Source organism: Stenotrophomonas sp. YJH_SMC_4 (assembly GCF_059371575.1).
This window is the reverse complement of the sequence record NZ_JCAFUR010000027.1, coordinates 1-42,125: the sequence shown is the minus strand read 5'-3', so window position 1 is coordinate 42,125 and position 42,125 is coordinate 1. Positions and strand designations below refer to the sequence as shown.

General features: G+C 67.6%; 34 protein-coding genes and 1 tRNA gene. 16 read left to right on the top strand and 19 right to left on the bottom strand.

Annotated elements, in window-relative coordinates; all coding sequences use genetic code 11:
• Positions 1-373: 373 nt before the first annotated feature.
• The 5 genes from gloA2 to AC5P9F_RS19570 form a co-directional block, all read right to left on the bottom strand.
• Entirely contained in the window at positions 374-778 is a 405-nt protein-coding gene (gloA2, locus tag AC5P9F_RS19590) for an SMU1112c/YaeR family gloxylase I-like metalloprotein (RefSeq protein WP_005410551.1), read from the bottom strand.
• The gene (locus AC5P9F_RS19585) at positions 775-1,842 is read right to left on the bottom strand and encodes a serine hydrolase domain-containing protein (RefSeq protein WP_043035453.1); all 1,068 of its coding nucleotides are present in this window, start codon (positions 1,840-1,842) and stop codon (positions 775-777) included. The genes gloA2 and AC5P9F_RS19585 overlap by 4 nt, the downstream gene beginning before the upstream one ends.
• 16 nt (positions 1,843-1,858) lie before the next feature.
• Positions 1,859-3,799 carry a DUF885 domain-containing protein gene (locus tag AC5P9F_RS19580; protein WP_059035031.1) on the bottom strand — a complete coding sequence of 647 codons (1,941 nt, stop codon included), beginning with the start codon at positions 3,797-3,799 and terminating at the stop codon, positions 1,859-1,861.
• Positions 3,800-3,894: 95 nt separating this feature from the next.
• On the bottom strand, positions 3,895-4,680 hold the full coding sequence (locus AC5P9F_RS19575) for a queuosine precursor transporter (protein ID WP_012480937.1): 786 nt from the start codon (positions 4,678-4,680) through the stop codon (positions 3,895-3,897).
• Positions 4,677-5,372: a DUF502 domain-containing protein gene (locus tag AC5P9F_RS19570; RefSeq protein WP_005414135.1), complete on the bottom strand. Its 696-nt coding sequence runs from the start codon at positions 5,370-5,372 to the stop codon at positions 4,677-4,679. The genes AC5P9F_RS19575 and AC5P9F_RS19570 overlap by 4 nt, the downstream gene beginning before the upstream one ends.
• Positions 5,373-5,448: 76 nt before the next feature.
• Between AC5P9F_RS19570 and AC5P9F_RS19565 the strand changes: the two genes are divergently transcribed.
• Positions 5,449-6,765 (top strand): hypothetical protein, encoded by a 1,317-nt coding sequence (locus AC5P9F_RS19565; RefSeq protein WP_076739799.1) that lies wholly within the window; start codon positions 5,449-5,451, stop codon positions 6,763-6,765.
• Positions 6,766-6,772: 7 nt separating this feature from the next.
• Here AC5P9F_RS19565 and AC5P9F_RS19560 read toward each other — a convergent pair whose 3' ends face one another.
• From AC5P9F_RS19560 to trxA, 4 genes are all read right to left on the bottom strand, one after another.
• The gene (locus AC5P9F_RS19560) at positions 6,773-7,225 is read right to left on the bottom strand and encodes a DUF4442 domain-containing protein (protein WP_043034736.1); all 453 of its coding nucleotides are present in this window, start codon (positions 7,223-7,225) and stop codon (positions 6,773-6,775) included.
• A gap of 73 nt (positions 7,226-7,298) precedes the next feature.
• A complete protein-coding gene (locus AC5P9F_RS19555; RefSeq protein ID WP_043034737.1) occupies positions 7,299-8,924 on the bottom strand; it encodes a CHASE2 domain-containing protein in 1,626 nt (541 codons plus the stop codon).
• Positions 8,921-10,576, bottom strand: coding sequence for a FecR family protein (locus AC5P9F_RS19550; protein ID WP_043034738.1), 1,656 nt, complete (start codon positions 10,574-10,576; stop codon positions 8,921-8,923). Before AC5P9F_RS19550 ends, AC5P9F_RS19555 begins: the two co-directional genes overlap by 4 nt.
• A 153-nt stretch (positions 10,577-10,729) precedes the next feature.
• Positions 10,730-11,587 (bottom strand): thioredoxin, encoded by an 858-nt coding sequence (trxA, locus tag AC5P9F_RS19545; protein WP_005410542.1) that lies wholly within the window; start codon positions 11,585-11,587, stop codon positions 10,730-10,732.
• 124 nt (positions 11,588-11,711) lie between these two features.
• Between trxA and AC5P9F_RS19540 the strand changes: the two genes are divergently transcribed.
• The 8 genes from AC5P9F_RS19540 to AC5P9F_RS19505 all read left to right on the top strand — a co-directional run bounded on the left by AC5P9F_RS19540 (position 11,712) and on the right by AC5P9F_RS19505 (position 18,602).
• Positions 11,712-12,314, top strand: coding sequence for a DUF998 domain-containing protein (locus AC5P9F_RS19540; RefSeq protein WP_076739798.1), 603 nt, complete (start codon positions 11,712-11,714; stop codon positions 12,312-12,314).
• 105 nt (positions 12,315-12,419) lie between these two features.
• Complete coding sequence (gene leuS / locus AC5P9F_RS19535) at positions 12,420-15,062, top strand: leucine--tRNA ligase (RefSeq protein ID WP_012480931.1); 2,643 nt, start codon at positions 12,420-12,422, stop codon at positions 15,060-15,062.
• Between the two features lie 136 nt (positions 15,063-15,198).
• Positions 15,199-15,783: an LPS-assembly lipoprotein LptE gene (locus AC5P9F_RS19530; RefSeq protein ID WP_005410539.1), complete on the top strand. Its 585-nt coding sequence runs from the start codon at positions 15,199-15,201 to the stop codon at positions 15,781-15,783.
• Positions 15,784-15,792: 9 nt separating this feature from the next.
• Positions 15,793-16,830 (top strand): DNA polymerase III subunit delta, encoded by a 1,038-nt coding sequence (holA, locus tag AC5P9F_RS19525; protein ID WP_076739797.1) that lies wholly within the window; start codon positions 15,793-15,795, stop codon positions 16,828-16,830.
• A complete protein-coding gene (nadD, locus tag AC5P9F_RS19520) occupies positions 16,831-17,499 on the top strand; it encodes a nicotinate-nucleotide adenylyltransferase (protein WP_005410537.1) in 669 nt (222 codons plus the stop codon).
• A 58-nt stretch (positions 17,500-17,557) separates the two neighbouring features.
• Positions 17,558-17,968, top strand: coding sequence for a ribosome silencing factor (rsfS, locus tag AC5P9F_RS19515; protein WP_005410536.1), 411 nt, complete (start codon positions 17,558-17,560; stop codon positions 17,966-17,968).
• 64 nt (positions 17,969-18,032) lie between these two features.
• The gene (rlmH, locus tag AC5P9F_RS19510; RefSeq protein ID WP_005410535.1) at positions 18,033-18,503 is read left to right on the top strand and encodes a 23S rRNA (pseudouridine(1915)-N(3))-methyltransferase RlmH; all 471 of its coding nucleotides are present in this window, start codon (positions 18,033-18,035) and stop codon (positions 18,501-18,503) included.
• A 22-nt stretch (positions 18,504-18,525) separates the two neighbouring features.
• Positions 18,526-18,602 (top strand) — tRNA-Asn (locus AC5P9F_RS19505).
• Positions 18,603-18,675: 73 nt separating this feature from the next.
• Here AC5P9F_RS19505 and AC5P9F_RS19500 read toward each other — a convergent pair.
• The 4 genes from AC5P9F_RS19500 to AC5P9F_RS19485 form a co-directional block, all read right to left on the bottom strand.
• Positions 18,676-20,097 carry a basic amino acid/polyamine antiporter gene (locus AC5P9F_RS19500; RefSeq protein ID WP_012480928.1) on the bottom strand — a complete coding sequence of 474 codons (1,422 nt, stop codon included), beginning with the start codon at positions 20,095-20,097 and terminating at the stop codon, positions 18,676-18,678.
• 129 nt (positions 20,098-20,226) lie between these two features.
• Positions 20,227-23,061, bottom strand: a complete 2,835-nt coding sequence (locus tag AC5P9F_RS19495; protein ID WP_043034741.1) for a TonB-dependent receptor — start codon at positions 23,059-23,061, stop codon at positions 20,227-20,229.
• A 196-nt stretch (positions 23,062-23,257) separates the two neighbouring features.
• On the bottom strand, positions 23,258-23,908 hold the full coding sequence (locus AC5P9F_RS19490; protein ID WP_076739796.1) for an energy transducer TonB: 651 nt from the start codon (positions 23,906-23,908) through the stop codon (positions 23,258-23,260).
• A gap of 213 nt (positions 23,909-24,121) precedes the next feature.
• Complete coding sequence (locus AC5P9F_RS19485; RefSeq protein WP_005410531.1) at positions 24,122-24,859, bottom strand: SIMPL domain-containing protein; 738 nt, start codon at positions 24,857-24,859, stop codon at positions 24,122-24,124.
• Between the two features lie 131 nt (positions 24,860-24,990).
• On the opposite strand from AC5P9F_RS19485, the gene AC5P9F_RS19480 reads away from it, so the two are divergent.
• The 4 genes from AC5P9F_RS19480 to tldD are packed head-to-tail and all read left to right on the top strand — an operon-like array spanning position 24,991 to position 32,470.
• Positions 24,991-25,599: a Maf family nucleotide pyrophosphatase gene (locus AC5P9F_RS19480; RefSeq protein WP_005410530.1), complete on the top strand. Its 609-nt coding sequence runs from the start codon at positions 24,991-24,993 to the stop codon at positions 25,597-25,599.
• Positions 25,592-27,079, top strand: coding sequence for a ribonuclease G (gene rng / locus AC5P9F_RS19475; protein WP_005410529.1), 1,488 nt, complete (start codon positions 25,592-25,594; stop codon positions 27,077-27,079). Before AC5P9F_RS19480 ends, rng begins: the two co-directional genes overlap by 8 nt.
• 30 nt (positions 27,080-27,109) lie before the next feature.
• Positions 27,110-30,964, top strand: a complete 3,855-nt coding sequence (locus AC5P9F_RS19470; protein ID WP_224482007.1) for a YhdP family protein — start codon at positions 27,110-27,112, stop codon at positions 30,962-30,964.
• Positions 30,965-31,024: 60 nt separating this feature from the next.
• Positions 31,025-32,470 carry a metalloprotease TldD gene (gene tldD, locus AC5P9F_RS19465; protein ID WP_005410527.1) on the top strand — a complete coding sequence of 482 codons (1,446 nt, stop codon included), beginning with the start codon at positions 31,025-31,027 and terminating at the stop codon, positions 32,468-32,470.
• 41 nt (positions 32,471-32,511) lie between these two features.
• On the opposite strand, the gene yjgA is transcribed toward tldD, so the two are convergent.
• A complete protein-coding gene (gene yjgA, locus AC5P9F_RS19460; RefSeq protein ID WP_005414121.1) occupies positions 32,512-33,099 on the bottom strand; it encodes a ribosome biogenesis factor YjgA in 588 nt (195 codons plus the stop codon).
• A 68-nt stretch (positions 33,100-33,167) separates the two neighbouring features.
• Between yjgA and pmbA the strand changes: the two genes are divergently transcribed.
• Both pmbA and AC5P9F_RS19450 read left to right on the top strand, forming a co-directional pair.
• Positions 33,168-34,535, top strand: a complete 1,368-nt coding sequence (gene pmbA / locus AC5P9F_RS19455) for a metalloprotease PmbA (protein ID WP_005410525.1) — start codon at positions 33,168-33,170, stop codon at positions 34,533-34,535.
• A gap of 87 nt (positions 34,536-34,622) precedes the next feature.
• Positions 34,623-34,997, top strand: coding sequence for a DUF4870 domain-containing protein (locus tag AC5P9F_RS19450; protein WP_005410524.1), 375 nt, complete (start codon positions 34,623-34,625; stop codon positions 34,995-34,997).
• An 81-nt stretch (positions 34,998-35,078) separates the two neighbouring features.
• Here the strand turns inward: AC5P9F_RS19450 and AC5P9F_RS19445 are convergent, their stop codons facing one another.
• The 5 genes from AC5P9F_RS19445 to AC5P9F_RS19425 all read right to left on the bottom strand — a co-directional run bounded on the left by AC5P9F_RS19445 (position 35,079) and on the right by AC5P9F_RS19425 (position 40,366).
• A complete protein-coding gene (locus tag AC5P9F_RS19445; protein ID WP_005410523.1) occupies positions 35,079-35,957 on the bottom strand; it encodes a polyprenyl synthetase family protein in 879 nt (292 codons plus the stop codon).
• The gene (locus tag AC5P9F_RS19440; protein ID WP_005410522.1) at positions 35,947-36,207 is read right to left on the bottom strand and encodes an exodeoxyribonuclease VII small subunit; all 261 of its coding nucleotides are present in this window, start codon (positions 36,205-36,207) and stop codon (positions 35,947-35,949) included. The genes AC5P9F_RS19445 and AC5P9F_RS19440 overlap by 11 nt, the downstream gene beginning before the upstream one ends.
• Positions 36,208-36,243: 36 nt before the next feature.
• The gene (gene tilS / locus AC5P9F_RS19435; RefSeq protein ID WP_171974414.1) at positions 36,244-37,530 is read right to left on the bottom strand and encodes a tRNA lysidine(34) synthetase TilS; all 1,287 of its coding nucleotides are present in this window, start codon (positions 37,528-37,530) and stop codon (positions 36,244-36,246) included.
• Positions 37,531-38,117: 587 nt separating this feature from the next.
• Positions 38,118-38,663 (bottom strand): WG repeat-containing protein, encoded by a 546-nt coding sequence (locus AC5P9F_RS19430; RefSeq protein ID WP_049433610.1) that lies wholly within the window; start codon positions 38,661-38,663, stop codon positions 38,118-38,120.
• Positions 38,660-40,366 carry an alkaline phosphatase gene (locus tag AC5P9F_RS19425; RefSeq protein WP_033835316.1) on the bottom strand — a complete coding sequence of 569 codons (1,707 nt, stop codon included), beginning with the start codon at positions 40,364-40,366 and terminating at the stop codon, positions 38,660-38,662. The genes AC5P9F_RS19430 and AC5P9F_RS19425 overlap by 4 nt, the downstream gene beginning before the upstream one ends.
• Positions 40,367-40,519: 153 nt before the next feature.
• Between AC5P9F_RS19425 and AC5P9F_RS19420 the strand changes: the two genes are divergently transcribed.
• Positions 40,520-41,854 carry a dicarboxylate/amino acid:cation symporter gene (locus AC5P9F_RS19420; protein ID WP_076739792.1) on the top strand — a complete coding sequence of 445 codons (1,335 nt, stop codon included), beginning with the start codon at positions 40,520-40,522 and terminating at the stop codon, positions 41,852-41,854.
• Positions 41,855-42,125 lie beyond the last annotated feature (271 nt).

The following is a 42,125-nucleotide window of genomic DNA, read 5'->3' as shown; positions in this document are numbered from 1 at the left end:
GGGTGGGTCCGGTTGCGGGGGGCGCTGCAAGTCCCCCTCCGGGGCCCGGCCCAGCCGCTGGCGGCTGTGCGTTCGGGCGCTTGCGAAGCAGTGCTTCGCAAGCAAAGCGCCCTCACCCATGTAAGCTCGGTCGCCGCTTGCTCGTGGGCGCAGTCCTGCGCACACGGCAAGACCGGGGTTGGGCGTCCTGCCCAACCCGCCCGAGGCATGCCTCGGGCCCATGCGGCTCACGCCCCCGCAACCGGACCCACCCCGCCTTCGACAGGTCTCCGCGATCTGTTGGAATGCCACGGCCTGCTCTTGGTGGGTGTCGACCTTGGTCGACACGTAGATCCACGCCATGCGTGGATGGGCCTCCGCGATTGAAAATCGCTCACGCGATCTCGTACAGCTCCAGCGGCAGGTCGTCGGGGTCGGCGAAGAAGGTGAAGCGTCGGCCGGTGTATTCGTCCACGCGGATCGGTTCGCAGGCGACACCATGCGCGGCCAGGCGCTGGATGAAGGGTTCCAGTGCAGCCACCCGGAACGCGAGGTGGCGCAGACCCTGGGCCTCCGGGCGGCTGGGACGGGGCGGCGGCGAGGGAAAGGAGAACAGTTCCAGCTGGCCGCCGTCGGGCAGGGCGAGGTCCAGCTTCCAGGAATCGCGTGCGGCGCGGTGGTTCTCGGCCAGCACGCGCAGGCCGAGGATGCGCACGTAGAAGTCCTTCGAGCGTGCGTAGTCGCTGCAGATCAGTGCGGCGTGGTGGATGCCCAGCAGGGCGTCGGAACCGGGGGTCATTGCAGGGTGTCCAGCCAGCGCTGGGCGATCTTCTGCGCCAGCGGATAGGGTTCGGGGTCGTTGCGGTTGGTCAGCACGATCACGGTCAGGTGCTTCTCCGGGTGGCGCACGATCACGTTGCGGAAGCCGATGCTCTCGCCGCTGTGCCATTGCACCGGACCATTCAGCCGCCAGCCGAAGCCGTAATGCGGCACGTCCGGTTCCGATGTGGTCGTCGCCGGGCTGAACATCGCGCGGCGCGAAGCCTTCGACAGCAGGCGGTCGTCGTACAGCGCCGCATCCCAGCGGGCCAGGTCGTCCAGCGAGGAGTAGATCCCGCCGTCTCCCAGTACAGCGCTGGTAGTGCTCTGGTCGGTGCGCTGCCAGCGGCCATCGATCCTGCTGTAGCCATAGGCGCGTGTGGCGACCGTGTCCACGCCGTCCTGGTGGGCCACGGTATGCGCCATGCCCAGCGGGCGGAAGATGCGTTGTTGCAGGAAGGCGGCGAAATCCTGGCCGGATGCGCGGCCCACGATCAGTGCCAGCAGTGCATAGCCGCTGTTGCTGTAGCGGTACTGCGTGCCCGGCGCGAAGTTCAGCCGGTCCTGGCGCGACAGCAGGGCCAGCACATCGGCATCGTGTACCTGCCGCGTGTCTGCCGGGTCCATCAGGTCTTCGTAGTCGAGCAGGCCGCTGGTATGCGAGAGCAGGTGGCGGAGGGTGATGCCCGCTGCAGCCGGTGGCAGCTCGGGCAGCCACTGCCGGGCCGGCTGGTCCAGCCCGAGCCGGCCGTCTTCCACCAGCAGCACCGCCGCAGCGGTGAACTGCTTGCTGACCGAGGCCAGCCGGAAATTGCTGGCGGCTGTGACCGGGGTGCCGTCTTCGACCACCGCAAGGCCGTAGCCACGGCGGAACACTGGCTGCCCGTCATGCAGCACCAGCACTGCGGCGCCGGGCACCTGGCCATCGTAGGCCTGCATCAGGCCGTCGATACCGGCATCCGGTGGGGTCAGCACCGGTGCGGCGGCGCCCGCCAGAGGCAGCAGGCCCAGCACGGCGGCGAACAGGGCGACGGCAGGGCGCATGGTGGCTCCGGAAGCGTCAGGGCGAAGGTGTGGGCGCAGCGCTGGCCGGCTGTGCCATCCAGCGCTCCATCTTGCGGTCCAGCACGTCCAGAGGCATCGAGCCGTCTTTCAGCAGTTCTGCATGGAAGCGGCGCAGATCGAAGGCTGCGCCCTGGCGTGCCTTGGCCTTGTCGCGCAGGGCGACGATGGTGGTCAGGCCGGCGACGTTCGACAGTGCCTGGCCGGGCTGGGCCATGATCCGCTCGACTTCGGCGTTGGCGTCATCGCTGCTCATGTCCACCGTCTTCTGCAGGTAGGCCACGGCCTGCTGCTTGCTCCAGCCCTGTGCATTGACGCCGGTGTCGGCGACGACGCGCGCGGCGCGCAGCAGGCGTGAGTACAGGTAGCCGATACGGTCGTAGGGATCGGTGTAGACGCCGAGGTCTTCACCCAGCGTTTCGGCGTACAGGCCCCAGCCTTCGACGAACGCAAGATCGCCACCGAGGCGACGGAAGCGCGGCAGCTTGGCCAGCTCCTGCTGCAGGCCCAGTTGCACGTGATGGCCGGGAATCGCTTCATGCAGGTACTGCACCGGCACGCTCCAGCGCTTGCGGCTGGGCAGGTCGCGGGTGTTGATGTACAGCACGCCGGGCTGCCCGGGCGGCGACGGCTGGTAGGCGGCAGCGGCGGCGGTCAGCGCCCGTTCCGGTTCCACCGCGCGTACTTCCAGCGCGGACTTCGGCAGCGTATCGAGCACCTGCGGCAGGCGCGCGTTGACCTGCTGCTGCACCTGGCGGTAGCGGCTGATCAGTGCATTGGCATCGCTGTACTGGAACTGGCGATCGTTGCGCATGCTGCGCAGCAGCTTTGCCGGCGTGCCACGCAGCTTGGCGTCCTTCATCACCGTGGCGATCTGTGCCTGCAGTTCCTGCACGCGTTGCTCGCCCAGCGCGTGCAGCTGCGCGGCGGTCTGGTCGCTGGCGGTGGTCTGCACGATCAGGTTGGCGTACCAGGCCTGGCCGTCGGGCAGCGCGCCCATGCCGCTGCTGGCGCGTGTGGCCGGCAGGTACTCGGTGGCGATGAAGCCGCGCAGGGCGCGGTAGGCGGGCATGATGCGCAGTTCGATCATGCGCTTGTACTCGGCACTGATGCGCGCCTTGTCTTCGGCCGCAATCGTGTTCGGCATGGTGCGGATCGGCGACCAGAAGATGCTCTCTTCAGCGGTCGGCTTGATCACTGCATCCAGCTGCGGCAGCACCTTCTCCATCAGGTCGCGCGGCTGCACCACGCCGGCCTTCATGCCCTGGCGCATGTTGTCGATGGCCTGGTCGAACAGTTCGGGAATGCCGAGCGAGCGGCGCGACCAGGTGTCATAGTCCTGCACGGTGTTGAACGGCTGCGCGCCCGCGCCGGAGCCGAGGATCGCCATGATGCTGCCGATGTTGTAGTACTGGCTGATCGGCATCATCCAGCTCGGGTAGCGCTCGGCAGCCAGCGAGGCGCGCGCGTCACGTACGAAGATCTCGTAACTGAGCAGGTCCTGGCCCTGCAGGCCATCGCTGCCGAGTTTTTCGACCTTGCCCAGCCACTGCGTGGTGAAGTCGTGCGACTGCTGGCGCCAGGCGGCGGACAGGATGTTGGGCAGCTGGTCGTTGTAGCGCGGTTCGCCCTGGAACGTGGCCTGCAGCGGGTTCAACCGCATCGAGGCATCCCAGTATTCGTCGTACAGCCGTTCCAGCTGCACCTGCTTGGGCACGGCACGGGCCGGTGCGACCGGACGCGGCGCAGCGCGGCGCGCCGAACTGCCACGGGCCGGTGCGGTGGCACGGGCGGGCCTGGCCTTGGGCTTGGCGGCCTGGCGGGTCTGCGCAGCGGCAGGGCGGCTGGCCTTCTTCTTCGCTGCTTCGGCCGACGGCACGGCACTGAACAGGAACAACGCGGCAATGGCAGCGGCCAGGACGCGGGGGGAATACGGCATCAAGAAGCTTCCGTGGAACACAGATCGTGGAGCTTGCACGATCCGCGCGCGTACGGCCAGCGTGAAGACGCAGTCAGCTTGGCGGCGCTGGGGCTTCAGTCAGCCGCAGCGGCGGCACGCAGCGCCGCCGCGCGATCGGCGCCCAGATAGCGGGTGATGGCACGCCGCATCAGGTACAGCAACGGAATCAGGGCGACCGCAAAGCCCATCTTGTACACGTAGTTGACGCTGGCGACCGCAAGGAACAGCGAGGTCGGCCAGTGTTGCGGGCCCAGCACGAAGGCGATCCAGATCACCACGAAGCTGTCCACCACCTGCGAGATCGCGGTCGATCCGGTCGCACGCAGCCACACGTGGCGTTCGCCGGTGGCCTGGCGGATGCGGTGGAACACCGCCACGTCGATCAGCTGGCCGAGCAGGAAGGCCACCAGCGAACCGGCAATGGTCCACATGCCCTGGCCGAACACGGCTGCGAACGCGGCCTGGTAGTCGGGCACACCGTGGCCATCCATCGACGTGACCCACCAGCTGGCCGGCGCCAGCGAAATGGCCGCGAAGGCGAACAGGAAGCCGTAGCCGATCAGCACCACCGCCAGCCACGAGATGAAGCGCACGCCGCGCTTGCCGAAAAACTCGTTGATGGTGTCGGTCATGATGAACACCACCGGCCACAGCAGGGTACCGGCGGTGAAGCTGAGCGAGCCGGTCTGGCCGAACAGGTTCCAGTTCAGCGGGGCGATGCCCAGGGTGTCTTCCAGCGCGAAGATCTTCACCCCGATCAGCTCGGCCAGCACCGCATTGCCGCAGAAGAACGCGGCCAGCACGATGAACAGCAGGACCGCGCGGTCCTGCAGCGGGCGCTCGATCGGCGCCGGGGTCATTCGGTGCGTTCGCCGGTGCGTTCGCCGGCGCGGGTGAATGGCACGCTGGACGGTGCGACGGCGCCACCGGAAATGATGAAGCTCATGGCCTGGTCGACGGTCCAGTCAGTCGGGGTCAGCAGTTCCACCGGCACGATTTCCAGGTAGCCCGAGGTCGGGTTCGGCGTGGTCGGTACATACACCGCGGCCAGCTCACGGTCGGTGCCGTGTTCCTTGATCACGCGGGTGACCAGTCCGACCGATTTCATGTCGCGGTGCGGGAAGTCGATCAGCACCACGCGCTGGGTGCTGCCCGGTTCGGTCTGCAGCATGTCCAGCAGCTTCTTTGCGCTGTCGTAGATGATGCTGGCCAGCGGAATGCGCTTGATGACCGCGCCCACCCAGCGCAGCAGGCGCTGGCCGAGCACGCGGCGGCTGGCCACGCCCACCGCCAGGATCACCAGCAGGGTGGCCAGCAGGGCGATGGTGTCCTGGATCCATTCGGCGCGGACCCAGCCGAGGTAGTGCGGGAAGCTTGTCGCGATCTGCTCGGACAGCGGTACCACCAGCGGGCTGGAAATGCCCGACAGCAGCACGAACACGAACTTGACCACAACCCAGGTCAGCCAGATCGGCAGCAGGGTCAGCAGGCCGGTCAGGAACAGGCGCTGCAGGGAGGGGCGGGGGACCAGGGCGGGGGCTTCGAGCGACATATGCGCATTGTAGCGGTCACTGCCGGTCGATTACGCTGGTGGATCGACTGCGGCAACGAGCCATGGAAGGGAAGCTGTGTTGAAGATTCTGCGCGGACTGGGCTGGACCCTGGCGGGCCTGCTGCTGTTGACCATCGTGGTGTGGTGCGCCTCACGCATGTGGCCGGTGCCGGAATCGCGGTTGCAGGCGCAGCAACGGCTGGAAGCGCGGCTGCCGGCGAGCGGGCGCAACGGTTATGCCCTGTTGTGGACGCTGCCGTTCGACGATCTGGATGCCCGCCAGCGCGAGCAGGCGTTGGCCGAGGACGTGCGCCGTTGGGAGGCCGACCTGCGGGGCAGCAGCGGCGGCCAGACACACCTGGTGGCCAACCATGCCGAGCTGCGCTCGCGGCCCGGTGCCAGTTGCGGGCCGGCCGCCCGCGGCTGCCTCGCCCAGGTCCGCGCGGACCCGCAACGCTTCGTGGAGGCCCATGCCGGGCACCAGCAGTTGCATGCGCGGCTGGATCAGCTCGCCGAAGCAGACTACTTCGTATCGCCGTTCCAGCCGAAGGGCGAGGGCATCCTGGTGCCGATGCCGACCTACGGGCTGGTGGTCGATGCCACCAGCGCACGCGCGCTGGCGTTCGTACAGGGTGACATCGACGGTGCCCTGCGCGGCAGCTGCCGGGGAGTGCAGCTGGGCCGGCGGCTGGTGCCCGGTGGCGGCTATCTGGTCGAAAGCATCATCGGCGCCAGCCTGGTACAGGCCAACGCGCAGCTGCTGGCCGACATGCTGGTCGAACTGCCTGCCGATCACCCGCTGCCGGCCGAATGCGAACAGGCCATGCAGCCGATGCGGGCCGACGAGCAGAGCCTGTGCCGTGCGATGCAGGGCGAGTATGCGATGAACCGGGTGGCGATCGAGACCTCGGCGCGGGAATTCGGCGGCGCGCTGGTACTGGACCGCAGCAGCACCCTGGCCCGTGCGGCCGGCAATCTCGGTTGGGCCTGTGGCGCGACGGCGACCGCTGCGCTGGAGGCGGACCGTCCGTTGCCGGTGCCGGCGCCGCCGCAGCGTGACTTTGGTTGCCTGTCGAACGTCATGGGTTGCCTGTTGACCGACATTGCCGGTCCGGTCTATCCGGCCTATTCGTCGCGCACCCAGGACGCCGCGGCGATGCTGCGCCTGCTGGGTGCACAGCGCTGGCTGCGGCAGCAGCCGGGGGATCCGGTGGATGCCCTGCAGCGGTTGCCGGCACAGTTCGCCTCGCCGGTGCGGGCGCCGCAGGTGTCTGCGGATGGCCGCCATCTGCAGGTGCCGCGCCGCTCGCCGTCCCGCAGCAACGACGAAAGCCCGTGGCTGTCGGTGCCGCTGCAGGCGGAGCCAGCTTCGACTGCGTTGGCGCGCGATTGAGGCGCGCTCAGCGCGCGTGCGGCTTCAGGCGCAGGTACACCTGCTTGCGGACCTGTGCGACCACCTCGCCGCTTTCATCGATCACGTCGTTGCTGAACCAGCGCAGCACCTTCTCGCCACTGGCCGCTTCGGCGCGCAGTTCATCCAGCAGCGCGTCGTCGATGCGGAACGACGTCCGCACGATGCCACGGCCCGGCTTGAGGAAGTCGACGGCGCCGGCGCGGTCCCACACGTAGTAGTCGCGGCCGAGGATGTGCAGCAGGCCGAGCATCCAGAACGGATCGGTCATCGCGAACAGGCTGCCGCCGAAGTGGGTGCCGACGTAGTTGCGGTTCCATGGCCGCAGGCGCAGCTCGACATCGATCTGCCGGTAGTCGGGGGTGATGCGGGTGACGTGGATGCCGGTGAACAGGAAGGGCGGCCAGAGGTTGATGCCGAAGCGGAACAGACGGGCGTTCATGCGGATCCGGGGGCGCTGGGCGAGGTGTCCAGTCTAACCATTCGCATGCGTATGTTGCACCCGGTGGCACCGGTCACGCGCCGCCGTCGATCACATACCCGTCGCGTCCATTCGCTTTGGCCTGGTACAGCGCGGTGTCGGCCCCTTCGACGAAATGATGCGGTTGCAGCTCGCCTTCCGGTACCCGGGTAAACACGCCGATGGTGAGCGTCACCCGATCATCGCTGCCGTCACCGTGTACCGGCAATGCACGTACGCAGTCGATCAGGTCCTGGATGACAAGCCGCGCGCCTTCGGCCGGGGTATCGGGCAATACCAGCGCGAATTCATCGCCACCGTAACGCGCGGCCATGTCGCGCGGCCGCCGCGCATGCGCGCCGATCAACCGGGCGACGTCCCGCAGCACGCGGTCGCCGACCTGGTGGCCGTGGCGGTCGTTGTGGCGCTTGAAGTGGTCGACATCAATCAGCGCCAGGCTCAGTGGCTTGCCGTTGCGTCGTGCGGCGTCGCATTCCTGCTGCAGCGCCTGTTCGAAACGCAGGCGATTGCCAAGGCCGGTCAGTGCGTCGCGGTTGGCCTGCCGGTGCCAGGCCGAAATCCGCCAGATCGCCCAGGCCAGCAGGACCAGCAGGACGCCCAGCAGGGCGGTGGCTGGCGCCCACCAGAGGTTGCTGGTGCGCAACAGCAACCAGCTCAGCAGAGGGGCAAGCGGCAGCGAACTCAGTGCCGCCAGCCACGGCAGGCGCAGGCCGAGCAGGATCACGCACAGCGCCACCAGCACAGCGCTGATGGTGTGCTGCCAGAAGCGGGGCAGCACCTCGATCTGCTTGTGCTGCAGCAGCATCGAGGCGATGTTGGCCTGGTACTCGCTGCCGCTCATCCAGAACTCGCGGGTGGTCGGGGTCAGCAGGCGCGGTGCGATGCCGCTGGCGGTCATGCCGACGATGATGCGGCGGCCATGCAGCATCGCCATGTCCACGTGGCCATCGAGCACGTCTGCGTAGGAAACCTGCGGCAACTGCTCGGGAGGTCCGGCATAGCGCACCCGCACGTAGTCGTTGCGCCGCCATTGATAGGGCGAGCCCACCTCGGGATCAGGGTCGGGCAGCCCGCGCACCGCGCCCGCGGGCAGGCCGGTCAGGGCCAGCCCGAGCGCCGGCCAATGCGCCTTGCCGATGCCCGCATGCAGGTAGATGCCGCGGGCGACGCCGTCGCTGTCCACCTCGACGTCGGTGTGGCCGATGGCGGCGGCACTGGCCGCGATCTGTGGAACCGGCAGCATTTCCTCTGCCATGCGATCGCCGGCTGCCGGTGCGGCCAGCACCGGCAGCACCACCCGGCCATTGCGACGGATGGCCGCGGCCAGCGCGTCGTCCTGGCGGCTGTCGCGGCGGTCCGGCTCGGACAGCATCAGGTCCAGCACGACCCGTTCGGCACCGGCATCGGTCAGGCGATCCAGCAACCGGGCGTGGACCGAGCGCGGCCACGGCCATTGGCCGATGCGTTGCAGGCTGCCTTCGTCGATGGCCACGATCAGCACGCTCGGGTCGGGTCGATAGTCCCAGTTGCCGACCATCGCGTCGTAGGTGGCCTCGTCCTGCCGCCACAGCCATTGGCCCTGGCTGGCGACGATGGTCAGTATCCCGGCCAGCATGGCCAGCAGGATCCGCTTCGACCACGGCAGCGGCGAACGCCTCACAACAGCAGCCACAGCAGCAGGGCACCGCCGCCGGTGCCATAGCAGAGGCGACACGGCAGGGCGATCTTCTGGGCAGGCGAGAACTCGCCAGCATGGCCGTCATCGTCGATGTACTGCACGCGCACATGCAGGGTGCCGCGCCACGGACGCTTGAAGCTGACCTGCGGTTCGGCCACGGTTTCGTCGACCAGGGGTGCCTTGAAGTCGCCGCGGCGGTCGACCTGCACGCGATAGCGCTGGCCTTCGCTGCCGGCCTGCCAGCGCAGGGTCAGTTCACCGTGCGCGGCCTCGGGCGGTTGCAGCGCAGGATCGACCGGCTCGTTGCTCAGCTGCAGTGGCAGGGCCTGGCCATAGCGCCCCTGGTGCCCATCGGCACTGCGGGAGGCGATCCGCCAGAAGTAGTGACCCGGCGGCAATGGCTGCGCCAGGCGCAGGTCGGTGCCGGTGCTGGTCTGTTCCTGCAGTGGCTGTACGAAGCTGGAATCAGCCGCGATCTGCAGCACGCTGCTGCGCGCACCGGGGGCCTGGCTCCAGCGGAAACGCGGGCGGTCGCTGTTGATTGTCTGTCCATGCAGCGGGGCCAGGGTCAGCGGCGGTGGAGGCTGGTCGCTGAGTTCGAAGTCGGCACTGGCGTCGATGCCTTCCACACCCTGCGCATCGACCGCGCGCAGCAGGATGCGCAGCTGGCCCGGCGGCAGATCGCCGATGGCCAGGCGGGTATCGGGGGTGGTGGCAGCGAACAGCAGGATCTCCGGCGTGGCTGCCTCCACCACTTCAACGCGGTAATGCGCGGCGCCGGCGACCGGAGTCCATGCCAGCAGCGTCGGCAACGGGGCCAGGCGCAGTTCATCGTTGCGCAGCTGCGGTGCCGGCAGCAGTGCGGAGACTGCGTCCGGTGCGGCGTCTGCGCTGGCGCTGCGGGTGGCCTGTCCGGGCTGGACCATGCGCTGGCCATGGGTGTTGCCGACCTGCACCTTGCCCTGCAGGACCTCGGTGGCCGCGACATCACGACCGTCGCCGGCACTGACCCGGAAGACGGTGCCGCGCACGCTGCTGGTGGCGGTGGGCGCATCGATGATGTAACGCGATGCCGGGCCGCGCGCGGGCGTCACCCGATTGCTGGCGCGGCCCTGCTGCAGGCGCAGGCGGGTGTCGACCATGCCGGTGTGGCCGTAGCGGCTGAGCTGGTCCAGGCGCAGGCGCGAGTACTCACGCAGCTGCAGGCGCGACGCATCGGCAAATTCCAGCGTGACGCTGGATTCGCCCTCGGTCTGTACGGTGTCTCCGATATGCAGTTGCTCGCCGGCCTGGATGGCGCGGCTGGCGCTGCCGTCTCCACTGGACAGTTCGACCTTGCCGCGGACCGAGAGCACCCGCGCCGGTGCCGGTTCGATGCGCAGCCAGCTGATGGGGAAACGCAGCAGCTGGCCGGGCGGCAGCCGGTAGGGGTTGTCGATTCGGTTGTGCTGCTGGAGCTGCTGCCAGCGCACCGAGGGTTTCAGATACACGCCACCCAGATCCCACAGGGTGTCGCCGGGGCGGACCCGGTAGTTCCAGTCCTGCGCGGCGGCGATGGCCGGCAGCAGAAGCAGGGCACAGAGCAGGGCGCCCTGGAAGCGCATGGCAAACAACAGCGAGCGGACGAAGGTCACAGTTTTGCAATCCCGGCAATGCGGGGGTGCAGCTGCAAGACCCCATGGCCCCGACCTCATCCCCCCGAACGGATCGTGGCGGCCCTACGGCCGCCATCGTGCGCATTATTGCCCGCGTCCAGTGCAGGGATTCTGAACGAACCCGGCTTCCGTTCAGAACAGCAGGGAGGCCATCCTGCGGCGGTACTGGCCGACCAGGTCCTCGTCCGAGATCACATTGAAGGCATCGATCAGCGCTTTGCGCGGCAGGCCTTCCTCGAAACTCCGGTCGATCCGCAGCATTTCCAGGAACTGCGCCAGCGCGGCTTCGTCATGGCCGCCTAGCAGCAGCTGCACGCCGCGCAGGTGGCGGGCCTTGAGGTCATTGCCGTTGGCGGCGATGCGCGCGTCCAGCACCTCGGCGGCCGGGGCGTCCTTCAGGGCGGCGGCAAAGGACAGCCGGGCGCGGGCGCGCACGGCGCGGTCGTCGGTGGCCAGGTTGGCGGGCAGGCCGTCGATCAGCGTGCCGGCTTCGTCCACGCCGCCGATCTGCAGCAGGGCCAGGGCCAGGTCGAGCTTCAGCTCGTCCTTGTCCGGCTCGGCGGCGATCTGCGCACGCAGTACGTCCACCTGTGCCTGCGGATCCAACGGCGCTTCGTCCTCGGCGGCAGTGTCGCCGACGTCGGCCGGCACGATGCCGTGCTGGGCCAGGAACTCACGCAGCTGGCCTTCCGGGATGGCGCCGGGGAAGCCGTCCACCAGCTGGCCGCCCTTGACCAGGAACACGGTGGGCACCGAGCGGATCTGGAAGGCGGCGGCAATCTGCTGTTCCTTGTCGACATCGACCTTGGCCAGCTCGAAGGCACCGTTGTATTCGGCGGCCAGTTTTTCCAGCATCGGGCCCAGGGTCTTGCAGGGGCCGCACCACGTGGCCCAGAAGTCGACCAGCACCGGCGTCTGCAGCGACTTCTGCAGGACTTCGGCCTCGAAGGTCGCAGTGGTGGCGTCGAATACGTAGGTCGTCTCGGTCATGGGGGAGGCATCGATTGGCATCTGGAGACCGATTCTATGGTGACGATCGATGCCAGTCTCAACCCGGACTGCGGCAAATGCCCGACAATGCGTCGTTCCCGCCGCCGTTGCTCCTGGAGCCTGCATGACCTCCCCGTCTTCCCTGTTGCGTCTGTCCGGCCCCGCCGCCGCACTGCTGTTCGTGCTGGCGGTGCTGGGCTTCGGCACCGGCCTGGAAGGTTATGCACAGGCGCGGCACCCGGTGGCCCTGCTGGGCGCACACGGCGTGCCGCACGCGTTGGCCTTCAATCTGCTGGGCTTCGTACTGCCGGGCCTGTTGGCGGTGGTAGTGGCCGAGTGCCTGCGCCGACAGCTGCCGGCCAGTGCTGGCTGGGCGCCGCGGGTGGGCAGCCAGATGCTGTTGCTGGGCGGACTGGCCTTCACCGCGATGGGCTTGATGCCGCTGGATGTGGACGATCTGCACGGGCCGGCCAGCCAGCTGCACGCCAGTGCCTGGATGATCTGGGTGCTGGGCTTCGTCGCCGGCACCCTGTTGCTGGGCATCTCGCAGCTGCGCCAGACGCACGGCCGCGCCCTGGGCGGGGTGGCGCTCGCCTGTGGCGCGCTGGCAGCGCTGGCTGCCTTTGCGCTGCAGGGCGTGCTGCCGGCGCCGCTGGCACAACGGCTTGCATTCGCCTGCTGGGCGGTCTGGCTGGCGCTGGCCCTGCCTCTGTCGCGACCGCGCTGAGACCGGCTCCGGGCGCTGGCGGCGCCGGCGGTCGGCGGGCAGGATTGGAGACGTTTGCCGCACTGCGGTACGCTGTACCGCTTTGCCGCCGCATCCGCGTGTTCCATGACCAGCGCTGAAACCAACGCCTACGACCCGCAGCAGGTTGAATCCGCCGCCCAGAAGTACTGGGACGCCACCCGGGCCTTCGAAGTCGACGAGACTTCGGACAAGCCGAAGTACTACTGCCTGTCGATGCTTCCGTACCCGTCCGGTGCGCTGCACATGGGCCACGTGCGCAATTACACCATCGGCGACGTGATCAGCCGCTACAAGCGCATGACCGGGCACAACGTGCTGCAGCCGATGGGCTGGGACGCGTTCGGCCTGCCTGCGGAGAACGCGGCAATCAAGAACAAGACCGCACCGGCGGCCTGGACCTACAAGAACATCGAGCACATGCGTGGCCAGTTCAAGGCCATGGGCTATGCGGTGGACTGGTCGCGCGAATTCGCCACCTGCCGCCCGGACTACTATGTCCACGAACAGCGCATGTTCACGCGCCTGATGCGCAAGGGCCTGGCCTACCGCCGCAATGCGGTGGTGAACTGGGATCCGGTCGACCAGACCGTGCTGGCCAACGAGCAGGTCATCGATGGCCGTGGTTGGCGTTCCGGTGCGCTGGTCGAGAAGCGCGAGATCCCGCAGTGGTTCCTGCGCATCACCGATTACGCCCAGGAACTGCTGGACGGCCTGGATGAACTGGACGGCTGGCCGGATTCGGTCAAGACCATGCAGCGCAACTGGATCGGCCGCTCCGAAGGCCTGGAAATCCAGTTCGACGTGCGTGATGTCGACGGCACTGCGCTGGATCCGCTGCGCGTGTTCACCACCCGTCCGGATACCGTGATGGGCGTGACCTTCGTGTCGATCGCCGCCGAACATCCGCTGGCCCTGCATGCGGCGAAGAACAACCCGGAACTGGCTGCGCTGCTGTCGGAAATGAAGCAGGGTGGCGTGTCCGAGGCCGAGCTGGAAACCCAGGAAAAGCGCGGCATGGACACCGGCCTGCGTGCCATCCATCCGGTCACCGGCGAAAAGGTGCCGGTGTGGGTCGCCAACTTCGTGCTGATGGGCTACGGCACCGGTGCGGTGATGGCTGTTCCGGGCCACGACCAGCGCGACAATGAAGTGGCAAACAAGTACGGCCTGCCGATCAAGCAGGTGATCGCGCTGAAGGATCCGCGCAACGACGACGAGCGCACCTGGGATGGTGCCCGCTGGCAGGACTGGTACAGCGACAAGAACCGTGCCTTCGAGCTGGTCAACTCGGCCGAATTCGATGGGCTGGATTTCCAGGGCGCCTTCGAAGCCCTGGCCGAACGCTTCGAGCGCAAGGCCCAGGGCCAGCGCCGCGTCAACTATCGCCTGCGCGACTGGGGCGTGAGCCGCCAGCGCTACTGGGGTTGCCCGATTCCGGTGATCTACTGCGACAAGTGCGGTGCGGTGCCGGTGCCGGAAGAGCAGCTGCCGGTGGTGCTGCCGGAGGACGTGGCGTTCTCGGGGACTGGTTCGCCGATCAAGACCGATCCGGAATGGCGCAAGACCACCTGCCCGGAATGCGGCGGCGCGGCCGAGCGCGAGACCGACACCTTCGACACCTTCATGGAGTCGAGCTGGTACTACGCCCGCTACACCTCGCCGGGTGCCCGTGATGCGGTCGACAAGCGCGGCAATTACTGGTTGCCGGTCGACCAGTACATCGGCGGCATCGAGCACGCGATCCTGCACCTGATGTATTTCCGCTTCTACCACAAGCTGCTGCGCGACGCGCGGATGGTGGACAGCAACGAACCGGCACGCAACCTGCTGTGCCAGGGCATGGTGATCGCCGAGACCTACTACCGCCCGAACCCGGACGGCTCGAAGGACTGGATCAATCCGGCCGATGTGGAAGTGCAGCGCGACGAGCGCGGCCGCATCACTGGCGCCACGCTGATCGCCGACGGCCAGCCGGTGGTGGTCGGTGGCACTGAAAAGATGTCCAAGTCGAAGAACAACGGCGTGGACCCGCAGGCGATGGTCGACAAGTACGGTGCCGACACCGTGCGCCTGTTCTCGATGTTCGCCGCCCCGCCGGAACAGTCGCTGGAGTGGAACGAAGCCGGCGTGGACGGCATGGCGCGCTTCCTGCGCCGCCTGTGGGCCCAGGTGCAGAAGCACGCCGCCGACGGTGCCGCCCCGGCGCTGGACGTGGCCGCGCTGGACGCCAACCAGAAGGCACTGCGCCGCAAGACCCACGAGACCATCGGCAAGGTCGGTGACGACTATGGCCGTCGCCACAGCTTCAATACCGCCATCGCGGCGGTGATGGAACTGATGAACGCGCTGGCCAAGTTCGAGGACGGCAGCGAGCAGGGCCGTGCGGTGCGCCAGGAAGCGCTGCAGGCCATCGTACTGCTGCTGAACCCGATCACCCCGCATGCCAGCCACGCCCTGTGGCAGGTGCTGGGCCATGGCGAGACGCTGCTGGAAGACCAGCCGTTCCCGCAGGCCGACGCCGGTGCGCTGGTGCGCGACGCGCTGACCCTGGCCGTGCAGGTCAACGGCAAGCTGCGTGGCACCATCGAGGTGGCCGCCGATGCTGCACGCGAGCAGGTCGAAGCACTGGCTCTGGCCGAGCCGAATGCGGCCAAGTTCATGGAAGGCCTGACCGTGCGCAAGATCATCATCGTGCCGGGCAAGATCGTGAACATCGTCGCTGCCTGATGCATCCTGGGCCGGTCACCCACGCGGTGGCCGGTACCTTCCCGGTGCGGGGCCATGCACTTGATGGCCCTGCATTCACGCGGCTTCGGGCAGGCTGTGTGTTGCCGTGATCGCCCGGCTCCGCCAGACTGTCTCCATGACCCGAATCCTGCTTGCCCTCGTTCTTGTCCTCGGCCTTGCCGGCTGCGGTTTCCATCTGCGCAACAAGCTGATGCTGCCGACCGACACGGCGCCGGTGAAGGTGGTCTCCACCGCGCCATACAGCGAACTGGTCAAGCTGCTCAATCGCAGCCTGCTGGCTTCCGGTGCCAAGCTGGCCGACGAGGACAGCAAGGGGCCCAGTACCCAGCTCCAGGTGCTGTCCGAACGCTGGGGCGACCTGCCGATCGCCATCGACTCGCAGGGCCGTGCGCAGGAGTACAGCCTGCGCTATGCGGTGATCTTCATCTTCCGTCGCGAGGATGGCAGCGAGCTGGTGCCGCAGCAGGTGATCGAACTGTCGCGCGACTACGTTTCGCCGCCGACCGACGCCACCGGTACCACCACCGAACGCGAAATCCTGGCCGATGAGCTGCGACGGGAAATGTCCGCGTCGATCATCCGCCGCATCGACAGCGTGGTGCGCGCCGAGATCGAGAAGGGCGGCAGCCTGACGGCGCCGAAGGCCAAGCCGATCGAAGGGGCGGAGCCGGCCGAGCCGGTTCCCGCAGCCAAGCACTGAGTCGCGACGATGGAACTGCGTCCGGAGCAGCTGGCCAGCCAGGGCGCTGACACCCCGCTGGCGCCGGTCTACCTGATTGCCGGCCCGGAAACCCTGCGCGTGCTTGAGGCGGCCGACGCCATCCGTGCACGCGCACGCGCCGCCGGCATCGCCGAGCGGGAAGTGTTCGACGCCGATGGCCGTGATTTCGACTGGAACCAGCTCGACGCCAGCTTCAACGCGCCCAGCCTGTTCAGTGCCTGCCGCCTGGTCGAGGTGCGCCTGCCCAGCGGCAAGCCGGGCAAGGACGGGGCCGAGGTGATCAGCCAGTTCTGCGCCAACCCGGCGCCGGACGTGGTGCTGATGATTACCGCCAGCGAATGGAGCAAGGCCCACCAGGGCAAGTGGGCCGAGGCAGTCAATCGCATCGGCGTGCTGTCGGTGGCGTGGGCGATCAAGCCGCACGAACTGCCGGACTGGATCGAGCGCCGCCTGCGTGGCAAGGGCCTGCGTGCCGATCCGGCCGCCGTGCAGCGCCTGGCCGAGCGGGTCGAGGGCAACCTGCTGGCCGCTGCGCAGGAAATCGACAAGCTGGCGTTGCTGGCCGACGGCCAGCCGCTGGACGTGGAACGGATGGAATCGCTGGTGGCCGACGCCGCCCGCTATGACGTTTTCCGGCTGCTGGAAGCCACGTTCTCCGGCCAGCCGCCGGCGGTGCTGCGCATGCTGGCGGGCCTGCGCGGCGAAGGCGAGGCGGTGGCCGCACTGATGCCAATGGTGATCCGCGAGCTGTTGGCTGGTGCCGGCCTGGCCCGGGTACAGGCGCGTGGCGGCAATCTGGCCGCCGAAATGAAATCGCGCGGCATCTGGGAATCGCGGCAAGCGCCCTACAAGCGTGCGCTGCAGCGGCACCCCGAGGGCAAGCGCTGGGAGCGTTTCGTGGCCGAGGCCGGACTGGTCGACCGCATCGCCAAGGGGCGCGCCGACGGTGATGCCTGGCTGGCGCTGGAGCGCCTGCTGGTGGCCGTGGCCGAACCGCGTGCCGTGCGCCTGCTGGCGCGGGCCTGAGTGATGAGCCTGCGGATCTATTACGGGGGCACCTTCGATCCGGTGCACCTCGGGCACCTCGCCATCGCGCGTGCTGCCCGTGACGAACTGCAGGTCGCTGTGCGCATGCTGCCAGCGGCTGATCCGCCGCATCGCGCGGTGCCGGGCGCAACCGCTGACCAGCGCTTCACCATGCTCTCGCTGGCCATCGGCGATGAGCCAGGCCTGCTGCTGGACCATCGTGAACTGGACCGCGCCATACGCTTTCCCGGCCGCCCGTCCTATACCGTCGACACCCTGCGCGAACTGCGCGGCGAGTTGGGCCCCAGCCGGCCATTGGCCTGGCTGGTCGGGGCCGACAGCCTGCTGGGCCTGACCCGCTGGCATGAATGGGAGGCACTGTTCGGGCTGGCCCATTTCGTGGTGGCCGAGCGCCCGGGCAGTCCCCTTCAGGCCTCGGTGGATGGCGAACTTGGCCGCGCCCTGGAAGGGCGCTGGGCCGACAACGAGCAGGCCCTGTTCGCCAGTCCGGCCGGGCGCATCCTGCGCCTGCATCATCCGCTGCGCGAGGAATCGGCCAGTGCCGTGCGTGCGCAGATCGCCGCCGGCGGCCCCTGGCGGGCGTTGCTGCCGCCGGCCGTGGCCGACTATGTGGCCGCCCATGGCCTGTACCGCTCCCCTACGCCGTGAATGCCGCCGCCCCGGCTTGCCCGTATAATCGCCCCCACGTTTATCGAGTCGATCCACTTTGAGCAACCAGACCCAGCCCCAGACCATCAAGGTCGATCTGCCCAGCCCGCCGCCGTCCGTGCCGGAACTGCTGGCCAGCGTCCGCCAAGCCACCGAAGACCTGAAGGCCAAGGACCTGGTCGAGATCGATGTGCGCGGCCGGTCCAGCGTTGCCGACTACATGATCGTCGTTTCGGGCACCTCGACCCGCCACGTCAAGTCGATCGCCGATGAAGTCGTGCGCTTTGCCAAGAATCTCGACGTGATGCCGCTGGGTGTTGAAGGCGAGCGCGAAGCCGAGTGGGTGCTGGTCGACCTGGGCGACGTGATCGTGCATGTGATGCTGCCGCGCGTGCGTGAGTTCTATGCCCTGGAGCGCCTGTGGACCGTTGGCGACCAGCCGCCGTCCAGCGACGACGAAGTGGCCTGAGCCGCACGTTGATGCATCCCTTCGACGGCGCCGATGGCGCCGTCGACGTTTTGGAGGACCGTTGATGAAAGCCCGCCTGATTGCTACCGGCGAACGCGCACCCAGCTGGGTTGCGCAGGGCTTCGCCGAGTACCAGAAGCGGCTGTCGCACTGGCTGCCGTTCGAGCTGGTGGAAATCGAGCCCGGCCTGCGCGGCAAGGGCCGCGATGCGCGCCGCGCCACCGAAGACGAAGGCAGGCGCGTGATCGCCGCACTGCCGAAGAATGCCTATGTGGTGGCGCTGGATGTGCCGGGCCGCCAGCTCAGTTCCGAACAGCTGGCGCAGCGGCTGGAGCATTGGCGTGGGCAGGGCAGGGACCTTGCCTTCCTGATCGGTGGCCCGGAAGGGCATTCGCCGGAAGTTTCCGCGCTGGCCGACGAAAAGTGGTCGATTGGACCATTGACGCTGCCGCACATGCTGGTACGCCTGGTGGTGGCCGAGCAGTTGTACCGGGCCGCCGCAATGATTGCGAATCACCCCTACCATCGCGCGTGAAGAGTGGTTATACTAGTCGTCTGCCCGAATAGCTCAGCCGGTTAGAGCACTTGACTGTTAATCAGGGGGTCGTTGGTTCGAGTCCAACTTCGGGCGCCACCTTGAAGAGACCTGCATCGCAAGATGCAGGTCTTTTTTTTGCGTTGTTGTAGAGCCGAGCCCGCGCTCGACTCTACAGTGCCAGCTCACCTCTGGAGAACGCCACCAGCGTAGCGATGGCCACCACCAGAATGGCGCCGAACAACACCCATTCCCAACGCGTGAATACCTGCTCACCGCGTTGCAGCCGGGTCAGTGCGAACACCACCACGCCGGGCACATACAGCAGCACCGACAGCAGCAGGTTGTCGAGGCCTCCTGCATACACCAGCCACAACGCGTAGGCACTGGCCAGCAGCGCCACCGCGAAATCACGCCAGCGCACGCCCGGTTCACCCGCATAGGCGTCCCCGCGCCACGCCAGCTGCACGCCGAACGCGGTGGACAGGAAGTAGGGCACCAGGCTCATCGAGGCCGCCAGCAGCACCAGGCCCGTGTAGCTGCCGGAGTTGACCAGCACCAGCAGCAGGAACAGCTGGATCAAGCCATTGCTCAGCCACAGCGCGTTGGCGGGCACGCCGCGCGCATTCTCGCGTCCCAGGAAGGCCGGCATGGTGCCGTCGCCTGCAGCGGCGTACAGCACTTCGGCACACAGCAGCACCCAGGCCAGCAGCGCGCCGAGTACCGAAATGATCGAGCCGACGATGATCACCGTCGCGCCCCACTCGCCGACGATGGCGCGCAGCACGTAAGCCATCGACGGATTGGGCAACCCCGCCAGTTCGGCCTGCGACAGCACGCCCATCGACAGCAGGCTGACCAGCACCAGCAGCAGCCAGACGCCGAGGAAGCCGATCACCGTGGCGCGGCCGACATCGGCGCGACGGGCCGCACGCCGCGAGTAGATGCTGGCACCTTCGATGCCGATGAATACCCACACGGTCACCAGCATCATGCCGCGCAGCTGCTGGCCGAGATCGCCGAGTGCGGGCGCGCCCAGGAAATCGGCGCGGAACACATCCATGCGGAAGGCACCGGCGGCCAGGATCAGGAACAACGTGATAGGCAGCAGCTTGGCCACCGTTACCAGGCCGTTGACGATGGCGGCGGTGCGCAGGCCGCGCAGCACCAGCAGGTGCACGGTCCAGAGAAGTAGCGACGAAGCGGCCACGGCGGCCGGGGTATTGCCTTCACCGAAGACCGGCATGAAGTGGCCGAGGCCACTGAAGATCAGCACGAAGAAGCTGGCGTTGCCGAGCACCGAGGCAACCCAGTAGCCCCACGCGGCGGAGAAGCCGATGTAGTTGCCGAAGCCTTCGCGCGCGTATGCGTAGATGCCGGTATCGAGATCCGGCCGGCGGTTGGCCAGGGCCTGGAACACGAAGGCCAGCATCAGCATGCCGGCGCCGCTGACCGCCCAGCCGAGCAGCGCCGCCGCCGGACCGGCGCTGCGCGCCACGTTCTGCGGCAATGAAAAGATGCCGGCACCGACCATCGAGCCGACCACCAGTGCGGTCAACGCGGGCAGCCCGAGGCGTTGTGATGTCGCGGCCATGATGTCCCCTGCGGCGCTGATGCCGCTGACCCACGGTAGCGGTGGGCCCGTGAACATGCACGCAAGGGGCCGCAACGACGAAGGCCCGGGCAGGTGCCCGGGCCTTCGACGGTGGTGCGTTGAGCGGTATTACTTGAAGGTGTACTTGGCGCCGACAGTGAAGTAACGGCCGATGGCGCCGCTGAAGTGCAGCGGGTTGTAATTGACACCGCCGTAGGTGGACGGATCCAGCGGCGCGATGCGATCGAACACGTTCTGCACCGAGGCGTTCAGCTCGAAGGCTTCAGTGATGTTCCAGCGGCCCGACAGGTCGAAGGTGGTGAACGAGGAGATCTTCTTGACGTCCGTACCGTCTGCATACGCGAAGAGGTAGGAGCCGTTCGGACCACGGAAGTCCTTGTTGTCCATCTTCGAGATGTAGTTGGCAACGCCGCTGACGCTCCACGGACCCTGCCTCCAGGTGGTGCCGAAGTTGATGCGGTCCTTTGGCGTGCCGATGCAGTTGGTCACGTCGCAGTTGCCGTGGGTACCGGCGTAGTCGACAGTCACGTCGGCATCGGTGCGCTCGAACTTGAGCACATGGCTCCACTGCAGGTCCATCTCCAGCTGACCTGGGCCGATATCGAAGGTCTGGCGGATATCGGTATCGATACCCCGGACCCGGGTCGATGCGGCATTGATGTACTGCGTGTTGACCGCCAGGATGCTGCCGGTACCGGGTACGCCATTTAGCAGGTTGTTGTCACGCAACACGTTGCCGGCGGCAATGGCTTCGGAGGTGCTGCCCTGGGCGATTTCGTTGGTGCGCTTGATCTGCCAGGCATCGATGGTCAGCGAAGTCGTGGACGTGGGCTGCAGGACGATACCCACCGAATAGCTCTTGGACTCTTCCGGTTTCAGGTCCTTGTTCGGGCGGGTGATGATGGCGACCGGCAGAGCGCCACAGTCGTCGTCGTTTGCACCTGGTGCCGGATTGCCGCCCGGGCAACGCACGGGGTCGGACGCATTGGAGAATGCTGCCAGACCACCATCGCCGTTCTCGGCGGGGTTCGGTGCACGGAAGCCTTCCGCATAACTGCCGCGCAGTGCGATCCAATCGGCCGGCGTCCACTTGATGCCGATCTTCGGCGTGGCCTTGCCTTCACCGCTCTCGTACTTGTCGTAGCGCACCGCACCGGACAGTTCCAGGGTTTCCAGCACCGGTGCGGACAGCTCGACGTAACCGGCGTACACGTTCTGGGTGCCGTCGTAGGCCGAGTAGCCCAGGCCGATGATCTGGCCCTGGTCGGTGTAGGTCTGCGGGGTCAGGCTGTTGCTGGTCTTGCGCCATTCAGTACCCAGCGCCAGGCCCAGCGGGCCACCCTTCAGGTCCATCAGGCTGCGCGACACGGTGAAGTCGAACATGTCCAGGCTCGACTTCGCACGTGCGCTGATATCCGGCGAAATGAAGTCGTACAAGGCCTGCGAGTTCATACCGGCATTGTCACCGATGCGCCAAACACCACCAGCGCAGTTTGGGTTGGCCAGTGCACAACGTACATTGTCGTAGTTGAGGAAGCCGGTGCGCTTGTTGACCAGGTCGGTGCCGGAGTGCAGATACGCGGTGTCGTAGCTCCAGTCGCCCCAGTTGCCCTTGACGCCGACCAGGAAGCGGGTGAACTCGTTGGTGTTGTTGGTTACACGCGGACCGACATCCCAGGCCGAATAGCGCAGGCGCGAGGCCTGGCCCGGAATCGGATTATCTGGATGGTTCGGTCCCAGCACCGTAGCGCCGTCGCCACTGTTGGCGTTGACCGGGCCACCCGGATAGCCCCAGCCGCCTGAAACGCCAGACGGGGTGTTGCTGAAGGTGGTTTCCTTCTTTGAGTAGCCGATTTCGGTGTAGATCTCACCACCTTCACCAAAGGCGAAGCTGGCACGTCCAAACACGTTGACGTACTTCTCTTCCGGGGTGAGATCGCGATACAGCTGGTTCGGATCCCACAAGCAGCCCTGCGCCTGCGCGGATGCCTCTGTCTGGCCCGGAATCGTGGTAAGACCAGCACAACCGGGCAAAGCGACCAGGAAGGCCGGATTCTCTTCGGTCACATTGCGATCGTCGTACACCGAACCGTTCGGACCAACACCGCCGCGGGTCTTTCCACTGAGGAAAGCGCCGCCGAGGAACTGGGCGTTGTTGCCATAGCCCCACGGGCGGGTATCGCCGGTACCGATCCACTTGCGGTTCTTGCGATCGCTGATCTTGATCGCGTCGGTCTTTGCGACATCCAGGCTGAAGAAGGCATTCCAGCCGTCGGTGGCCAGATCGCCGGTACCGGCGGTCAGGGTCGCCTTCTTCGCGTCGCCATCGCTGTCGCCGGACAGGCCGTAGGAACCGCGAAGGATCGCGCCCTGGAAATCACTGCGCAGGATGATGTTGACCACGCCGGCGATGGCATCGGAGCCATAGATCGCCGAGGCGCCGTCCTTCAGCACTTCCACGCGTTCAACGGCGTCGAGGGGGATGGTGCTCAGGTCGGTGAAGACCTTCTGGCCGTCATCGGCCAGGCCGTAGGTGGCCATGCGGCGGCCGTTCAACAGGACCAGGGTCGAGCCCGCGCCCAGGCCGCGCAGGGAGATGCCGGCGCCACCGCCGGCAAAGCCGTTGCCGAAGGTCTTCGGGATCGAGCCGGAACCATCGGCGGTCAGTGTCTGCAGGTATTCGGCGACCGTGGTCTTGCCGGTGCGGTCGATTTCCTGGCGGGTCACCACCTGCACCGGGGACGGTGTTTCGGTGTTGGTGCGCGGAATGTTCGAACCGGTAACCGTGATGCGGTCCAGGTTGGTGGCCTTCTCCTGCGCGAAGGCGGAGGTGGAAGCCACGGCGCCAACCAGCAGCAATGTGCCGCCGGTAAGGATGTGGGTGATGGACGATGCCAGGGTGCAGCGGCGGCGGCTGGCGGGCCGTTGGATCAGGTGTTTCACAGCTTCTCTCCTAACTGGAAAACCGTAGCGTTGAGGGCTGTCTCCGGAGTGTCCGGGACGGGCCAATCTAGGTTTCCGACGGGTGACGAAGTCGTGAAATTTTGCTTAATCCGTAACGTTTGAACTGGAACTTTGCCGAGTTTGGCAGTTCGGTCCCGAAGGCCGGTCCGACAGGCGGTCGGACCGGCCCGGGTCGTCAGTCCGGCAACGAGAACTGCACCGGCACCAAACCGATGGCCGGTACCGCTACACCATCACGCTGGGCCGGTTCAAAGCGCCAGCGCTTGAGCACCTGTTGGCGTGCAGCCTGGTCCAGGTGGCGGGAGCCACTGCTGCGCTCGATGCTGACCGCGACCGGCTGGCCGCCGCTGTCGACCTCCACCCGCAGCAGCACCGTGCCCTGCTCATGGTTGCGCAGTGCGGCGACCGGATAGCCCGGTGGCGGGGCACTGCGGTATTGCAGCTGGGCGCCGGCCAGCGGTGCATGGGTGTCGATGCGCGGCGCGAGTTGCGGCGGGGCCGGTTCGGCGGCCGGCAGCGTGATGCCCTGCGTTTCCTCCACGGTCGCGGTTGGGGCCGGCAGTGGCGGTGTCGCCGGCTGTGCCTGCGGTTTCGGCACGACCCGGGCAACTTCCTTCGGTTCCTGCAGCACCGGTGGGGGCGGCGTTGGCGGGATCTTCTCGATCAGCCTGACCGTGGTCTTGTCACGCGGGACCTGCACGGCCTGGTAGGTCGCCGGGATCAGCAGCAGCAGGAACGCGAGCAGGTGCAGGGCGATGGCCGCGCTCCAGGCGGCAACGCGGGCGGGGTCGAAGTGCGGGGATGCAACGGGATACGTACGAACCATGGTCCACCTCCATGCCAGTGACGAAGTCCTCAACGCACCAGGGCCCGTGGCGGGGTTGCCGCACGCGGCTGGCAGCCAATCATTAACGCCAGGCCCCGGCCACTGCCTAGAGGCAGGGGCAGGATCGTTGGGCTGGCCTTCAGCCAGCCGCCCCGGCCCATGAAAAAGGCGGGCCCCTGCGGGACCCGCCTCCGTCTACCGGAACGGATGGGATCAGCGACCCAGCTCGAACACCACGTCCAGGTTGACCGAGACAGTGGATTCGCCCGGGGCGACCGGCGTGGCCTTGTCCATCGCCGCGCCGGCGGCCATGGTCCGCATCATCGGCATCGGGCGGTAACCACCCCCGGCATTCTCGGAGATGCTGACGATGCGGCGCACCTGAAGGCCGAGCGACTTGGCATAGGTCTGGGCGCGGGCCTGGGCCTTCTTCAGCGCGGCCAGGCGCGCTTCGTCATAGACCGGTTCCGGCTGGTCGATCTCGAAGCTGGGGCCGTTGATCTGGTTGGCGCCCTGAGCGGCCAGCGCGTCCAGCACCTTGCCGAGCTTGGCGATGTCACGGACCTTCAGGCTGACCGTGTTGCTGGCCTGGTAGCCGGTGATCTTCGGCGCTTCGTTGTCGGCATAGCGGTACTGCGGGTTGAGGCTGACGCCGCTAGTCTGCACGTCGCGCTCGGCGATGCCGGCGGCCTTGATCGCGGCCAGTACCTTGTCCATCTGCTGGGCGTTCTGGCGCATGGCGCTGTTGCCATCGGCGGCCTGGGTGACCACGCCGGCCGACAGGGTGGCCACGTCCGGTACGCGGGTGGCTTCGGCATTGGCCGAGATGTTCAGCAGCGTGCCTTCGGCCGCGGCGGCGATCGACGGCGACGACGGGGCGGCATGGGCAGTCATCGAGGTTCCAAGGGCGAGGGACAGGGCAAGCAGTAGCGGGGTGGCGGTCAGGCGCATGGAGAACTCCTTGTTGTGCCGTTGAGGGTGGTGTCGTAGCGATGAACGCGCTGTGAGCCCGTTCGGGGTTCAACGCGTTCCGGGACGGGTTGCCGACGATTCAGGTGGCGGCCTCAGGTTATGCTGTGCCGATGCTCTATCTTGCTTCCCGCTCCCCCCGACGCAACCAGTTGCTGGCCCGACTCGGACGCCCCTTCCAGGCCCTGGACCTGGAGGTCGTCGAGCAGCGCGCGCCCGCTGAAAGCGCCGAACAGTATGTGTGCCGGGTCGCCGCCGACAAGGCACGCGCCGGCCTGGCCCGGGTGCTGGCCAACGATCCGCAGGCGCGGGTGCTCGGCTCGGACACCGAGGTGGTGCTGGACGGCGAGGTCTTCGGCAAGCCGGCCGACGCCGCCGGCGCACGCGCGATGCTGGCGCGCCTGGCCGGGCGCACCCACCAGGTGATGACTGCGGTGGTGGTGGTCGGCGCCGACGGGCTGGACAGCGAACTGGTCATTTCCGAAGTGACCTTCGCCCCGATCGCCGCCGCCGACATCGCCGCCTATGTCGCCACCGGCGAGCCGTTGGACAAGGCCGGGGCCTACGCCATCCAGGGCGGGGCCGAGCGCTGGATCGAACATCTTTCCGGCAGCTACTCCGGCGTCATGGGGCTGCCATTGCTGCATACCGATCGTCTGCTGGCGCGCTGTGGCGTGCCGGCCCCCACTGCCGATGCCGCCAGGGAGGCTGCCGATGTCTGAGGAAATCCTGGTCAATGTGACCCCGCGCGAGACCCGGGTCGCGGTGATCGAGAACGGCATGCTGCAGGAACTGCACATCGAGCGCGGTTGGCGCCGGGGTGTGGTCGGCAACATCTACAAGGGCAAGGTGCAGCGGGTCATGCCCGGCATGCAGGCGGCGTTCGTCGAGGTAGGCCTGGAGCGCGCCGCGTTCCTGCACGCCAACGACGTGGTGCGCCCGGCCCCGGTGGCCAGTGCAGACACCGAGAACACGACCCTGCCGCCGCCGGCCAGCGTGCCCATCGTCGAGCTGCTGCGTGACGGCCAGGACATCGTGGTGCAGGTGGTGAAGGACCCGATCGGCACCAAGGGCGCACGCCTGACCACCCAGATCAGCATTCCGTCGCGCTACATGGTGCTGCTGCCGCAATCCAAGGTGGTGGGGGTGTCCGCGCGCATCGAGGATGAAGCCGAGCGCGCCCGCCTGAAGGCCCTGGTGACCGAGCTGTCTGCGCAGCATGGCGGCTACGGCTACATCGTGCGTACCAATGCCGAGGGCCAACCGGCCGAGGCCATCGCCGAGGACATCGCTTACCTGTCGCGGGTCTGGAACGTGGTCGAGCGCCGCGGCCGCGAAGCGGCCTCGTGCAGCAACATCTATGAAGACCTGAGCCTGCCGCTGCGTTCGGTGCGCGACCTGATCCGCAAGGACGTGGACAAGGTGAAGGTGGACTCGAAGGAAACCTTCGCGCAGCTGCAGGCGTTCGTCGCCAAGTACATGCCGGTGCTGGCCGAGAAGCTGGAACTGTATTCAGGCGATCGCCCGATCTTCGACATGTTCGGGGTGGAGGACGAGATCGGCCGTGCGCTGGACAAGCAGGTGCCGCTGAAATCCGGTGGTTACCTGGTGATCGACCAGACCGAGGCGATGACCACCATCGACGTCAATACCGGTTCGTTCCTCGGCCAGCGCAACCTGGAAGAGACGGTGTTCCGCACCAACCTGGAAGCGGCACAGGCGGTGGCCCGCCAGCTGCGCCTGCGCAACCTGGGCGGCATCATCATCATCGACTTCATCGACATGGACGATGCCGAGCATCGCCGCCAGGTGCTGCGCACCCTGGAAAAGGCGCTGGCCCGCGACCATGCCAAGACCACGGTGTACGACTTCTCGCCGCTGGGGCTGGTGGAGATGACGCGCAAGCGCACGGTGGAAAGCCTGGAGCGCCAGCTGTCGGAAACGTGCCCGCAGTGCAGTGGCCGTGGCAGCATCAAGACCACCGAAACGGTGACCTACGAGATCTTCCGCGAGATCACCCGTGCCGTGCGCCAGTTCGATGCCGCACGCCTGCTGGTGATCGCCTCGACCAAGGTGGTCGCGCGCATCACCGACGAGGAATCCTCGGCGGTGGCCGAGCTGGAGGAATTCCTCGGCAAGAGCATCCGCTTCCAGGCGGACGAGCAGTACCTGCAGGAGCAATTCGATGTCGTTCTGCTCTGATCCTCGCCGGCCGCAGGCCGGCGGTGGCCGATGAGCGCGCCGCCGCGCCTGCGACTGCGAAGGATCCGCCGTCATTTCATTGCCGCCTGCGCGGTGGGCCTGGTCGGGCTGGCACTGCTGGTGGGTACCCTCAGCCAGCTGCTGCCGCTGGCCGAGCGTCACCCCGACAGGATTGCCGCCTGGCTGAGTGAGCGTGCCGGCCAGCCGGTGCATTTCGACCAGCTGCAGACGGCCTGGACCCGGCGTGGTCCGCTGCTGCAGCTGAAGGGCCTGCGCATCGGCGCCGGTCAGGGCCTGGCCATCGGCGAGGCCGAAGTGCTGGTGTCAATGTACAGCGGGATGCTGCCTGGTCGCTCGCTGACCGAGCTGCGCCTGCGTGGCCTGGCACTGGACCTGCAGCAGGACAAGGACGGCCGCTGGTCGGTGCGTGGCCTGCCGAAGTCAGACACGGGCGGTGACCCGCTCGACGCGCTGCGCCGGCTGGGCGAGCTGCAGGTGATCGATGGCCGCTTGGGTGTGCATGCACCGGGACTGGGTATCGATACCACCCTGCCGCGTATCGATCTGCGCCTGCGCGTCAATGGCGACCGCCTGCGTGTGGGCGTGCGTGCCTGGGCGCAGACCGATGCCCTGCCGCTGACCGCAGTGCTGGACGTGGACCGCGCGCGCGGCAACGGGCAGGCCTGGCTGGGTGCCGATCCTGTTGATTTCCATGCCTGGTCGCCGTTGCTGGCAGCTGGTGGCGTGCGCCTGCGCGAAGGCAAGGGTGAGCTGAACCTGTGGCTGACCCTGCGCGACTTCGCGCCGGTGGCGCTGACCACCGATTCGGACCTGCGTGACGTGCGCGTCGACGGTGCACCGATGCCCGACGTGGCAACGCCGCGGTTGCAGCTGCAGCGCTTGCAGGCGCGCCTGCGCTGGCAGCGCCAGGCCGATGGTTGGGCGCTGCAGGTACCGCGCCTTCGTTTGAAGACCGAAGACGGCGAACAACAGCTCGATGGCCTGCAGTTGCAGGTTGGCAGGCAGCTGCGGGTGAGTTCCGGCGAAGTACAGGCCGGTACGGCGCTGCGTGCGCTGGCGCTGAGTGATCGCCTCGAGGCAGGCCTGCGCCATTGGTTGTTCCTGTCCAAACCGCAGCTGGATGTGCGAGAGCTGCAACTGGCCGGCGAGCGTGATGGCCCGTTGCGGGCACAGGGCGAGCTGCAGTCGCTGGGCTTTGCCAGCGTTGGCAATTCTCCGGGTCTGCGCGGCCTGGGGGGACATTTCGAGGGCGACGCCGATGGCTTCAGCCTGCAGCTGCAACCGCAACGGCAGCTGCAGTTCGATTGGCCCACCGGCTTTGGCGTGCGGCATGACCTGCACCTGGCGGGCCAAGTGGTGGGCTGGCGTGACGAGGGCGGTGGCTGGCGTATCGGCACTGCGGCGATGCGCGTGGAAGGCACCGACTACGCGGCCGATGTGCGCGGTGGTGTCTGGTTCCAGGGCGACGGCACGCGGCCCTGGCTGCAGTTGGCGGCCAAGCTGGACGATGTGCCGATGACGGCGGCCAAGCGCTTCTGGATCCACTCCAAGATGAGCAAGGGCGCCACCGACTGGCTGGACATGGCGCTGGCCGGCGGCCAGGTGCGCAATGGCATCGGCCTGGTCAGCGGTGACCTGGACGACTGGCCGTTCGACAACAACGATGGCCGTTTCGAGGCCACCGGCCATATCACCAACGGCGACATCCGCTTCCAGCACGACTGGCCGCTGATGCGCCAGGTCGACGCCGATATCGCCTTCATCGGCCCCGGCTTCGACATGCATGGGCGCGGGGACCTGGCCGGTGTAGCGGTGCAGAAATTCGAGGCGGGCATCCAGGACTTCGGGCAGCAGCCGCTGTACGTGCGTGCCGATGCGCAGAGCGAGGCCGGCAGACTGCTGGCAATGCTGCGGCAGAGCCCATTGCACAAGGACTATGGCGACACCCTGGACAACCTCACGGCTGCGGGCCCGGCGCATGTGACCTTCGACCTGCTGCAGCCGCTGCACCACGATGAAGGCGGCGGTCACCTGCAGGGCACGGTCGACCTCAATGGTGTGAAACTGGTGGACAAGCGCTTCCAGCTGGCCTTCGACAACATGCATGGGCAGGCGCGCTACAGCAATGGCGGCTTCGGTGCCGAGGAACTGGCGGTGCGCCACCTCGGCCAGGACGGCCGCCTGAGCCTGCGTGCCGGCGGCTACGTGCACGACAGCAGGCTGGCGTTCGAGTCGCAGCTGACGGCCAACCTCGACGCCGGTGTGCTGATTGACCGCGCCCCGGAAATGGCGTGGCTCAAGCCCTATATCGCGGGTAACTCGCCCTGGACCATCGCGGTCAACCTGCCCAAAGTCGCACCGGGAGCGCCCGCACCGCCCAGCGAACTGCGCCTGAGTTCGGATCTGGTGGGAACCCGCCTGGACTTGCCGGCACCGCTGGACAAGCCGGCCACCGAGCCGCTGGCGACCACGGTGGCCGCGCAGCTGCCGATGGGCGCTGGTCGCATCGATGTGGCCTTTGGCCAGCGTCTGGCCCTGGCCGCGCGCAGCCACAACAACCGCACCGGTGTGCAGGTCACCCTGGGCAGCGACCATGCCAATCGCGAGCCGCCGCCCAGCGGACTGTCCGTCAATGGCCGCAGCCCGACTCTGGATGCGCTGGAGTGGATCAGTCTGGCCCGTGGTGGCAACGACGATGACGGCATGCCGCTGCGTGCAGTGGACGTGCAGGTCGGCAAGCTGATGCTGATCGGCGGCGTCTTCGAGCAGACCCGGTTGCAGCTGCAGCCGGGACCGCAGGCGCTGGACGTGCGCCTGGATGGACCTTCGCTGGCCGGTCGCCTGATCGTACCCAACGCCGAAGGAGGCACCATCAGTGGCCGACTCGACCGTGTGCACTGGCAGTCGCTGCCGCCGGCGCCGGGCGCGGCCGCGCCAGCCCGGGTGCAGGCCGGCGCCAACGACATGGACCCGGCCAAGCTGCCGCCGTTCGCGCTGGACATCGCCGACCTGAAGTTCGGCAAGGTGGTGCTGGGCCAGGCGGTGCTGCGTACGCGGCCGCTGGCCAATGGCCTGAACGTGGACGAGCTGCGCTTCCGCGCGCCCGACCAGGAAATCGACATCAGCGGTCGCTGGCTGGGTCGCACCGGTGGTGCCCGCACCGAGCTGACCGCGCAGGTGCGCAGCGAGGACCTGGGCGGCCTGATGCAGAACCTCGACTACGGCGGCCAGCTGCGTGGCGGCTCTGGCCAGGCGCAGCTGCAGGCCTCCTGGAGCGGGGGGCCGTCGGACTTCCAGCTGGCCAATCTGCAGGGCAGCCTTGATCTGCACGCGCGTAATGGCCAGCTGCTGGAGCTGGAGCCGGGCGCTGGCCGTGTGCTGGGCCTGCTCAGCGTGACCCAGCTGCCGCGGCGCCTGATGTTCGACTTCCGCGACTTCTTCTCCAAGGGCTTCGCGTTCAACCAGGTCGACGGCAGCGTGCAGTTCGGGCAGGGCATGGCCCGCACCGACAAGGTACTGATCGAGGGCCCGGCGGCGAACATCACCATCCGCGGCCAGGCCGACCTGCGCAACCAGCGGTTCGACCAGACCATCGATGTCAACCCGCGCGCCGGCAACCTGCTGACGGTGGTCGGCGCGGTGGCCGGTGGCCCGGTGGGCGCGGCGCTCGGCGCGGCCACCAATGCGGTACTGTCCAAACCGCTCGGCGAGATCGGCGCCCGCACCTACAAGGTGACCGGTCCATGGAAGGAGCCGAAGGTGGAAGTGATCGAACGCAGCCGCGACAAGACCCCGCCAGCGCCCGCGCCGCGCCCGGCCCCGGCCGTTCCGCCGCCCGTTACCGACCTGCCACGCTCACGCTGAGCGTGGACCTCCTGTTCACGGGGCTTGCCTGAGCGCCCCAGCACCCCCAGATCGAGAACCATGACTGATATCGCCCTGACGCTTGCCCAAGATCGCCTGCTGCGCCCCGGCGGGCTGGATACCGATGGCCTGGAGCGCACCTTCGGCCAGCTGCTCGGCCCCGGTGTGGACTTCGGCGACCTCTATTTCCAGCACGCCCGCCGCGAGAGCTGGAGCGTGGAAGACGGCATCGTCAAGGACGGTGCCCATTCCATCGAGCAAGGCGTGGGCGTACGGGCGATGTCCGGCGAGAAGACCGGATTCGCCTACTCCGACGACATCCATGCCGACGCGCTGCTGGCCGCGGCGCAGTCGGCGCGTGCGATTTCGCGCGAGGGTGGCGCGCAGTCCGGGCGCTCGCTGCTGCGCGGCAATTCACGCGCGCTGTATCCGGCGCTGGATCCCATCGATGGCGTCGGCAACGAGGCAAAGGTCGAGGTGCTGAAGCGCCTGGACGGCTACCTGCGTGCCGCCGACCCGCGCGTGAAGCAGGTGATGGTGAGCCTGTCCGGCGGCGTGGACACGGTGCTCATCGCGCGCAGCGACGGCGTGCTGGGCGCTGACGTGCGCCCGCTGGTGCGCCTGAACGTGCAGGTGATCGTCGAACACAACGGCCGCCGCGAGTCGGGCTATGCCGGTGGCGGTGGCCGCTATGGCTACGGGGAACTGTTCGCTGATGGCCGCCCGGAAGCGTTTGCGCGCGAGGCCCTGCGCCAGGCGCTGGTGAACCTGGACGCCGTGCCGGCGCCGGCCGGCGTGATGCCGGTGGTACTGGGACCTGGCTGGCCCGGCGTGCTGCTGCATGAAGCGGTCGGCCACGGCCTGGAAGGCGACTTCAACCGCAAAGGCACCAGCGTGTACGCCGGCCGCATCGGCGAACGCGTGGCGGCACCGGGCGTGACCATCGTCGACGATGGAACCCTGGACGGGCGTCGCGGTTCGCTCAACATCGACGACGAAGGCCACCCGAGCCAGTGCACCACGCTGATCGAGGACGGCATCCTGGTCGGCTACATGCAGGACAGCCTCAACGCACGCCTGATGGGCATGGCACCGACCGGCAACGGGCGTCGCGAATCGTTCGCGCACCTGACCATGCCGCGCATGACCAATACCTACATGCGCGCCGGCCAGCACGACCCGCAGGAAATGATCCGCTCGGTGAAGAAGGGCCTGTATGCAGTGAACTTCGGCGGCGGCCAGGTCGACATCACCAGCGGCAAGTACGTGTTCTCGGCCACCGAGGCCTACCTGATCGAGGATGGCCGCATCACCGCGCCGGTGAAGGGGGCGACCCTGATCGGCAACGGTCCGGAAACCATGCAGAAGGTGCGGATGGTCGGCAACGACCTGGCCCTGGACGAGGGCGTGGGTATCTGTGGCAAGGACGGGCAGAGCGTGCCGGTGGGTGTCGGCCAGCCGTCGCTGTTGATCGAGGGCATCACCGTCGGCGGTACTCAGGCCTGAGCCGGGCGATGGCCAGCGCCACCGCCCGCTCCAGCGCGGGCTCAGTCCTCGTCGGCCTCGTCGGCTTCGACGTGGCCAGCGTCTTCGGCGCTGGCCTTCAGGCCGAGCGCCGCCGGCAGCATCAGTGCGCGCAGCACCTGGTAGATCTCGCGATAGGCACGCGGCGGCTTGTTCTTCGCCTTCTCGGCCTGCGCATTGCGCACCAGCGTGCGCAGTTGCTGGCGGTCGGCCTGCGGGTAATCGTCCAGCAGGGCGGCCAGCGCCTTGTCACCTTCGGCCAGCAGGCGCTCGCGCCAGTCTTCCACGCGGTGCATCATCGCCACTTCGCGGCGGCCGGTTTCGCTGTTGGCATCCAGCGCATCGCGGATCGCATCCAGCGTGGCTTCTTCTTCGCGGCGCATGTGCTTGGCCAGGAACGCCAGCTGGCGCTTGTGGGCGATGTGCGCGGTGATGCGCTTGCACTCGGCGATGTGCGGCAGCAGGTCTTCCGGGATCGGCAGGCGCGCCAGCTGGGCCGGTGTCAGCGACACCAGTTTTTCGCCCAGGGCCAGGACGTCGAGCGCGTCGCGCCGGTTCTGGCTGCGGCTCTTGTCGTGGAATTCACCGGTTTCTTCGTCGCGTCCGCGCATCGTCCATACCTGATTTCAAAAAAAGTCGCCCGGCGTGATGCCGGGCCCAACCCGTACAGGATAAAGCATTGAACGTGATCGCCCCTGAAGCCGCCGTCGGCGACGACAGCCCGGCCCGGCTGGAACGGCTGGCCGACCTCTCCCAGCAGCTGCTCGACCGCGCCCGCGCGCTGGGCGCCAGCCAGGCTGAAGTCAGCTGCAGCGAAGACCGCGGGCTGGAGGTGAATGTCCGCCTCGGCGAGGTCGAAACCGTGCAGTCCACCCGCGACCGCGGCATCGCCGTCACTGTGTATTTCGGCCAACGCAAGGGCAGCGCCAGCACCGGCGACCTGAACGAGGCCAGCCTGGCGGCCACGGTCGAGCAGGCCTGCGCCATCGCCCGGCATACCGAAGATGACGCGGCCGCCGGTCTGGCCGAGGCGGCGCTGATGGCCACCCACTTCCCGGACCTGGACGGCTGGCACCCGTGGGCGCTGCAGGCCGACGAGGCGGTGGACCTGGCCCTGGCTTGCGAAGCCGCAGGCCGTGAGGCCGATGCGCAGATCCGCAATTCCGACGGCGCCTCGGTGTCGAGCATGCAGAGCCTGTCGGTCTATGCCAATTCGCATGGTTTCATCGGCCGTGAGCGCGGCACCCACCATTCGGTCGGTTGTGCGCTGATCGCCGGGCAGGGCGATGGCATGCAGCGTGACGGCTGGTACACCAGTGCGCTGGCTCGCGAGGACCTGGAGGACGTCGACCTGGTCGGACGTCGTGCCGCCGAGCGCACTGTCGCCCGCCTGCAGCCACGATCGCTGGCCACCGGCAGCATGCCGGTGCTGTTCGCCCCGGAAGTGGCGCGCAGCCTGGTCGGGCACCTGCTGTCGGCGGTGTCCGGCGGTGCTCTATATCGCCAGGCCAGCTTCCTGCTGGACAGCGTTGGCCAACGCCTGTTCCCGGAATGGATGCAGATCGAGGAGCTGCCGCACCTGCGCCGTGGCCTGCGCTCGGCCGCCTTCGACGGCGACGGCGTGGCCACCCGGGCCTCGGCTCTGGTCCGCGACGGCGTGCTGCAGCGCTATGTGCTGGGCAGCTACTCGGCACGCAAGCTGGGCCTGCAGACCACTGCCAATGCCGGTGGCGTGCACAACCTGCAGTTGGCCGCCAATGCCGGCCCGCTGCACGACATCGCCCGGCAGATGGGCGATGGCCTGCTGGTGACCGAGCTGATGGGGCAGGGCGTGAACGGCGTGACCGGCGACTATTCGCGTGGCGCGGGTGGCTTCCGGGTCGAGAACGGCGAGATCCAGTACCCGGTGGACGGCATCACCATCGCCGGCAACCTGCGCGAGATGTTCAGCAGCATCGAGGCGGTCGGCAGCGACGTCGATCCCCGTTCGCACATCCGGACCGGTTCGATCCTGTTGGGGCGGATGACCATCGCAGGTAATGATTGATGCCGTCGATGGCGTAAGCTATGCCCGCCTGACGCAATCAGCTGGGTGCTGGTTGGTCAAGACCACCCAATGAAAAGGAGTTTTGTCGTGAGTGAATTCGATAACGTCCCGCCGCCGCCACCGGCCACCGCCGACGTTCCGGCCGACCAGCGCACCATGGCCCTGGCCGCGCACCTGCTGGGCATTTTCACCGGCTTCATCGGCGCGCTGATCATCTGGCTGATCAACAAGGACGATGCTGGCAAGGCCTTCGTGACCGACCAGGCCAAGGAAGCCCTGAACTTCCAGATCACCGTGACCATCGCCATGGTCATCAGCATGATCCTCACCATCGTGATCATCGGCGTGTTCCTGGCCCCGATCGTCGGCATCATCAGCCTGGTGTTCAGCATCATCGCTGCGGTCAAGGCCAACAACGGCGAAGCCTACCGCTACCCGTTCGCGCTGCGCCTGATCAAGTAAGATCGTCCGCACGCGGAACTGAAAACGCCCGGCACTGCCGGGCGTTTTCGTGTGCGGGGAATGCCGGGCCGCGTGCAGCGATCAGTGATCGCGTTCCACCGCCAGCGTCGCCAGCGCGCGCAGCGCGTCGGCTTCCTCGCCATACCCGGCCAGGATCGACTGCATGCGCGCTGCGAGCTCGTGCAGCTGGGCCTTTGCGCCGTCCATGCCAAGCAGGGCGGGGAAGGTGCTCTTGTCCTGCGCCTGGTCCTTGCCGGCAGTCTTGCCCAGCTGTTCGGAACTGGCTTCGACATCGAGGATGTCATCGCGGACCTGGAAGGCCAGGCCGAGTGCATCGGCGAAACTGTCGAGCTGGGCCAACTGCGGTTCGTGGGCCTGGCCGCACAGCGCGCCCATGCGCACTGCCGCGCGGATCAGCGCGCCGGTCTTCAGCGCGTGCATGCGGGTCAGCGCCGCCAGCGTCTGCTGCTGGCCGGTGGCATCGATGTCCAGCGCCTGGCCGCCACACATGCCGGACGCGCCTGAGGCGTGGGCCAGGGTCTGCAGGCAGGCCACGCGCAACGTGGCCGGCAGCGGCGCATCGGCCAGCAGGCCGAAGGCGCGGGTCTGCAGGGCGTCGCCAGCAAGGATCGCGGTGGCTTCGTCGAAGGCGATGTGGGTGGTGGGCTTGCCGCGACGCAGGGCGTCGTCATCCATCGCCGGAAGGTCGTCATGCACCAGCGAATAGGCATGGATCAGCTCGACGGACATGGCCGCCGCATCCAGGCTTTCCGGCTGCGCACCGAACAGGTGACCACTGGCGTAGACCAGCAGGGGCCGCATGCGCTTGCCGCCACCAAGCACCGAATAGCGCATGGCCTGATGCAGGCGCTGCGGCGCCTCGGCAGGCGAGGGCAGGGCGGCATCGAGCTGGCTTTCGATACGGTCGCGCCAGCGCGCGAACAGAACCTCAGCCGTCATGGCTGGGCGGGTCGAAGGGCTCGGAGGCTTCCGGCTGCGCCGGATCACTGAGCAGGCGCACGCGCAGTTCGGCCTGCTCCAGTGCCTGCTGGCACTGGCGGTACAGACCGACACCACGCTCGTAAGCACTGAGCGAAGCTTCCAGGCTCAGCTCGCCGGTTTCCATCTGCTCCACCAGCTGCTCCAGCGATTCGAGCGACTGCTCGAACTGGGCGACGGGGGAGGCGTTTTCGGGGGACTTCTTGGCCATGCGGCAAGTGTGGACGGGCCGCGCGCGGGGGTCAATTCACCAGCCGCCCGGGCGCCACTGCAACTGCGCGTCATGCGCCTGCAACCAGGCCTGCAGCGGTGCGGCGATGACCACGTCGGCGGCGGCCAGCAACTGCGGGCCATCAAAGATCAGCGGCAGCTGCGCGCGTCGCCAGGGGGCGAGGTGCTCGCGTTGCAGGCAGTCCTTCAGCGCGTGCGAATGCTGGCGACCCGGCAGCAGGATGCGCTCGCCGCCCACGCGTGCACGGACCTGCAGTGGCTGTTCGAAAGCGCCGGCGCCCAGCAGGCTCAGCTGGCCGCCGTCGGGCAATGGCAGCGGTGCACGGCCATCCCACACGGCCTGCCAGTCGAGGGGCAGCGAGGGCAGCCGGGCCGGCAGCAGATAGGCGTGGTCGCGCCATTGCTGGATCACGTGCTGCTGCCAGCGCACACGCGCCTGGCGGTCGGTGTCGGCTGGCAACAGCTCCTCCAGCGCCTGCTGCAATACCGAGGCCGGCAACGGTGCCGCATCATGGCCCAGCACCCACGCGCGCAGCACGCGTGCTGCGCGGCGCGGCGACATCTGGCGCAGCAGTTCCAGTGACAGCACGCGCGGTGCCACTTCCAGATGCGCGATCAGCTCGGCGTCTTCCTCGTCCAGCAGTTCGCGGGTCTGCCGGCAATGCGTCGCGCTGCCCGCCAATGCTGCAGCCGCATGCGGCCAGCGCTGGCGCAGCAACGGCAACACCTGCAGGCGCAGGAAGTTGCGATCGGCGTGGTCTTCCGCGTTGCTGGGGTCTTCGATCCAGCGCAGCGCGTGCTGGCGCGCGTAGTCGAGCAGTGCACTGCGTGGTACCGCCAGCAGCGGGCGCCACAAGGGATGTTCGCCAAGGCGGCTGTGCGTGGACATCGCCGCCAGGCCATCGACGCCAGAAGCGCGCAGGGCGCGCAACAGGAAGGTCTCGGCCTGGTCGTCCTGGTGCTGCGCCAGTGCCAGCGTTTCGCCTTCGCGTAGCTCAGCCGCGAACGCGGCACGTCGTGCCTGTCGCGCGGCACCTTCGGTGCCCAGGCCTGTGCCGTTCTCGACCTGCACGCGGTGCACGGCCAGCTCAATGCCCCAGGCGTCGCATTGCTGCTGGCAGTGCAGCACCCAGTCATCCGCATCGGGCTGCAGGCCGTGATGCACGTGCACCGCGCGCAGGGCGGTGCCGGAAGTCTGCGCGCAGCGCCACAGCCAGTGCAGCAGCACGGTGGAGTCGACGCCACCGCTGTAGCCCACCAGCAGCGGCGCATCCAGCGGAACGAGGGCAGGGAAGGCAGTCACGGTGGCAAGTATAGGGTGGGGTTTACTTGGCAGGGCTGCGCCCTGCACCCGCTACGAGCCAGAGCAACAGCAACAGCAACAGCAACAGCAACAGCAACAGCAACAGCAACAGCAACAGCAACAGCAGAAGCTGGTTTCCTGAGGGTAGGCGCGGTGGGTCCGGTTGCGGGGGCCGCTGCAAGTACGTCCATGTAAGCTCGGTCGCCGCATCCATGCGGCTCACGCCCCCGCAACCGGACCCACCCCGCCTTCGACAGTTTCCTGCGAACTGTCGGAATTGCTCTTGGGGTCAGATCCGTTTTCCTGCGGAAAACGGATCTGACCCCGATTTATTTCGATATTTGACAGATTTCATCCACGCAGGGCGTGGATGGTCCAACCGTCATCGGAAATCTGTCGGGGTGGGGCGGTGTGGGTGGGCAGGACCGTTGGCGCCATGGATGGCGCCATCGAGCCCCCATGGACGGGTTTACGGCGTGTCCTGACCACCCATACCGCCCCGCCCAACTCACAGAAAACCAGAGCCGCTTTTGATCTTGATTTGGCTTCGGCTTCGGCAGGTGCAGGGCGCAGCCCTGCCGAAAACCCTACTTCACCCGACGACCCGAACGGTCGATGCGGAACCACTCTCCGCCTTCCATCGGCGTGTGGCCATCGGCATCCGGCGTACCACGACGGCAACCATTGCAGACCTCGGCCACGCCGTCCTGGAACGGCCATGCGAAATCGAAGGTGCCGGGCACCACCTGGCGGAACGTCAGGTCGAAGTAGCCCACGCGGTTGCCGACGCGGGCGCGCAGCAGGCCTTCCTGCGGCGTTTCCGGGCCGTTGTCCCAGGTCAGCACCGGCAGGCTGCGGCCCTTGCGGTCGACGTAGTGGAAACCCTGGTCGGCGTACACCACTGCCAGGCCGTGGTCGTCGTAATTCAGGTCCTTCAGCGTGTCGGCGCTGATCTTCGGCCGGTGATCGATCACCTCGCAGTTGGGCAGCGGCCACAACCCGTGTTCGTCGGTCAGCAGCTTGCATGCCGGTGCCTGTGCCGCTGCAGTGGCGCTGACCAGCATGCCAAGCAGGGCCAGCGACCGCGCGAAGCGGCCGCTGGCAGCGTCAGGGCGGGCCTGCCGTGCGATCACTTGGCCTCGGCCTTGCGCTCGAACGCGGTCGGTGCCGGCAGCTGCACCGGCACGCCCTTGTCATCGCAAGTGCCAGCCTGGCACAGGCGCTCGCGCAGGGCCGGGGTGGCCTGCACGATCATGTGATAGATCGCGTTCTGTTCCAGCGTGCCGCGGATCGCCTTGCTGCCCGGGCCGCGTGCCCAGATGCCGACGTCCTCGCCACCGTGCGATTCGGACTTCATCGGCACCAGTGCTTCCTGCATGTAGTCCGGATGCTCGGTGTCGACCTCGCGCAGGTTCGGGCGGCCGTTGGCCGGTTCGAAGCTGCTCGGGTTGTGCGGGTAACGCTTCGGGCCGGCCGGCTGCTGGTTGCTGCTGCCGGTGTGGCCCGGGCCGTTGGCGTAGCTCAGCGTGGTGTACGGCTGGCCGGTGCCGTCCAGCGCGTAGTCCAGCTTGCCGGCGCCGTCTTCGCCGCCCTTGTCCTTCACCTTGCCCAGGATCGGGTTGCCACGTGCCGGGTAGCCGACGAAGTTCAGCGTGTGCGAGTGGTCGGCGGTGACGATGATCAGGGTGTCGTCGGCGGAGGTCAGTTCGTTGGCCACGCGCACTGCGTCGGACAGGGCCACGGTCTCGGTCAGTGCACGGTAGGCATTGCCGCTGTGGTTGGCGTGATCGATGCGCGCGCCTTCGATCATCAGCACGTAGCCTTCCTGGTGCTTCGACAGATTCTTGATCGCTGCGGCAGTCAGTTCGGCCAGGCTCGGCTCGCCGCCCGGATCCTGCGGGCGCTCGTACTCGTAGCGCATGTGGTCCGGCTCGAACAGGCCGAGGATGGCCGGTGCGTTGGCGGCGGCGGCCAGCTGCTTGCTGTTCCACACGTAGGCACCCTGCGGGTGCGCCTGCTGCCATTCCTGCACCAGGCTGCGGCCATCCAGCCGCTGGCCGACCTTGTCGTCGTATTCCGGATCGCGCTCTTCCACGGTGGTGAATTCACCGCGGCCGCCACCGAGGGCGACCAGGGGGCCGCGGCCATAGCGTGAGGTCGACAGCAGCTGCTGGGCGATGTCCTTGCAGCCGGCCGCCTTGGCCGCTTCGGTCAGGTCGGTGTCGTTTTCCCAGTTGCGCTCGGGCGAGTGCGCGTAGGTGGCGGCCGGGGTGGCATGGGTCAGGCGCGCGGTGGAGACCACGCCGGTAGCCAGACCGGCGCTGTCGGCCAGCTGCAGCCAGGTCAGCAGGCCCTTGGACAGGCTGTCGGCACAGTCGGTGCGGCTGCCGGCGCTGACGCCGATCGCACCCATGTGGGTCTTCACGCCGGTGGTGATGGCGGTCATGGTGCCGGCCGAATCGGGCGTCTGCGAATCGGTGTTGTAGGTCTTGCTGAATGCCGTGGCCGGGAAGCGCTCCCAGGACAACAGGTTCTCTTCACCGGAGCCACCCTTCTGCTGGCCCTCGTAGATGCGCGAGGCGGCCACGGTGGTCAGGCTCATGCCGTCGCCGAGGAACAGGATGACGTTCTTGGCCTTGCCGGACATCGCACCGTTGGCGGCGGCCTGGGCGGCGCCACTGCGGTACCACCACTGCGGGGTCTCGCCGGCCGGGTGGGCGACGGGGTCGACGGCGACCTTGAGGCTGGCCGGGGCAGTGGCGGGGGTGGTGCTGGCGCAGGCGCCCAGCAGCAGGGTGGTGGCGCAGGCGGCCAACAGGGAGACGGAACGGCGCATGGACGCGGGGATCTCACAAACTGTAACGGGACGTTCATTATGCCCGCCCTCGCAAGGCACGCCGATGACACACTGATTTGCCGGTCGGGCGGTCGTTCCCCAGCCGTTGATGGGCTATCGTGCCAGCATCCCTTCCTTCCCTCTGGATTGCCTATGAAGCTGGTCTCTGCCTGGCTGCGGATTCCATTCTGGCAGCGCGTGGTCGGTGGCTTCGTGCTCGGCGCGCTGGCCGGCTGGGCGCTCGGCCCGGCCGCGGAAACGTGGTTCGGCCCGCTTGGCGAGCTGTACGTCACCCTGATCAAGATGATCGCCGTGCCGCTGGTGTTCTTCGCGGTCATCAATGCGATCTCCTCGCTGCACGGCCAGAAGTCGGTTGCCGCGCTCAGTGGCCGCACCTTCCTGTGGTTCGTGATCACTGCTGCGTTGGCGGTGTGCGTCGGCCTGGGTGTGGGCGCCGTGCTGCAGCCCGGCGCCGGTGGCCTGCAACTGACGATGGCCAGCAATTACGTGCCGCGCGAAGTGCCCAGCGTGGTGCAGGTGCTGCTGGACGTGGTACCGGCCAATATCTTCTATGCGCTGTCCGGTATCGGCACCAAGGTCAACGCGGCCGGCGAAACCGTGCTGGCCGCCGGCCGTGGCTCGATCCTGCCGGTGATCTTCTTCGCCGGCCTGGTCGGCTTCGCCATCGTCAAGCTCGGCGAGAAGGTGACCGAGGCGCGCAAGCTGGTCGGCCAGATGAGCGACATCATGATCCAGGTGACCCGCTTCGTGCTGGAAGTCACCCCGATCGGCACCTTTGGCCTGATCGCCGGTCTGGTCGGCAGCTACGGGTTCGAGAAGCTGCTGCCGCTGGGGCATTTCGTGCTGGCCCTGTACGTGGCCTGCGCCCTGCACATCGTGGTGGTGTACAGCGCACTGCTGCTGGCGCACGGACTGAACCCGCTGAAGTTCTTCCGTGGTGCGGCGCCGGGCATGCAGGTTGCGTTCGTCAGCTCTTCCAGCTTCGCGGCGATGCCGGTGGCACTGCGTTCGATCACCCACAACCTGGGCGTGAACAAGGATTACGGTTCGTTTGCGGTGCCGCTGGGCGCCAGCATCAAGATGGACGGCTGCGGTGCCATCTACCCGGCGCTGTGCGCGGTGTTCATCGCGCAGTACAGCGGTGTGCCGCTGACCCCTGAACAGTACGTGGTGGTGCTGATCGCTTCGGTGCTGGGCAGCTTCGGTACGGCCGGTGTTCCGGGTACCGCGGTGATCATGGCTACGGTGGTGCTGAGCGCGGCCAACCTGCCGTTGGAGACGATCGGCTACCTGTATGCCATCGACCGCATCCTCGACATGATGCGCACGATGACGAACGTGACCGGCCAGATGCTGGTGCCGGTGATCGTGGCCAAGGAAACCGGGCTGCTCGACCAGGCGGTGTATGACAATCCGTCCAGCAATGTGGGTGTGGACGACCCCGATCCGACGCCGCCACGCGGCTGAGGGTGTGTGGAGACGAAAGGCCCGCCCTGAACGGCGGGCTTTTTGTTTGGGAGCTGGCTGGCGCGGTGGCGGTCATGCCGGGTCTGGTAGAACCACGCCATGCGTGGATGGAGGCGGTGCCGACCAACGGTCGGCACCCACCAAAGGTCAGTACCCACCAAAGGTCAGTACCCACCAAAGGTCAGTACCCACCAAAGGTCAGTACCCACCAAAGGTCAGTACCCACCAAAGGTCAGTACCCACCAAAGGTCAGTACCCACCAAAGGTCAGT

Bases quoted from the DNA above. Each gene is read 5' to 3' on its own strand.
- AC5P9F_RS19585 (WP_043035453.1), bottom strand. From the start codon at position 1,842: ATGCGCCCTGCCGTCGCCCTGTTCGCCGCCGTGCTGGGCCTGCTGCCT.
- AC5P9F_RS19575 (WP_012480937.1), bottom strand. From the start codon at position 4,680: ATGACCCCGGCGCCGATCGAGCGCCCGCTGCAGGACCGCGCGGTCCTG.
- AC5P9F_RS19445 (WP_005410523.1), bottom strand. From the start codon at position 35,957: ATGACGGCTGAGGTTCTGTTCGCGCGCTGGCGCGACCGTATCGAAAGC.
- rlmH (WP_005410535.1), top strand. From the start codon at position 18,033: ATGAAAGCCCGCCTGATTGCTACCGGCGAACGCGCACCCAGCTGGGTT.
- AC5P9F_RS19570 (WP_005414135.1), bottom strand. From the start codon at position 5,372: ATGTCGCTCGAAGCCCCCGCCCTGGTCCCCCGCCCCTCCCTGCAGCGC.
- yjgA (WP_005414121.1), bottom strand. From the start codon at position 33,099: ATGCGCGGACGCGACGAAGAAACCGGTGAATTCCACGACAAGAGCCGC.
- AC5P9F_RS19485 (WP_005410531.1), bottom strand. From the start codon at position 24,859: ATGCGCCTGACCGCCACCCCGCTACTGCTTGCCCTGTCCCTCGCCCTT.
- AC5P9F_RS19530 (WP_005410539.1), top strand. From the start codon at position 15,199: ATGACCCGAATCCTGCTTGCCCTCGTTCTTGTCCTCGGCCTTGCCGGC.
- AC5P9F_RS19425 (WP_033835316.1), bottom strand. From the start codon at position 40,366: ATGCGCCGTTCCGTCTCCCTGTTGGCCGCCTGCGCCACCACCCTGCTG.
- AC5P9F_RS19480 (WP_005410530.1), top strand. From the start codon at position 24,991: ATGCTCTATCTTGCTTCCCGCTCCCCCCGACGCAACCAGTTGCTGGCC.
- AC5P9F_RS19560 (WP_043034736.1), bottom strand. From the start codon at position 7,225: ATGAACGCCCGTCTGTTCCGCTTCGGCATCAACCTCTGGCCGCCCTTC.
- AC5P9F_RS19580 (WP_059035031.1), bottom strand. From the start codon at position 3,799: ATGCCGTATTCCCCCCGCGTCCTGGCCGCTGCCATTGCCGCGTTGTTC.
- tldD (WP_005410527.1), top strand. From the start codon at position 31,025: ATGACTGATATCGCCCTGACGCTTGCCCAAGATCGCCTGCTGCGCCCC.
- AC5P9F_RS19440 (WP_005410522.1), bottom strand. From the start codon at position 36,207: ATGGCCAAGAAGTCCCCCGAAAACGCCTCCCCCGTCGCCCAGTTCGAG.
- leuS (WP_012480931.1), top strand. From the start codon at position 12,420: ATGACCAGCGCTGAAACCAACGCCTACGACCCGCAGCAGGTTGAATCC.
- AC5P9F_RS19420 (WP_076739792.1), top strand. From the start codon at position 40,520: ATGAAGCTGGTCTCTGCCTGGCTGCGGATTCCATTCTGGCAGCGCGTG.
- holA (WP_076739797.1), top strand. From the start codon at position 15,793: ATGGAACTGCGTCCGGAGCAGCTGGCCAGCCAGGGCGCTGACACCCCG.
- rng (WP_005410529.1), top strand. From the start codon at position 25,592: ATGTCTGAGGAAATCCTGGTCAATGTGACCCCGCGCGAGACCCGGGTC.
- AC5P9F_RS19470 (WP_224482007.1), top strand. From the start codon at position 27,110: ATGAGCGCGCCGCCGCGCCTGCGACTGCGAAGGATCCGCCGTCATTTC.
- AC5P9F_RS19540 (WP_076739798.1), top strand. From the start codon at position 11,712: ATGACCTCCCCGTCTTCCCTGTTGCGTCTGTCCGGCCCCGCCGCCGCA.
- AC5P9F_RS19490 (WP_076739796.1), bottom strand. From the start codon at position 23,908: ATGGTTCGTACGTATCCCGTTGCATCCCCGCACTTCGACCCCGCCCGC.
- AC5P9F_RS19500 (WP_012480928.1), bottom strand. From the start codon at position 20,097: ATGGCCGCGACATCACAACGCCTCGGGCTGCCCGCGTTGACCGCACTG.
- trxA (WP_005410542.1), bottom strand. From the start codon at position 11,587: ATGACCGAGACGACCTACGTATTCGACGCCACCACTGCGACCTTCGAG.
- gloA2 (WP_005410551.1), bottom strand. From the start codon at position 778: ATGACCCCCGGTTCCGACGCCCTGCTGGGCATCCACCACGCCGCACTG.